This is a genomic window from Variovorax sp. AB1(2024) (assembly GCF_037482385.2).
Taxonomy (GTDB): domain Bacteria; phylum Pseudomonadota; class Gammaproteobacteria; order Burkholderiales; family Burkholderiaceae_C; genus Variovorax.
In genome coordinates this window covers 4,222,919-4,279,251 of record NZ_JBBHKP020000001.1, presented here as the reverse complement: position 1 = coordinate 4,279,251, position 56,333 = coordinate 4,222,919, and the positions used below count along the sequence as shown (strand labels likewise).

At 66.4% G+C, this 56,333-nt stretch carries 50 protein-coding genes and 1 tRNA gene (2 of these 51 running past the window's edge); 35 read left to right on the top strand and 16 right to left on the bottom strand.

What is annotated here, in order from left to right; all coding sequences use genetic code 11:
* Nucleotides 1–804 carry the 3' portion of a biotin synthase BioB gene (bioB, locus tag WIX39_RS20060; protein ID WP_106934206.1) on the top strand. It extends 234 nt beyond the left edge of the window, so only the last 804 of its 1,038 coding nucleotides appear in the window; its start codon lies off the left edge, out of view; the stop codon is at nt 802–804.
* Nucleotides 801–1,292, top strand: coding sequence for a VOC family protein (locus WIX39_RS20055; RefSeq protein WP_106934207.1), 492 nt, complete (start codon nt 801–803; stop codon nt 1,290–1,292). The genes bioB and WIX39_RS20055 overlap by 4 nt, the downstream gene beginning before the upstream one ends.
* Here WIX39_RS20055 and WIX39_RS20050 read toward each other — a convergent pair.
* Nucleotides 1,282–1,779 carry an Lrp/AsnC family transcriptional regulator gene (locus WIX39_RS20050; RefSeq protein ID WP_106934208.1) on the bottom strand — a complete coding sequence of 166 codons (498 nt, stop codon included), beginning with the start codon at nt 1,777–1,779 and terminating at the stop codon, nt 1,282–1,284. The genes WIX39_RS20055 and WIX39_RS20050 overlap by 11 nt on opposite strands.
* A gap of 118 nt (nt 1,780–1,897) precedes the next feature.
* On the opposite strand from WIX39_RS20050, the gene WIX39_RS20045 reads away from it, so the two are divergent.
* Nucleotides 1,898–2,824, top strand: a complete 927-nt coding sequence (locus WIX39_RS20045; protein WP_106934209.1) for an EamA family transporter — start codon at nt 1,898–1,900, stop codon at nt 2,822–2,824.
* On the opposite strand, the gene WIX39_RS20040 is transcribed toward WIX39_RS20045, so the two are convergent.
* The 4 genes from WIX39_RS20040 to WIX39_RS20025 all read right to left on the bottom strand — a co-directional run bounded on the left by WIX39_RS20040 (nt 2,790) and on the right by WIX39_RS20025 (nt 6,871).
* Nucleotides 2,790–3,428: a LysE family translocator gene (locus WIX39_RS20040; protein WP_081269000.1), complete on the bottom strand. Its 639-nt coding sequence runs from the start codon at nt 3,426–3,428 to the stop codon at nt 2,790–2,792. The genes WIX39_RS20045 and WIX39_RS20040 overlap by 35 nt on opposite strands.
* On the bottom strand, nt 3,425–4,057 hold the full coding sequence (locus tag WIX39_RS20035) for an RnfABCDGE type electron transport complex subunit B (RefSeq protein WP_106934210.1): 633 nt from the start codon (nt 4,055–4,057) through the stop codon (nt 3,425–3,427). Before WIX39_RS20035 ends, WIX39_RS20040 begins: the two co-directional genes overlap by 4 nt.
* Before the next feature lie 19 nt (nt 4,058–4,076).
* The gene (locus WIX39_RS20030; RefSeq protein WP_106934211.1) at nt 4,077–5,516 is read right to left on the bottom strand and encodes a polyhydroxyalkanoate depolymerase; all 1,440 of its coding nucleotides are present in this window, start codon (nt 5,514–5,516) and stop codon (nt 4,077–4,079) included.
* Nucleotides 5,517–5,674: 158 nt separating this feature from the next.
* Nucleotides 5,675–6,871 (bottom strand): amino acid aminotransferase, encoded by a 1,197-nt coding sequence (locus WIX39_RS20025; RefSeq protein ID WP_106934212.1) that lies wholly within the window; start codon nt 6,869–6,871, stop codon nt 5,675–5,677.
* Between the two features lie 105 nt (nt 6,872–6,976).
* On the opposite strand from WIX39_RS20025, the gene uvrB reads away from it, so the two are divergent.
* The 14 genes from uvrB to WIX39_RS19955 all read left to right on the top strand — a co-directional run bounded on the left by uvrB (nt 6,977) and on the right by WIX39_RS19955 (nt 18,486).
* Nucleotides 6,977–9,085 carry an excinuclease ABC subunit UvrB gene (gene uvrB / locus WIX39_RS20020; protein WP_106934213.1) on the top strand — a complete coding sequence of 703 codons (2,109 nt, stop codon included), beginning with the start codon at nt 6,977–6,979 and terminating at the stop codon, nt 9,083–9,085.
* A 242-nt stretch (nt 9,086–9,327) separates the two neighbouring features.
* A complete protein-coding gene (iscR, locus tag WIX39_RS20015) occupies nt 9,328–9,864 on the top strand; it encodes a Fe-S cluster assembly transcriptional regulator IscR (protein ID WP_007828186.1) in 537 nt (178 codons plus the stop codon).
* A gap of 100 nt (nt 9,865–9,964) precedes the next feature.
* The gene (locus tag WIX39_RS20010) at nt 9,965–11,185 is read left to right on the top strand and encodes an IscS subfamily cysteine desulfurase (protein WP_081268995.1); all 1,221 of its coding nucleotides are present in this window, start codon (nt 9,965–9,967) and stop codon (nt 11,183–11,185) included.
* Nucleotides 11,186–11,235: 50 nt separating this feature from the next.
* Nucleotides 11,236–11,655: a Fe-S cluster assembly scaffold IscU gene (iscU, locus tag WIX39_RS20005; RefSeq protein ID WP_081268994.1), complete on the top strand. Its 420-nt coding sequence runs from the start codon at nt 11,236–11,238 to the stop codon at nt 11,653–11,655.
* 1 nt (nt 11,656) lies between these two features.
* Nucleotides 11,657–11,980 (top strand): iron-sulfur cluster assembly protein IscA, encoded by a 324-nt coding sequence (gene iscA, locus WIX39_RS20000; RefSeq protein ID WP_081268993.1) that lies wholly within the window; start codon nt 11,657–11,659, stop codon nt 11,978–11,980.
* A 63-nt stretch (nt 11,981–12,043) separates the two neighbouring features.
* A complete protein-coding gene (gene hscB, locus WIX39_RS19995; RefSeq protein WP_106934214.1) occupies nt 12,044–12,562 on the top strand; it encodes a Fe-S protein assembly co-chaperone HscB in 519 nt (172 codons plus the stop codon).
* A 91-nt stretch (nt 12,563–12,653) separates the two neighbouring features.
* Nucleotides 12,654–14,519, top strand: coding sequence for a Fe-S protein assembly chaperone HscA (gene hscA, locus WIX39_RS19990; RefSeq protein WP_409195682.1), 1,866 nt, complete (start codon nt 12,654–12,656; stop codon nt 14,517–14,519).
* 9 nt (nt 14,520–14,528) lie between these two features.
* Nucleotides 14,529–14,867 (top strand): ISC system 2Fe-2S type ferredoxin, encoded by a 339-nt coding sequence (gene fdx / locus WIX39_RS19985; RefSeq protein WP_007828193.1) that lies wholly within the window; start codon nt 14,529–14,531, stop codon nt 14,865–14,867.
* The gene (dnaQ, locus tag WIX39_RS19980) at nt 14,867–15,589 is read left to right on the top strand and encodes a DNA polymerase III subunit epsilon (RefSeq protein ID WP_106934217.1); all 723 of its coding nucleotides are present in this window, start codon (nt 14,867–14,869) and stop codon (nt 15,587–15,589) included. Before fdx ends, dnaQ begins: the two co-directional genes overlap by 1 nt.
* Before the next feature lie 59 nt (nt 15,590–15,648).
* Nucleotides 15,649–15,723 (top strand) — tRNA-Val (locus WIX39_RS19975).
* Nucleotides 15,724–16,006: 283 nt separating this feature from the next.
* Nucleotides 16,007–16,123, top strand: coding sequence for a stereocilin (locus WIX39_RS19970; RefSeq protein WP_409195681.1), 117 nt, complete (start codon nt 16,007–16,009; stop codon nt 16,121–16,123).
* Nucleotides 16,124–16,168: 45 nt separating this feature from the next.
* Nucleotides 16,169–17,278 carry an NAD(P)/FAD-dependent oxidoreductase gene (locus WIX39_RS19965; RefSeq protein ID WP_409195680.1) on the top strand — a complete coding sequence of 370 codons (1,110 nt, stop codon included), beginning with the start codon at nt 16,169–16,171 and terminating at the stop codon, nt 17,276–17,278.
* A gap of 134 nt (nt 17,279–17,412) precedes the next feature.
* Nucleotides 17,413–17,709, top strand: a complete 297-nt coding sequence (locus tag WIX39_RS19960) for a glycine zipper domain-containing protein (RefSeq protein ID WP_081268986.1) — start codon at nt 17,413–17,415, stop codon at nt 17,707–17,709.
* A gap of 51 nt (nt 17,710–17,760) precedes the next feature.
* Entirely contained in the window at nt 17,761–18,486 is a 726-nt protein-coding gene (locus tag WIX39_RS19955; RefSeq protein WP_409195679.1) for a phage holin family protein, read from the top strand.
* Between the two features lie 16 nt (nt 18,487–18,502).
* Here the strand turns inward: WIX39_RS19955 and WIX39_RS19950 are convergent, their stop codons facing one another.
* Nucleotides 18,503–19,582, bottom strand: coding sequence for a quinone-dependent dihydroorotate dehydrogenase (locus WIX39_RS19950; RefSeq protein ID WP_409195678.1), 1,080 nt, complete (start codon nt 19,580–19,582; stop codon nt 18,503–18,505).
* A 40-nt stretch (nt 19,583–19,622) separates the two neighbouring features.
* Between WIX39_RS19950 and rpiA the strand changes: the two genes are divergently transcribed.
* Nucleotides 19,623–20,336 carry a ribose-5-phosphate isomerase RpiA gene (gene rpiA / locus WIX39_RS19945; RefSeq protein WP_409195677.1) on the top strand — a complete coding sequence of 238 codons (714 nt, stop codon included), beginning with the start codon at nt 19,623–19,625 and terminating at the stop codon, nt 20,334–20,336.
* 18 nt (nt 20,337–20,354) lie between these two features.
* Here the strand turns inward: rpiA and WIX39_RS19940 are convergent, their stop codons facing one another.
* The 5 genes from WIX39_RS19940 to WIX39_RS19920 all read right to left on the bottom strand — a co-directional run bounded on the left by WIX39_RS19940 (nt 20,355) and on the right by WIX39_RS19920 (nt 27,193).
* A complete protein-coding gene (locus WIX39_RS19940) occupies nt 20,355–21,002 on the bottom strand; it encodes a glutaredoxin family protein (protein ID WP_409195676.1) in 648 nt (215 codons plus the stop codon).
* A gap of 30 nt (nt 21,003–21,032) precedes the next feature.
* On the bottom strand, nt 21,033–23,090 hold the full coding sequence (locus tag WIX39_RS19935) for a M3 family metallopeptidase (RefSeq protein ID WP_409195675.1): 2,058 nt from the start codon (nt 23,088–23,090) through the stop codon (nt 21,033–21,035).
* 5 nt (nt 23,091–23,095) lie between these two features.
* Nucleotides 23,096–23,947, bottom strand: coding sequence for a bifunctional methylenetetrahydrofolate dehydrogenase/methenyltetrahydrofolate cyclohydrolase FolD (gene folD / locus WIX39_RS19930; RefSeq protein ID WP_081268980.1), 852 nt, complete (start codon nt 23,945–23,947; stop codon nt 23,096–23,098).
* Between the two features lie 76 nt (nt 23,948–24,023).
* Nucleotides 24,024–24,656, bottom strand: coding sequence for a response regulator transcription factor (locus tag WIX39_RS19925; protein ID WP_012747279.1), 633 nt, complete (start codon nt 24,654–24,656; stop codon nt 24,024–24,026).
* Nucleotides 24,653–27,193 carry a PAS domain-containing sensor histidine kinase gene (locus WIX39_RS19920; protein ID WP_081268979.1) on the bottom strand — a complete coding sequence of 847 codons (2,541 nt, stop codon included), beginning with the start codon at nt 27,191–27,193 and terminating at the stop codon, nt 24,653–24,655. Before WIX39_RS19920 ends, WIX39_RS19925 begins: the two co-directional genes overlap by 4 nt.
* A gap of 218 nt (nt 27,194–27,411) precedes the next feature.
* On the opposite strand from WIX39_RS19920, the gene aceE reads away from it, so the two are divergent.
* The 4 genes from aceE to lpdA (WIX39_RS19900) are packed head-to-tail and all read left to right on the top strand — an operon-like array spanning nt 27,412 to nt 34,285.
* The gene (aceE, locus tag WIX39_RS19915) at nt 27,412–30,138 is read left to right on the top strand and encodes a pyruvate dehydrogenase (acetyl-transferring), homodimeric type (RefSeq protein ID WP_081268978.1); all 2,727 of its coding nucleotides are present in this window, start codon (nt 27,412–27,414) and stop codon (nt 30,136–30,138) included.
* A 51-nt stretch (nt 30,139–30,189) separates the two neighbouring features.
* The gene (aceF, locus tag WIX39_RS19910) at nt 30,190–31,860 is read left to right on the top strand and encodes a dihydrolipoyllysine-residue acetyltransferase (RefSeq protein ID WP_409195674.1); all 1,671 of its coding nucleotides are present in this window, start codon (nt 30,190–30,192) and stop codon (nt 31,858–31,860) included.
* Nucleotides 31,857–32,450, top strand: coding sequence for an MFS transporter (locus WIX39_RS19905; protein ID WP_081271711.1), 594 nt, complete (start codon nt 31,857–31,859; stop codon nt 32,448–32,450). The genes aceF and WIX39_RS19905 overlap by 4 nt, the downstream gene beginning before the upstream one ends.
* Complete coding sequence (gene lpdA / locus WIX39_RS19900) at nt 32,447–34,285, top strand: dihydrolipoyl dehydrogenase (protein ID WP_409195673.1); 1,839 nt, start codon at nt 32,447–32,449, stop codon at nt 34,283–34,285. Before WIX39_RS19905 ends, lpdA (WIX39_RS19900) begins: the two co-directional genes overlap by 4 nt.
* 97 nt (nt 34,286–34,382) lie before the next feature.
* On the opposite strand, the gene WIX39_RS19895 is transcribed toward lpdA (WIX39_RS19900), so the two are convergent.
* From WIX39_RS19895 to WIX39_RS19885, 3 genes are all read right to left on the bottom strand, one after another.
* The gene (locus tag WIX39_RS19895; protein ID WP_081271713.1) at nt 34,383–34,958 is read right to left on the bottom strand and encodes a C40 family peptidase; all 576 of its coding nucleotides are present in this window, start codon (nt 34,956–34,958) and stop codon (nt 34,383–34,385) included.
* 282 nt (nt 34,959–35,240) lie between these two features.
* On the bottom strand, nt 35,241–36,035 hold the full coding sequence (locus WIX39_RS19890) for an alpha/beta fold hydrolase (RefSeq protein WP_409195672.1): 795 nt from the start codon (nt 36,033–36,035) through the stop codon (nt 35,241–35,243).
* Nucleotides 36,036–36,045: 10 nt separating this feature from the next.
* Entirely contained in the window at nt 36,046–37,668 is a 1,623-nt protein-coding gene (locus tag WIX39_RS19885) for a 4-hydroxyphenylacetate 3-hydroxylase family protein (protein WP_409195671.1), read from the bottom strand.
* Nucleotides 37,669–37,774: 106 nt separating this feature from the next.
* On the opposite strand from WIX39_RS19885, the gene WIX39_RS19880 reads away from it, so the two are divergent.
* The 8 genes from WIX39_RS19880 to WIX39_RS19845 all read left to right on the top strand — a co-directional run bounded on the left by WIX39_RS19880 (nt 37,775) and on the right by WIX39_RS19845 (nt 48,860).
* The gene (locus WIX39_RS19880) at nt 37,775–38,425 is read left to right on the top strand and encodes a TetR/AcrR family transcriptional regulator (RefSeq protein ID WP_409195670.1); all 651 of its coding nucleotides are present in this window, start codon (nt 37,775–37,777) and stop codon (nt 38,423–38,425) included.
* Nucleotides 38,426–38,459: 34 nt separating this feature from the next.
* On the top strand, nt 38,460–39,065 hold the full coding sequence (locus WIX39_RS19875; protein WP_081271716.1) for an isochorismatase family protein: 606 nt from the start codon (nt 38,460–38,462) through the stop codon (nt 39,063–39,065).
* 139 nt (nt 39,066–39,204) lie between these two features.
* Nucleotides 39,205–41,124 (top strand): propionate--CoA ligase, encoded by a 1,920-nt coding sequence (locus WIX39_RS19870; protein ID WP_409196356.1) that lies wholly within the window; start codon nt 39,205–39,207, stop codon nt 41,122–41,124.
* A 179-nt stretch (nt 41,125–41,303) separates the two neighbouring features.
* Nucleotides 41,304–44,180: a 2-oxoglutarate dehydrogenase E1 component gene (locus WIX39_RS19865; protein WP_081271718.1), complete on the top strand. Its 2,877-nt coding sequence runs from the start codon at nt 41,304–41,306 to the stop codon at nt 44,178–44,180.
* Between the two features lie 56 nt (nt 44,181–44,236).
* A complete protein-coding gene (odhB, locus tag WIX39_RS19860; protein ID WP_285410977.1) occupies nt 44,237–45,508 on the top strand; it encodes a 2-oxoglutarate dehydrogenase complex dihydrolipoyllysine-residue succinyltransferase in 1,272 nt (423 codons plus the stop codon).
* A gap of 145 nt (nt 45,509–45,653) precedes the next feature.
* Complete coding sequence (lpdA, locus tag WIX39_RS19855) at nt 45,654–47,081, top strand: dihydrolipoyl dehydrogenase (protein ID WP_409195669.1); 1,428 nt, start codon at nt 45,654–45,656, stop codon at nt 47,079–47,081.
* A gap of 4 nt (nt 47,082–47,085) precedes the next feature.
* The gene (zapE, locus tag WIX39_RS19850) at nt 47,086–48,186 is read left to right on the top strand and encodes a cell division protein ZapE (protein WP_081269089.1); all 1,101 of its coding nucleotides are present in this window, start codon (nt 47,086–47,088) and stop codon (nt 48,184–48,186) included.
* A complete protein-coding gene (locus tag WIX39_RS19845; protein ID WP_409195668.1) occupies nt 48,183–48,860 on the top strand; it encodes a hypothetical protein in 678 nt (225 codons plus the stop codon). The genes zapE and WIX39_RS19845 overlap by 4 nt, the downstream gene beginning before the upstream one ends.
* 30 nt (nt 48,861–48,890) lie before the next feature.
* Here WIX39_RS19845 and WIX39_RS19840 read toward each other — a convergent pair whose 3' ends face one another.
* Nucleotides 48,891–49,661 carry a PP2C family protein-serine/threonine phosphatase gene (locus WIX39_RS19840; RefSeq protein ID WP_081269091.1) on the bottom strand — a complete coding sequence of 257 codons (771 nt, stop codon included), beginning with the start codon at nt 49,659–49,661 and terminating at the stop codon, nt 48,891–48,893.
* A gap of 106 nt (nt 49,662–49,767) precedes the next feature.
* Here WIX39_RS19840 and WIX39_RS19835 point away from each other — a divergent pair, with 106 nt between their 5' ends.
* Both WIX39_RS19835 and WIX39_RS19830 read left to right on the top strand, forming a co-directional pair.
* Complete coding sequence (locus WIX39_RS19835; protein WP_081269092.1) at nt 49,768–49,971, top strand: YdcH family protein; 204 nt, start codon at nt 49,768–49,770, stop codon at nt 49,969–49,971.
* A complete protein-coding gene (locus WIX39_RS19830) occupies nt 49,968–52,055 on the top strand; it encodes an ATP-dependent DNA helicase (RefSeq protein ID WP_409195667.1) in 2,088 nt (695 codons plus the stop codon). Before WIX39_RS19835 ends, WIX39_RS19830 begins: the two co-directional genes overlap by 4 nt.
* 30 nt (nt 52,056–52,085) lie before the next feature.
* On the opposite strand, the gene WIX39_RS19825 is transcribed toward WIX39_RS19830, so the two are convergent.
* On the bottom strand, nt 52,086–52,892 hold the full coding sequence (locus WIX39_RS19825) for an outer membrane protein assembly factor BamD (RefSeq protein ID WP_081269094.1): 807 nt from the start codon (nt 52,890–52,892) through the stop codon (nt 52,086–52,088).
* Nucleotides 52,893–52,906: 14 nt separating this feature from the next.
* Between WIX39_RS19825 and WIX39_RS19820 the strand changes: the two genes are divergently transcribed.
* The 3 genes from WIX39_RS19820 to WIX39_RS19810 form a co-directional block, all read left to right on the top strand.
* Nucleotides 52,907–53,941, top strand: a complete 1,035-nt coding sequence (locus tag WIX39_RS19820; RefSeq protein WP_409195666.1) for an RluA family pseudouridine synthase — start codon at nt 52,907–52,909, stop codon at nt 53,939–53,941.
* 130 nt (nt 53,942–54,071) lie between these two features.
* On the top strand, nt 54,072–54,911 hold the full coding sequence (gene scpB, locus WIX39_RS19815) for an SMC-Scp complex subunit ScpB (protein ID WP_409195665.1): 840 nt from the start codon (nt 54,072–54,074) through the stop codon (nt 54,909–54,911).
* Nucleotides 54,908–56,333, top strand: the 5' portion of a protein-coding gene (locus WIX39_RS19810) for a pseudouridine synthase (RefSeq protein ID WP_409195664.1). It continues 392 nt past the right edge of the window; the window shows 1,426 of its 1,818 coding nt (coding positions 1–1,426); the start codon lies at nt 54,908–54,910; its stop codon lies beyond the right edge, outside the window. Before scpB ends, WIX39_RS19810 begins: the two co-directional genes overlap by 4 nt.

Here is a 56,333-nt window from a genome sequence, read left to right as displayed (position 1 = left end):
TACTGCCCGCAGTCGGCCGAGTTCGATACCGGCGTGAAGGCGCAAAAGCTCATGGAGGTCGACGAGGTGGTGCGCGCCGCGCAGGCCGCCAAGGACGCCGGCGCCACGCGCTTCTGCATGGGCGCCGCATGGCGAGCGCCCAAGGACCGCGACGTGGAGAAGGTGGCCGTGCTGGTAGAGGCGGTGAAGGGCCTGGGCATGCAGACCTGCGCCACGCTCGGCATGCTGGAGCCGCACCATGCGCACCAGCTCAAGGCCGCCGGCCTCGACTACTACAACCACAACCTCGACACCGCGCCCGAGTACTACACCGACGTGGTCGACACGCGAACCTACCAGGACCGGCTCGACACGCTGGCCAACGTGCGCAGCGCGGGCATCAGCGTGTGCTGCGGCGGCATCGTGGGCATGGGCGAGCAGCCGGTGCACCGCGCGGGGCTGATCGCTCAGCTGGCCAACCTGAACCCGTACCCGGAATCGGTGCCGATCAACAGCTTGGTGCGCGTGCCTGGCACGCCGCTGGCGGACTCGGACCCGGTCGACCCATTCGACTTCGTGCGCATGATCGCGGTCGCGCGCATCACCATGCCCACCGCGCGCGTGCGTCTGTCGGCCGGGCGCCAGCAGATGGGCGACGCGGTGCAGGCGCTGTGCTTCATGGCGGGCGCGAACTCGATCTTCTATGGCGACAAGCTGCTGGTCACCGGCAACCCCGACGTGGAAGCCGACACGGTGCTGCTGCGCAAGCTCGGGCTCAACGCGCGGCAGGTCCAGGAACAGGCTTCCGAAAGCTGCGCCGCATGACCGCCGCCACCACCCGCCCCTTCAAGGTGCTGGGCATCCAGCAGATCGCCATCGGCGGCCCCGACAAGCTGCGGCTGCAGAAGCTGTGGGTCGACATGCTGGGGCTCGAAGTCACGGGCACGTTCAAGAGCGAACGCGAGAACGTGGATGAAGACATCTGCGCGATGGGCGTGGGCCCGTTCAAGGTCGAGGTCGACCTGATGCAGCCGCTCGATCCGGAGAAGAAGCCTGCCGTGCACACCACGCCGCTGAACCATGTGGGCCTGTGGATCGACGACCTGCCCAAGGCCGTCGAGTGGCTGACGGCGCAGGGCGTGCGCTTTGCGCCCGGCGGCATCCGCAAGGGCGCGGCCGGCTTCGACATCTGCTTTCTTCACCCGAAGGCGAACGACGAGTTCCCGATCGCGGGCGAAGGCGTGCTGATCGAGATGGTGCAGGCGCCGCCTGAAGTGGTGGCGGCTTTCAGCGCGCTCGCAGCTACGCGTTGAGCACTTTCTTGATCGGCGGCTTCACGTCCGAGCTCCTGGGCGGCAGCATCGCCTGGTGCTCTCGCGCCGGGTTCAGGATGATCGAGGTGGCGGTCTCGGTGAGGATGCAGAACTTGGTGACCACCGCATCGAGGTGGCTCACGTCGATCACCGCGATCTCCAGGATCCAGCTGTCTTCCCCGGTCACGTTGTAGGCATTGACGCATTCGGGCGTCTGCTGCACCAGCTCGACCACGCGTGCGTAGTCGGCGCGGCCCACGCGGATGATGGCGCGGATGCCGTAGCCCAGCTTGCCCAGGTTCACGGTGGCACGGTAGCCGCTGATGACGCCCGCGGCCTCCAGCTTCTTCACGCGCTCGGTCACCGCGGGCTGGCTCAGGTGCACGCGGCGGCCGAGTTCGGCCATGGTCAGCCGCGCATCGTTCTGCAGTTCGGCCAGGATGCGGGTGTCGTGCGCATCCAGTGAGGGGTTCAAGGCGAAGTTCATGCAACTCCTTCAAATCAACGGTTGGAAGAGGGCAGAACCATGAATGTCGCATGGATGCCGGAGGTTGGCTTTCATACCATGGCTGCCATCGCACACCAACAAGAGACTTCCCTCGGCCATGTCCACCCTCGCTTCTCCAGCCAAGCCCGCGTCTGCAGGGCGCCCTGGCTTGCCGCCGCTGCTGTGGCTGTGCCTCGCCGCCACCTGGGTGGTCTGGGGCTCGACCTACCTCGCGATCAAGTACGCGCTCGTGAGCTTTCCGCCGTTCCTGCAGATGGGCTCGCGCTTCCTGTGCGCGGGCGTGCTGCTCATCGTGTGGATGCGCTGGCGCGGGGCGCCATGGCCGTCGCCGGTGCAATTGCGCAATGCGTTTGTCGTGGGGGCGCTGATGCTGGGCGGCGGCATGGGCGGTACGGCCAGCGCCGAGGTGTCGATCGGCTCTGGGCTGGTCGTCGCGTTCATCGCGGTGATTCCGCTGCTCATCGCGCTGCTCAACCTGATCTGGGGCGTGAGGCCGTCGCGGCTGGAGGCCGCGGGCATTGCGCTCGGGCTCGTCGGCGTGCTGATGCTGACGCAGGGCAGCGGCTTCCGGTCTTCGCCCGAAGGCTTGCTGGCGATCTGCATCGCATGCTGCTGCTGGTCGCTCGGCAGTGTGCTGAGCCAGCGCGGCCTGCCGCTGGCGCCCGGTGCGATGGGCTTCGCAAGCGAGATGCTGTGCGGCGGCGTGGTGCTGATGGGCCTGGCCGCTGTGTCGGGTGAAACGGTGGTCTGGCCGTTGCAGGCCGAGGCGGTGGCGGCGTGGATCTACCTCGTGGTGTTCGGCTCGCTGATCGCCTTCAACGCCTACATGGTGCTGCTCGCGAAGGCCCCGGCCGCGCTGGCGTCCAGCTATACCTTCGTGAACCCGGTGATCGCGATGCTGCTGGGCGTGTGGATCGGCGGCGAGACTGTGACGCGCTTCGAGTGGTACGCGGTGGGCGTAGTGCTGGCGGGCGTGCTGTTGCTGCTCTTCAAGCGCCGGGGCGGCGCCACACGGCAAGGGTAGCGGCCAACAGCCACATGCCGGCCGCACAACCGCGGTTCATTGCCTTGAGGCCGCGCTGCGAGAGAAAGCGTACGGCCTGCGTGCCGGCGCCGGCATAGGCCAGCATCACGCAGGTGTCGAGAGCGACGAAAACGGCGCCCAGCAGCAGGTACTGCGGGCCCTGCGGCTTCGCGATGTCGACGAACTGCGGCAGGAAGGCTGCAAAGAACAGCACTGTCTTCGGATTCGACAGCGCCACCATGAGGCTGCGCAGCAGCGCGACACGGCCCTGCGGACGGACTTCGAGCGGCGACTTGGCCAGCGCGGTGCGCAGGTCGGTGGTTTCGCTGCGCCACAGCTTGACGCCCAGCCACACGAGGTAGGCCACGCCTGCGACACGGATCGCATTGAAGAGCCATTCCGAAGTCGCCAGCAGCGAGCCCAGTCCCAGGGCGACGACCGCGATCAGCGTGATGCTGCCCAGCGACGCACCCGCAATGCCCCAGCTCGCGCGGCGCATGCCGCCCTCGATGCCGTTGGACAGCGCCAGCAGCATCGTCGGCCCCGGGATGAGGGCCAGCGCGAGCGAAGCGACGATGTAGATGAGCAGGGTGTCGAGCGTCATGGTTTGGCGGCTGGTGGGCGTTGTTGCGAGGCGGCGCGGGCACGCGCCAGTGCGGCTTCGACGATGGCGCGCTTGCGTGCACCAGCGTCTTGCGGAGTTTCGGCCTTGGGCGCCGTCTCGGCAAGGCGCGCATCGGTGTTGCGGTGCTTGCCGTGCACTTCGTAGCGGCGCCGTGCGCTCGCGGCCTGCTCGGCAGACCATGCTTGCCAGCCGGTGCGGCCGGGTGTTTCGACCTCGAGCGAGATGCAGTCGACGGGGCAGACCGGAATGCACAGCTCGCAGCCCGTGCAGTGGGCCTCGATCACCGTGTGCATGCGCTTGTTGACGCCGACGATCGCGTCGGTGGGGCAGGCATCGAGGCAGAGCGTGCAGCCGATGCACCAGGCCTCGTCGATGACGGCCATGGCGCGCGGGCCTTCAACCCCGCATTCGGGGTCGAGCGGCAGCGGCGCTCGGCCGGTGAGTCGTGCGAGCCGGTCGATGCCTTCGGCACCGCCGGGCGGGCACTGGTTGATGCCGGCTTCGCCGTCGGCCACGGCCTGGGCATAGCTTGCGCAATCCGGGTAGCCGCAACGTGTGCACTGCGTTTGGGGCAGTGCGTCGTTGATGCGTGCGGCGAGCCCGTTCACTGTGGGAATGGCGCGCGCTTCAGCGCGCCGCGCTGGTGCCGGGCTTCTTGCGCGGCGCTGTCTTCTTGGCGGCGACGGCCGTGGCCGTCTTCGCTGGGGCCTTCTTGGCCGCGACTGCTGCGGGAGCCGGGCTTTTGCGCACAGGCTTCACGGTGTCTTCGGCGGCCAGTGCGTCGCGGGCGCTCGCGCGGCGCTGCGGCTGGTCGTTGGCCTCGATGAATTTCTGCATCTTCGGGTAGACCAGTTCGCGCCAGCGGCGGCCGCTGAAGATGCCGTAGTGGCCGGCGCCTTTGACTTCGTAGTGCTCGCGCTTCGCGTCGTCGATGCCGGTGCACAGGCTGTGCGCGGCTTCGGTCTGGCCCGAGCCGGAGATGTCGTCGAGTTCGCCTTCGACGGTGAGCAGGGCCGTGCCGTGGATGTCCTGCGGGCGCACGCGCTCCACCTTGCCGTCGGGGGACTTGACGTCCCAGGTGCCGTTGACCAGGTCGAACTCCTGGAACACGGTGCGGATGGTCTCGAGGTAGTAATCGGCGTCCATGTCGAGCACGGCGTTGTACTCGTCGTAGAACTTGCGGTGGGCCTCGGCGCTGGCGTCGTCGCCCTTGATGAGGTCCTTGAAGTAGTCGTAGTGGCTGCTGGCGTGGCGGTCGGGGTTCATGGCCACGAAGCCGGTGTGCTGCAGGAAGCCGGGGTACACGCGGCGGCCTTCACCGGGGAAGCCCTGCGGCACGCGGTAGATCACGTTGTTCTCGAACCACTCGAAGCTCTTGTTCATCGCGAGGTTGTTGACCGCCGTGGGCGACTTGCGCGCGTCGATGGGGCCGCCCATCATCGTCATGGTGAGCGGCAGCGGCTCGCCGCGGCTGGCCATGAGCGACACGGCAGCGAGCACGGGCACGGTGGGCTGGCACACGCTCACCACGTGGCAGTTGCCGTACTCGGCCTGCAGCAGGCGGATGAACTCCTGCACGTAGTTGATGTAGTCGTCGAGGTGGAACTCGCCTTCCGACATCGGCACGAGGCGCGCATTCTTCCAGTCGGTGATGTAGACCTTGTGGTCCTGCAGCATGGTGCGCACGGTGTCGCGCAGCAGGGTCGCATAGTGGCCCGACAGCGGTGCGACGACCAGCACCACGGGCTGGCTCTTGAGCGTCTTGAGGATGTGTGGCTCGTCGGTGAAGCGCTTGAAGCGGCGCAGCTCGCAGAAGGGCTTGTCGAGCGCAATGGCTTCCTGGATGACGACATCCGCGCCATCGACCTTCACCGACTTGATGTTGAACTCGGGCTTCTCGTAGTCCTTGCCCAGGCGGTAGAGCAGGTCGTAGCCCGCGGCCATGCGCTGGGCCATGGGCAGCTGGCCCCATACGGCGCCGGGGCCGTAGAGCTTGGAGGCTGCCTGGGCGAAGTCCGAGAAAGGCTCCATCAAGGAACGCTGGGCTTCGTAGAGTTGATAGAGCATCGCTGATCTTTGAGTGGAATGTTGCGGTGCAATATATCAGCGCATTCGCTGCGTTGCAGGGGGCCTAACCCCTACAACGACCCCGCCGCGAGGGTCCTTTGGCCAAGAAGTGTGAAGGAATCGTCGCTGCAGCGCATTCCCTCACACTTTGCTGTCACTTAGATGACTTTGGCGATCGACGCGCAGACGTAATCGATGTTCTTGCTGTTGAGCGCGGCCACGCACATGCGGCCGGTGTCGGTGCCGTACACGCCGAACTCATTGCGCAGGCGCACCATCTGGTCCTTGGTCAGGCCCGAGTAGCTGAACATGCCGATCTGCGTGGTGATGAAGCTCATGTCTTCCTTCACGCCCGCGGCCTTGAGGCCGTCGACCAGCTTCTGGCGCATGGCCTTGATGCGCACGCGCATCTCGCCCAGTTCCTTTTCCCACAGGGCGCGCAGCTCGGAGTTGCCGAGCACCGCTGCCACCACGGCGCCGCCGTGCGTGGGCGGGTTGCTGTAGTTGGTGCGGATGGCGATCTTGAGCTGCGACAGCACGCGGCCGGCTTCTTCCTTGTTTTCGCACAGCACCGACAGTGCGCCGACGCGCTCGCCGTACAGGCTGAAGCTCTTGGAGAAAGAGGTCGAGACGAAGAAGGTCAGGCCGGCTTCGACGAACTTGGCGACGGCCGCGCCGTCTTCCTTCAGGCCGTAGCCGAAGCCCTGGTACGCCATGTCGAGGAAGGGCACCAGGCCCTTGGCCTTGACGGCGGCGACGACCTGGTCCCACTGGGCGGCGGTGATGTCGTAGCCGGTGGGGTTGTGGCAGCAGGCGTGCAGCACGACGATGGTGCCGGCCGGGGCCGCGTTCAGGGCGGCCAGCATGCCTTCGAAGTTGACGCCGCGCTTGGCCGCGTCGTAGTAGGGGTAGCTTTCGACTTCGAAGCCGGCGTTGGTGAACAGCGCGCGGTGGTTTTCCCAGCTCGGGTCGCTGATCAGCACCTTGGCGGAGGGGCTGAGCTTCTTGAGGAAGTCGGCGCCGACCTTCAGGCCGCCGGTGCCGCCGATGGCCTGGATGGTGGCCACGCGGCCCGAGGTGACGGGCTCGCTGTCGGCGCCGAAGACCAGCGCCTTGACGGCGTTGTCGTACGCCGCGATGCCGTCGATGGGCAGGTAGCCGCGCGCGGTGGGCGCTTTCATCATGTTCTGTTCTGCGGCCTGCACGCACTGGAGCAGGGGCAGCTTGCCGTTGTCGTCGTAATAGACGCCGACGCCGAGGTTGACCTTGTTGGGGTTGGTGTCGGCTGCAAATTGCTCGTTGAGGCCGAGGATCGGGTCGCGCGGTGCCATTTCGACCGCGGTGAACATAGACATGGAAAGGTCCTTTGGGATGAAAGCTTCGCTGCAACCGGACTAGGCTTTATGCTTTCCGGTTGCCTTGAATTTTACCGGCGCGAGCGCCACCTGTCGGGAACAGCCATGCCAGACAACAACGAAGCCATAGCAGACCTGAAGAAAGTGGACCCGATCGGGCCCGCGAAACAGGGTGAATTCATCAGGTACCCGGACTCCCCGTTCGAGCTCTTCCAGCCCTATCCGCCCGCGGGCGACCAGCCCAAGGCCATCGAAGGGCTGGTCGAAGGCGTGATCGACGGCGAAGTGTTCCAGACCCTGCTGGGCGTGACCGGCTCGGGCAAGACCTTCACCATGGCCAACGTGATCGCGCGGCTGGGCCGCCCGGCCATCGTATTCGCGCCCAACAAGACGCTGGCGGCGCAGCTCTACAGCGAGTTCCGCGAGTTCTTCCCGAAGAACGCCGTCGAGTACTTCGTGAGCTACTACGACTACTACCAGCCCGAGGCCTATGTGCCCCAGCGCGACCTGTTCATCGAGAAGGATTCCTCGATCAACGAGCACATCGAGCAGATGCGGCTGTCGGCCACCAAGAGCGTGCTGGAGCGGCGCGACACGGTCATCGTGGCCACGGTGAGCGCCATCTACGGCATCGGCACGCCCGAGGACTACATGGAAATGCGGCTGATTGCCCGCGTCGGCGACAAGGTCGGGCAGCGTGACCTGATTTCCCGGCTGATCCGCATGCAGTACCTGCGCAACGAGCAGGACTTTGCCCGCGGCACCTTCCGCGTGCGCGGCGACACCATCGACGTGTTTCCGGCGGAGCACAGCGAACTGGCGATCCGTTTCGAACTGTTCGACGACGAAATCGAGTCGCTGCAGCTGTTCGATCCGCTGACCGGGCGCGTCCGGCAGAAGGTGCCGCGCTTCACGGTGTACCCGTCGAGCCACTATGTGACGCCCCGCGACAAGGTCATGGCGGCGGTCGAGACCATCAAGATCGAGCTGAGCGAGCGGCTCAAGGAGCTGGTGAGCGCGGGCAAGCTGGTCGAGGCGCAGCGGCTGGAGCAGCGCACCCGCTTCGACCTCGAGATGCTGGCCGAAATCGGCCACTGCAAGGGCATCGAGAACTACACGCGCCACCTGTCGGGCGCCGCGCCCGGCGATCCGCCGGCCACGCTGACCGACTACCTGCCTAAGGACGCGCTCATGTTCCTCGACGAGAGCCACCAGATGATCGGCCAGCTCGGCGGCATGTACAACGGTGACCGGGCGCGCAAGACCACGCTGGTCGAATACGGCTTCCGCCTGCCGAGTGCGTTGGACAACCGGCCGCTCAAGCTCGAGGAGTTCGAGACGCGCATGCGCCAGTGCATCTTCGTGTCGGCCACGCCGGCGCAGTACGAGAAGGACCATGCCGGCAATGTGGTCGAACAGCTGGTGCGGCCCACCGGCCTGATCGACCCCGAAGTCGAGGTTCGGCCCGCCACCCACCAGGTGGACGACGTTCTGGGCGAAATCCGCGTGCGCGTGGACAAGAACGAACGCGTGCTCATCACCACGCTGACCAAGCGCATGGCCGAGCAGCTGACCGACTACCTGGGCGACAACGGCGTGAAGGTGCGCTACCTGCACAGCGACGTCGACACGGTTGAGCGGGTGGAGATATTGCGCGACCTGCGCCTGGGCACCTTCGACGTGCTGGTGGGCATCAACCTGCTGCGCGAGGGGCTGGATATTCCGGAGGTTTCGCTGGTGGCGATCCTCGATGCCGACAAGGAAGGCTTCCTGCGCGCCGAGCGCTCGCTGATCCAGACCATCGGCCGGGCGGCGCGCAACCTGAACGGCAAGGCCATTCTTTACGCCGACCGCATGACCGATTCGATGAAGAAGGCCATCGACGAGACCGAGCGCCGCCGCGCCCGGCAGATTGCGCACAACGAGGCGAACGGCATCACGCCGCGCAGCATCGTCAAGCAGGTGCGTGACCTGATCGACGGGGTCTACAGCGAGAAAACGGGCAAGGAAATGGCCAAGCTCGACCTGGAACGCGCCAAGGTCGAGGACATGAGCGAAAAGGACATCGCACGGGAAATCAAGCGGCTGGAAAAGCAGATGCTGGAGCACGCCCGGAACCTCGAATTCGAGAAGGCGGCCCGCGTACGCGACCAGCTGGCGCTGCTGCGCGAACAGGCTTTCGGGGCTGCCGGCGGGGACAACATCGCGCTCTAGCCGCGCTAGTTCAAACGTTCGCGTTCTTCAAGCGGACGGCGCTGGGGTTTACCCGAGCAGAGTTCGGGGGCTTCTGTTATACTTGAGCGAAATACTCAACAACAAGAAAAGAACTTCGCGATGAAGGACCGACTCCTACCGGCTGGTTCACCAGCGCCAGGGGTCGGGCAGGGCGGAGACGAGGTCACCGCAGCCCAGGGCCACGGTGTCATTTCAACGGTAAGCACTTGAAGGAGCTTGCGATGCGTCTCACTACCAAAGGCCGTTTTGCGGTCACGGCAATGATCGATCTGGCGTTGCGTCAGAACACCGGTCCGGTCACGCTGGCCGCAATCAGCCAACGGCAGCAGATTTCGCTGTCCTACCTCGAACAGCTGTTCGGCAAGCTGCGCCGTCATGAACTGGTCGAATCGACCCGCGGCCCCGGTGGCGGTTACAGCCTCGGCCGCAAGGCTGCCGATATCACGGTCGCCGACATCATTGTTTCCGTCGATGAGCCCATCGACGCCACCCAGTGCGGCGGCAAGGAAAACTGCCTGGGCGAAGCCGGCCGCTGCATGACGCACGAGCTCTGGGCCTCGCTGAACCAGCGCATGGTCGAGTTCCTCGACTCCGTCACCTTGCAGAAGCTGGTCGACGACCAGATCGCCAAGGGCGTGCAGATCGAGAACAAGCCCGTCGTCAAGCGCGCCATCTCGGCCCAGCCGGTGGTCAAGCCGATTCGCGTGAATGCGCCGAACTCGGTGTTCGCTCTCGGCAACGCCTTCGCGAAGTCCTGATACCGCTTTCGAGACTTCTGATTTCCGGCGGCGCCTTCGGGCGCCGGCACGAGCAGCAGCCCAGATCTAAAAACAACCCCCACGCCAGCACGAGCCAGCCATGGACGTAACTCCTCATTTCCCGATCTATCTCGATTACGGCGCCACCACGCCGGTCGACCCGCGCGTGGTCGACGCCATGATTCCCTGGTTGCGCGAGCACTTCGGCAACCCGGCATCGCGCAGCCACGCCTGGGGCTGGGAAGCGGAAGAGGCTGTCGAGAAGGCGCGCGGCCAGGTGGCCGAACTGATCAATGCCGATCCGCGCGAAATTGTCTGGACATCGGGTGCCACCGAATCGATCAACCTCGCGCTCAAGGGCGCTGCCCAGTTCTACAAGGGCAAGGGCAAGCACCTGATCACGCTGAAGACCGAGCACAAGGCCGTGCTCGACACCATGCGCGAGCTGGAACGCCAAGGCTTCGAGGTGACCTACCTCGACGTCGAGGAAAACGGCCTCGTCGACCTCGAGAAGTTCAAGGCGGCCATTCGCCCCGACACCATCCTGGCCAGCGTGCTCTTCGTGAACAACGAAATCGGTGTGATCCAGGACGTGGTCGCGCTGGGCAACGCGTGCCGCGAAAAGGGCGTGATCTTCCACGTCGACTCGGCCCAGGCCACCGGCAAGATCGACATCGACATCACGAAGCTGCCCATCGACCTGATGAGCCTGGCTTCGCACAAGACCTACGGCCCGAAGGGCATCGGCGCGCTGTACGTGCGCCGCAAGCCGCGCATCCGCCTCGAAGCGCAGATGCATGGTGGTGGCCATGAGCGCGGCATGCGTTCGGGCACGCTGCCCACGCACCAGATCGTCGGCATGGGCGAGGCCTATCGCATCGCCAAGCTCGAGATGCACAAGGACATCGAACACGCACGCCGCCTGCAGAAGCGTCTGCTCGACGGGCTGAAAGACGTGGAACAGGTGTTCATCAACGGCGACCTCGAACACCGCGTGCCGCACAACCTGAACATGAGCTTCAACTACGTCGAAGGCGAGTCGCTGATCATGGGCATCAAGGGCCTGGCGGTGTCGTCGGGCTCGGCCTGCACCTCGGCCAGCCTCGAGCCCAGCTACGTGCTGCGCGCCCTGGGCCGCAGCGACGAACTGGCGCACAGCAGCCTTCGCATGACCATCGGCCGTTTCACGACCGAAGAAGAAATCGACTACGCCATCTCGACCATCAAGCACAACGTTGCCAAGCTGCGCGAGCTGAGCCCCCTGTGGGAGATGTTCCAGGACGGCGTCGACATCAGCACGATCCAGTGGTCGGCCCACTGACGCAGGCCCGCACCAGGCTCCACGATTGAACAAAGTTTGAGAGGTACACCATGGCATATTCTTCCAAGGTCATCGACCACTACGAAAATCCCCGCAACGTCGGCTCCTTCGAAAAGGGCGACGACTCGGTAGGCACCGGCATGGTCGGCGCACCGGCCTGCGGCGACGTGATGAAGCTGCAGATCAAGGTCAACCCGGAAACCGGCGTGATCGAAGACGCCCGCTTCAAGACCTATGGCTGCGGCTCGGCCATCGCGTCGTCGTCGCTCGTGACCGAATGGGTCAAGGGCAAGACGCTCGACGAAGCGGCTGCGCTCAAGAACGCGCAGATCGCCGAAGAACTGGCCCTGCCGCCCGTGAAGATCCACTGCTCCATCCTGGCCGAAGACGCGATCAAGGCCGCCGTGAGCGATTACAAGGCCAAGCACGGCGTCAAGACCGAATCCGCTGCTGCCGAAGCTGTCCACTGACATGGCCGTCACGCTGACCGAAGCCGCTGCGCGACACGTCACCCGCTACCTCGGCAAACGGGGCAAGGGCGTGGGTGTGCGGCTGGGCGTGAAGACCACGGGTTGCTCAGGCCTGGCCTACAAGCTCGAGTACGTGGACGAACTGGCGCCCGAAGACGTGGTGTTCGAAGACCACGGCGTGAAGGTGCTGGTCGACCCGAAGAGCCTGGCCTACATCGACGGCACGCAACTCGACTTCGTGCGCGAAGGCCTGAATGAGGGCTTCAAGTTCATCAACCCCAACGAACGCGACCGCTGCGGTTGTGGGGAAAGTTTTCGCATCTGATGCGCCGTCGCTGACTGCGACCATAGCCGCCACCATGTCACGTGCTGGCGGTTTTTTCTTGCCATGAACCTGAACGACACCGACTTTCAACTGTTCGCCGTCCCGGCGACTTTCGCGCAGGACCGCGCCGTGCTCGACGCGCGCTGGAAAGAGCTGCAGCGCGAAGCCCACCCGGACCGCTTTGCCGCACAGGGCGCCGCGGCGCAGCGCGTGGCCATGCAGTGGTCGGTGCGCATCAACGAGGCCTACCAGCGCCTGAAGGACCCGATCCGCCGCGCCAGCTACATCTGCGAGATGCAGGGCGCACCGCTGAATGCCGAGAACAACACGGCGATGCCGGCGGAGTTCCTCATGCAGCAGATGGAGTGGCGCGAGGCGCTCGACGATGTCGAAAGCATCGCTTCGCTCGAGAAGCTCCAGGCGGAGGTCGAGGCCGGCCGCGCGCGCGCGCTGTCGTCGCTCGACTGGCTGATCGACGAGAAGGGCGACTACCCCGCCGCCGCGCAGCAGGTGAGAGCCCTCATGTTCATTGAGCGCTTCGGACAGGACGTCGAAGCCAAGTTCGATCAGTTGGGACAATAGAAGACATGAACCCCCACGCTCATCACTTCGTGTATTCGCTGCCCCCCATGGGGGCGCAGGCCTCCCTTGGGGCAGTCCGGCGGGAGGCCTGATGGCTCTTCTTCAGATTTCCGAACCCGGCCAGGCGCCCGATCCGCATCAGCGCCGCATCGCCGTGGGCATCGACCTGGGTACGACGCATTCGCTGGTGGCCTCGGTGCGCAACGGCGTGGCCGAATGCCTGCCCGACGACCAGGGACGCGTGCTGCTGCCCTCGGCCGTGCGCTACCTCGAAGGCGACCGCCGCCAGATCGGCTTCGATGCCGTGGCCGCGCGCGCGCAGGACCCCGCCAACACCATCACTTCCGTGAAGCGGCTCATGGGCCGCGGCCTGGCCGACATCGCGAACCGCGATGCCATGTCGTACCGCATCGGCAGCGGCGACGGCGGCATGGTGAAGGTGCAGACGCTGGCTGGCGAGAAGTCGCCGGTCGAGATCAGCGCCGAGATCCTGGCCACGCTGCGCTACCGTGCACAGGACACCTTCGACGACGACGAACTGTATGGCGCCGTCATCACCGTGCCCGCGTACTTCGACGAAGGCCAGCGCCAGGCGACCAAGGATGCCGCGCAACTCGCCGGCCTGAACGTGCTGCGCCTGATCAGCGAACCCACGGCCGCGGCCATCGCCTACGGGCTCGACAACGCGAGCGAAGGCGTCTACGCGGTCTACGACCTGGGCGGCGGCACTTTCGACATCTCGATCCTGCGGCTCACGCAGGGCGTGTTCGAAGTGATTGCCACGGGTGGCGACTCGGCCCTCGGCGGCGACGACTACGACCATGCGCTCGCCGACTTCGTGCTCGCGCAGACCGGCCTGCAAGCCGTCAGCGACGCCGACAAGGCCGCATTGCTCGTGGCCGCGCGGGCAGCGAAAGAGGCGCTGACCGATTCGCCGTCGACCATCTTCAAGGCCGATGTCGCAGGCAAGACCCTCTCCTTCGAGCTGGCCCGCGAGCAGTTCTACGCCGCCACGCAGCCACTCACCGACCGCACCATCGCCGCCGTCCGCAAGGCTCTGCGCGACGCGAAGCTCAAGCCTGAAGAACTGCAAGGCATCGTGCTCGTTGGCGGCTCGACCCGCATGCCGCAGGTGCGCCGCGCCGTCGCCGATTTCTTCGGCCGCGAACCGCTGGTCAACCTGAACCCCGACGAAGTCGTGGCCCTCGGTGCCGCCATCCAGGCGAACCAGCTGGCCGGCAACAACGGCGCGGGCGAACTGCTGCTGCTCGACGTGATCCCGCTTTCGCTCGGCATCGAGACCATGGGTGGCCTGGTCGAGCGCATCGTGCCGCGCAACCAGACCATTCCCACCGCGATGGCGCAGGACTTCACCACCTACCAGGACGGCCAGACCGCACTGGCGCTGCACGTGGTGCAGGGCGAGCGCGATCTCGTCTCCGACTGCCGCAGCCTCGCGCGCTTCACGCTGCGCGGCATTCCGCCGATGGCCGCGGGCGCCGCGCGCATCCGCGTGACCTTCACCGTCGATGCCGACGGCCTGCTGAGCGTGAGCGCAAAAGAGCAGGGCAGCGGCGTCGAGGCCAGCGTGGCGGTCAAGCCGTCTTACGGCCTGTCGGACGACCAGATCGCGACGATGCTGCAGGAAAGCTTCTCCACCGCGCAGCAGGACATGCAGGCCCGTGCGCTGGTCGAGGCACGCGTCGATGCCGACCGCATGCTGCTTGCCACGCAGAGCGCGCTCGATGCCGATGGCGACCTGCTGAACGGCGAGGAGCGCGCGGTCATCGATGCTTCGATGCTGCAATTGCGCGAAGCCGCCAGGAGAAGCAACGACGCCGCCGCCATCGAGGCCGCCACAAAGAAGCTGGCCGACGACACCGAAGCCTTTGCCGCACAGCGCATGAACGCGGGCATTGCGCGCGCACTTGCCGGCCGCAAGGTCGAATCTCTCTAGAACAAAAACATGCCCACGATCAAGATCTATCCGCATCCCGAGTACTGCCCGCAAGGCGCCGAAATCACCGCGCCAGCCGGCACCTCGATCTGCGAAGCGCTGCTCGACAACGACATCAACATCGAGCACGCCTGCGAGATGAGCTGCGCCTGCACCACCTGCCACGTCATCGTGCGCGAGGGCTTCAACTCGCTGAACGAAGCGGAAGAGGGCGAGGAAGACCTGCTCGACCGCGCCTGGGGCCTGGAGCCGCAATCGCGGCTGAGTTGCCAATCGATCCTGGCGCAGGAAAATGTGACCATCGAGATTCCGAAGTACTCGATCAACCACGCCAAGGAAAACCACTGATGAGTCGCTTGATCGTCCTCGATACCGAAACCACCGGGCTCTCCGCAGAGAACGGCGACCGCATCATCGAGCTCGGCTGCGTGGAGCTGTTCAACCGCAAGCTCACCGGCAACGACCTGCACATCTATTTCAACCCGGAGCGCGAGAGCCACGAAGACGCGTTGAAGGTCCACGGCCTGACGACCGATTTCCTTCGCGACAAGCCGAAGTTCGCCACGCTGGCCAACGACATCGTCGAGTACCTGCGCGATGCCGAACTTATCATTCACAACGCGGCGTTCGACGTTGGCTTCCTCAACAAGGAGTTCGAGCGCGCCGGCTTTCCTCCGCTGCGCACCTTCGTCGCGGAAGTGACCGACACGCTGGCCATGGCCAAGCAGGTGTATCCGGGCAAGCGCAACTCGCTCGATGCGCTGTGCGACCGCTTCGGTGTCGACCGTTCGAACCGCACCTTCCACGGCGCCAAGCTCGACGCCCAGCTGCTGGCCGACGTCTACATCAACCTCACGCGCGGACAGGATGCGCTGCTCATCGACGTGGCCTCCAACGAGCCCGAGGTCGGCACCAAGGTCGTGGCCATGGACCTGAGCCAGTTCGAGTTGCCGGTGATCCTGGCAGCGGAGCATGAACTCGCCGCGCACGAGGGCGTGTTGGCCCAACTCGACAAATCTTCTGGTGGTCGCACGCTGTTTCGTCAAAACGAAGAAAAAGCTGTGGCATAATCTGAGGCTTCGCTGAACGCGAAGCGTAATTCAAAGCAACGCAAACAACGCGTTGCTTTGGGCGGTTAGCTCAGGGGTAGAGCACAGCATTCACACTGCTGGGGTCGGAGGTTCGAAGCCTCCACCGCCCACCATCATCAAAAAGCGACCTGGATTTCCAGGTCGCTTTTTTGTTTTGCGCGCCAGTTTGTTTTTTACGGCTTCGCGCCGAACAGATCGGCGCAGTTGTCGCATGCGAAATAGAGCCTCTGCTCGCCGCACTGCACCGACCCCGTGGCTCCCGCGCGGATCTGCCATTCGCACGACCTGCCTGAAGCGCCGAGCGCTGCTGTCGGTTGGCGCCGACGGCAAGTGCAGCCGCATGATGGCGCGCCTTTGCCGGCGCCGGCATGGAAATGTCGGGAAAGGAGCAAGACCATGGCCACTCATCCAGATCTTCCGACCCCCATCACGCCGGACCTGCCCGTGGAGCCCGACGAGGGCCCGAGCACGCCGCCGGACGAACCCACGGACCCGGTACCCCCACCTCAGTGAATTGAGTCTGCGCGTCTGCCGTGCTGGCCGCGATAAGCTCGCACGATGGAAGAAATCGATTGCGCCGTCATTGGCGGTGGAGTGGTGGGCCTGGCAGTGGCGCGCGCTTTGGCGCTCGAAGGCCGGGAGGTTTTGGTGCTCGAATCCGAAGGCGCCATTGGCACCGGCACCAGTTCGCGCAACAGCGAGGTGATCCATGCGGGCGTCTATTACCCGCAGGGTTCACTGAAGGCGCGGCTTTGCGTGGAAGGCAAGCAACTGCTCTACGCCTACGCCGAGGCGCGCGGCGTGCCGCATCGGCGCTGCGGCAAGCTGATCGTTGCCACGTCGCCCGAGCAGGCGGGGCAGCTCGATGCGATCCGGGCCAAGGCGGCGGCCAACGGCGTCGACGACCTGGAACTGCTCTCCGAACAGCAGGCCAAGGCCATGGAACCGCAGTTGCGATGCGTCGCGGCGCTGCATTCGCCCAGCACCGGCATCGTCGACAGCCATGCGCTGATGCTGAGCCTGCTCGGCGACCTCGAGAACGCAGGCGGCATGCTCGCGCTGAAATCGCCTGTATCGCGCGCCGAATGCGGTGCCGACGGCATCGTGCTGATCGCGCAGGACGGTACGGCGTTGCGTTGCCGAACGGTGGTCAACGCCGCGGGGCTCGGCGCGCCGGCGCTGGCCCGCCGCTTCGAGGGCTTGCCTGCTGCGGCCGTGCCTAGAGAGCATTTCGCCAAGGGCAACTACTTCACCCTGTCGGGTCGGGCGCCTTTCGGACGGCTCGTCTATCCGGTTCCCGAGCCGGGCGGCCTGGGCGTGCACCTGACGATCGACCTCGGCGGCCAGGCCAAGTTCGGCCCCGACGTGCAGTGGGTTTCCTCGGCCGACGACCTCGTGGTGGACCCCGCGCGCGGCGACGGCTTCTATGCCGAGGTGCGCAAGTACTGGCCCGCGTTGCCCGACGGCGCGCTGATTCCCGGCTACGCCGGCATGCGGCCCAAGATCTCGGGGCCCGGCGAGCCCGCCGCGGACTTCATGATCGACGGGCCGGCGTCGCACGGCGTGGCGGGGCTGGTCAATCTGTTCGGCATCGAATCGCCGGGGCTCACGAGCAGCCTGGCGATCGGGGCGCACGTCGCCCGCCTGCTGGCGGGTACGGAAGGCTGAGCGAGGAGCGAAGGGCACATGTACGCACATCTGTCGCGCATGAGGGTCTTTTGTGCCTGTAACATGACAGTACGCCATTTGCTGGCGTGAAGCCGCCGGCGCGGTGCCGGTGTCATCACGGAGGAAAGATTCCAATGAGTGCATCCCAAAATCTTGAAGCAGCAGCCGAAGACATCGCGAGCGACGTGCGCGGCGTGCTGGCGAGCAAGGACCTGGATTCGGTTCCCCACATCAAGGCGCTGCGCCAGCGCATCGACACCAAGCTCGCCATTGCGCGCGAGCTCGCATCCGAGAAAAGCAAGCTCGCCGCCAAGAAGGCCCGCGAGGCAGCCACTTCCGCCAACGCCTACGCTCACGACGAACCATGGCAGATCGCCGGTGCCGCACTGGCCGTCGGCGTGCTGGTGGGCCTGCTGCTTGGCCGCCGCTGACCGGCAGTCGCACCGCAGTACCGTTCACCCGGGCATGACAGGAGGTAGCCCATGAGGCTGCTTTCCCTGTTCGGCCTGGACGCCCGCGTCCGCCGGCTGCGCATCGCCGCCGCCGAAGGCGCCCTGGCGGCCGAGGACCGGGTGCAACTGCTGCGCATGGCCTGGGATGACGAGAAGCAGCGCCTGAAGCTGATGCTCGTCTTCGGGCTGGCCGTGCTGGGGCTGACCACCGTCACCGTGGCGCTGGTGTCCGTGGCGGTGGTGGTTCATTTCTGGGACACGCCGTACCGCATCACGGCCGCGTGGTCGGTGGCGGGCGTGTGGATCGTGCTGTGGCTGGTGGCCGCCATCGGCCTGCTGCAGACCCTGCGCAATGCGTCCAACGGCTTCGCGCCGGCGCGCCAGGAGTTCGAGCGCGACTGGGCATGGGTGCAGGACCGTTTCGGCCTCGGCAAGGACCCGGACCAGCCCGACGACGAACCCCGTCCCTCGAGGCCCGCTACGCGCGAGGAACTGCTGGCGCGCATGGACCGCCAGCGCCAGCGCATCGCAACGCTGCAGGGCGGACGCGAGCCGCAGTTCGCGCACGACGATGCGGCCAAGGCGGAGCAGGCGCCTCCGCCCGACGAGTCCGCTGCCGCTGCTGCATTGCGCATCGCGCGGGCGCACCCTGTGGCCGCCGGCGTCGCCGCTGCCGCGGCCGTGGTGGTGATCCGGCCGCGGCGTCTGCTGCGCTGGGCCGCGTTCATCGCGCCTGTGCTCTGGCGCATGCGCTGAAGAGAGCCGAAAAGGCTCAGGCCTTGCTGCGATCCCGCAGCAGCGCCTGGGCCGCTTCGCGGACCAGTCCGGGGCCGCGATAGATCAACCCGGTGTAGATCTGCACCACGTCGGCGCCGGCGGCGATCTTGGCCTTGGCATCGGCCCCGCTCAGGATACCGCCCACCCCGATGATCGGAAAACCGGAGCCCAGCGCCGCGCGCAGTTGCGCGATCACGCGGTTGCTGGCTTCCCGCACCGGTGCGCCCGAAAGTCCACCCGCCTCCTCCGCATGCGGCAGGCCCTTCACCGCGTCGCGCGCCAGCGTGGTGTTGGTGGCGATCACGCCGTCCATGCCGTGGCGCTTCAGGGTGGCGGCAATGACCGCGACCTGGGTTTCGTCGAGGTCCGGAGCGATCTTCACGAACAGCGGCGCGCGCTTGGCATGGCGCGTGGCCAGCGTCTCGCGCCGCTCGGCCACGGCGCCGAGCAGGGCGTCGAGCGCCTCGTCGCTCTGCAGCGAGCGCAGGTTCGCGGTATTGGGGCTGGAGATGTTGATCGTCACGTAGTCGGCATGCGGGTACACGCCGTCGAGGCAGGCGAGGTAGTCGTCCACCGCGCGCTCGATCGGCGTGGCGGCGTTCTTGCCGATGTTCAGGCCCAGCAGCATCGGCGGCCTGGCCGCGCCGCCCGCCTTGCGGAAACGCGCCTTCTGCACGTTCGCAAGGAATGCCTCGAGACCTTCGTTGTTGAAACCCAACCGGTTGATCAGCGCGTCGCGCTGCGGCAGGCGGAACATGCGGGGCTTGGGGTTGCCCGGCTGGCCCTTCGGCGTGACCGTGCCCACTTCGACGAATCCGAAGCCCATGGCCGCGAAGGCATCGATGCAGCGCGCGTTCTTGTCGAGCCCGGCGGCCAGGCCCACGCGGTTCGGAAAGCTCAACCCCGCAAGCTGGATGGGATCGCTGACACGCGGTGCCGAATAGGCGCAGGCCAGGGGCGTGTTCTGGGTGCGCGCGAGTCCGTCGAGGGTCAGTTCATGGGCGTGCTCTGGGTCGAAGCCGAACAGGAAAGGGCGGGCCAGGCCGTAGAGCGAAGAGGGCAGCAGCAGGGGCATCGGATAATTCTCGACTTCAATGAGCCAAGGATTCTCCGCGATGACCGCACCCGCCTCCCCAACCCCCGTTTCCGGCACCCTGTCCCAGGACGAACTCAAGGCCCTGGTCGGCCACGCCGCTCTGGCCTACGTGGTCAAGGGCGAGATCGTCGGCGTCGGCACCGGCTCCACGGTGAACAAGTTCATCGATGCGCTGGCCACCATCAAGGACCAGATCAAGGGCGCCGTCTCCAGCTCGGTTGCTTCCACCGAGCGCCTGCGGGCACTGGGTATTCCGGTGTTCGACAGCAACGAGGTGGAGGAGCTGGCCGTCTACATCGACGGTGCCGACGAAATCGACCACCGCGGTTTCATGGTGAAGGGTGGCGGCGCGGCGCTCACGCGCGAAAAGATCGTCGCGGCCCAGTCGCGCAAGTTCATCTGCATCGCCGATGCATCCAAGCTGGTGGAAACGCTGGGCGCCTTCCCGCTGCCGGTGGAAGTGATTCCGATGGCCGCTCGCCGCGTGATGCGCCAGTTCGCGGCCATGGGCGGCATCGGGCAGGTGCGCGAGAAGGACGGCCTGCCGCTGGTCACGGACAACGGGCAGCACATCGTCGACGTGACGGGCCTGCGCATCGCCGATCCGCTGGCTTTCGAGACCGAGGTGAGCCAGTGGCCGGGCGTGGTGACGGTGGGCGTCTTCGCCCATCAGAAGGCCGACGTGTGCCTGCTTGGCACCGCCACGGGCGTGAAGACGATGACCTTCGCCTGAGGCGACAACGCCCGAGGTTCAGAACTTGATGCCTGCCGGGTTGCTCGGCCCCGGCTCGCTCGATGCGGGCGGTGGCGAAGCCGGTTGCGCGGCGGGTGCCGGAGCCTGGGGGCGAGCGGCGGGCGCCGCCTGCTGTGCGACCAGCGGCCGTGCCGGGCCGTTACGGTAGCCGGCGGGAAGGCTGTTGCTCTTGGGGTAGCCAGCCGCGTCGAGGTACTGCGACCATTCGACGTCGGAGAAACCCTTCAGCTGCTGCGATCCGATGGTCAGCAGCGGCAGCGAACTCTGGCCGCTCAGGCGCTGCAGCGCCTCGATTTCCGCGTTGCTCTTGACGGTGCGCTCGTCGAACGGGATGCCGCGCGTCGTGAGCAGGGAGCGAGCGGCGCCGCATGGCGCGCACTCTTCGCCGCTGTACAACGTGACCGGGTAGCGCTGTGCCACTTGCCGCAGCTCGTAAGGCAGCCCCGCGTTGGGCGGCGTGGTGACGCCGCCTTGCGGCCCCGATGCCGCCCCTGTGTCGGCAGTCGGTGCGCGGTCCGAAAAAGTGACCTTGCCGTTCTTGTCCACCTGGCGGTAGACGTTCTGCGCCGTGGCACTGGCGGCCGCGAACACGAGGGTCAGGCCGATCAGGCGATACAGTGAGAATTTGTAAGGGGTCGGATGCATCGCCCGAGTATCGCAAGCTTCAGCGCCGCATCAAGCGGGCTGGGCCTCGGCCATGCCCTGATGTCGCAGCAGCGCATCAAGCTGGGGTTCGCGGCCGCGGAAGGCCTTGAACGAATCCATCGCGCTGCGGCTGCCACCCGCCTCGAGGATGGCCTGGCGGTACTTGCGGCCGGTCTCGATGTTCGGCTCGCCGTCGGCGCCCACGGTCTCCTCGAAGGCCGCGTAGGCGTCGGCGCTCAGCACCTCGGCCCACTTGTAGCTGTAGTAGCCGGCCGCGTAGCCGCCCGAGAAGATGTGGCTGAAAGTATTCGGCGTGCGGCTGAACGGCGGCGACGGCATCACCGCGACTTCGGTGCGCACCTTGCCCAGCAGCGCCATCACGTCGCCGGGCTTGGCGTCGGCGGCGCGGTACTCGGTGTGCAGCAGCATGTCGAACAGCGAGAACTCGATCTGGCGCAGCGTCTGCAGGCCGCTCTGGAAGTTCTTGGCCGCCGTCATCTTGTCGAACAGCGCGCGCGGCAACGGCTCGCCGGTGTCGACGTGGGCCGTCATGTGCTTGAGCACGTCCCACTCCCAGCAGAAGTTTTCCATGAACTGGCTCGGTAGCTCGACCGCGTCCCACTCGACGCCGCTGATGCCCGAGACGTCGCGCTCGTTCACCTGCGTGAGCATGTGGTGCAGGCCGTGGCCGAACTCGTGGAAGAGGGTGGTTACGTCGTCGTGCGTGAGCAGCGGCGGCTTGCCGTCGACGCCGCTGGCGAAGTTGCAGACCAGCTGCGCGACCGGCGTCTGCAGCACGCCGTTGTCAGGGCGCAGCCAGCGGGCGCGCACGTCGTCCATCCAGGCGCCGCCGCGCTTGGCGGCGCGGGCGGACGGGTCAAGGTAGAACTGGCCGACCTTCTGACCGGCACGCTCGATGCGGTAGAACTCGACGCTCGGGTGCCACACAGGCGCGCTGTCGCGGCGGATCGACACTTCGAACAGCGTCTCGACGATCTTGAACAGGCCGGCCATGACCTTCGGCGCCGGGAAGTACTGCTTCACCTCTTGCTCGCTGAAGGCATAGCGCGCTTCCTTCAGCTTCTCGCCGATGTAGGTCCAGTCCCAGGGCTGCGGCTCGGTGATGCTCAACTGCTCGGCCGCGAAGACGCGCAGGTCGGCCAGGTCGCGCTCGCCGTAGGGCTTGGCCTTGGTCGCGAGGTCGCGCAGGAACTTGACGACCTGCTCGGGCGATTCGGCCATCTTCGGCACGACCGACAGTTCGCCGAAATTCCTGTAGCCCAGCAGCTTGGCTTCTTCCTCGCGCAACGCGAGGATCTCGGTGATCAGCGGGGTGTTGTCGAACGAGGCGTCGCCGAACTCGCTGGCGCGGGTGACATAGGCGCGGTAGAGCTTTTCGCGCAGCGCGCTGCTCTTGGCGAACTGCATCACCGGCAGGTAGCACGGCATCTTGAGCGTGAGCTTGTAGCCTTCCTTGCCGTCGGCTTCGGCGGCGGCGCGGGCGGCGCTCACCACGTCTTCGGGCACGCCTTCGAGCTCGCCGAGAGAGGCGTAGTAGGCAAAGGCGTCGGTCGCGTCGAGGGCGTTCTCGCTGAACTTCTGGCTCAGCTCGGCCTGGCGTTCCTGGATGTCGGCGAAGCGCTTCTTGGCCTCGCCCTGCAGCTCGGCGCCGCCCAGCACGAAGTTGCGCACGGCATTGCGATGGGCCTGGCGCTGCTCGGCATTGAGCGTGGCGACGTCGATGGCCTTGTACTTGGCGTAGAGCCGCTCGTCGGAGCCCAGGCGGGTCCAGAAGGCGGTGACGCGCGGCATGGCTTCGTTGTAGGCGGCGCGCAGCTCGGGGGTGTCAGCCACGGCGTTCAAGTGGCCGATGGCGCCCCAGGCGCGGCTGAAGCGTTCGGAGGCCACGTCGAGCACCTTCGAGATCGCGTTCCAGTCGGCGGGGAATTCGGGCGCCGTCACGGTCTGCAGCGCGGTCTCGGCGTCGGCCAGGAGGGTGTCTACCGCGGGCGACACATGCTCCGGCTTGATACGGTCGAACAGCGGGAGGTCGGTGAAATCGAGGAGGGGGTTGTTCGTCATGGCCATGTGAGTTACTTGGCGGCGCGTTCGGCCGCTTCAAGGGTGTTGGCGAGCAGCATGGCGCGCGTCATGGGACCGACGCCGCCGGGCACGGGCGTGATCCAGCTTGCGACTTCCTTGACGCCGTCGAAATCGACGTCGCCGGCGAGCTTGCCGTCTTCCTTGCGGTTCATGCCCACGTCGATGACCACCGCGCCGGGCTTCACCATGTCCGCGGTCAGGAGATTGAGCTTGCCCACCGCCGCGACGATCACGTCGGCCTGCCGCGTGATGGCGCCCAGGTCTTGCGTGGCGCTGTGGCAGATGGTCACGGTGGCGCTCTTGGCCAGCAGCATCATGGCCATCGGCTTGCCGACGATGTTGCTGCGGCCGATGACCACCGCATGCTTGCCGCGCAGGTCGTAGCCGATGGATTCGAGCATCTTCATGCAGCCGTGCGGCGTGCAGGGCCAGAAGCCGGGGGCGCCGGTCATCAGCGCGCCCGCGCTGGCGACGTGGAAGCCGTCGACGTCCTTGGCGGGCGAGATCGTCTCGATGACCTTCTGGCTGTCCATGTGCCTGGGCAGGGGCAGCTGGACCAGGATGCCGTGCACCTTCGGGTCGTCGTTGAGGGTGCGGATGCGGGCCAGCAGGTCGGCCTCGCTCATGTCGGCGGGGTAGGTCTCGAGCGTGGCCTCCAGGCCGGTCTGGGCGCTGTCGTTGACCTTGTGCCTGGTGTAGACCTGGCTGGCCGGGTCTTCGCCCACGAGGATGATGGAAAGGGCCGGGTTCACGCCTTTGGCCTTGAGTGCGGCGGTGCGGCCGGCAACTTCGGCGCGAATGGTTTTGGCGAGGGCGTTGCCGTCGATCAGTTGGGCGGTCATCGGTTTCGATCTTCCAAGTAAAAACGCCCGCTTGCGCAGGCGTGGGGGCCATTCTTCGCTATCGCAGGGATAGCTTCTAGGCCTTGGCCGCGGGGGCCGCCTGTCCGAGCGCGATCTTCAGCAGGTCGGCCACGGTGTTGGCGTTGAGCTTTTCCATGATGTTGGCGCGGTGCGCCTCGACCGTCTTGATGCTGATACCCAGGTCGTCGGCGATCTGCTTGTTCAGGCGGCCTGCGACGATGCGTTCGAGCACCTGTGCCTCGCGGCCGGTGAGCTTGGACAGCAGCGCGTCGCGGCTGGCCGATTGCTGGTGCTGGGTGAAGGCGCCGCGCGCATGTTCGAGCATGCGCTCGACCAGCGTGACGAGTTCCTCGTCGTTGAAGGGCTTCTGGATGAAATCCATGGCGCCCTTCTTCATGCTGTCGACGGCCATGGGCACGTCGCCGTGGCCGGTGATGACCACGATCGGCAGCGGGGAGCGCCTTTCGATCAGCCGATCCTGCAGTTCGAGGCCGGTCATGCCGGCCATGCGGATGTCGACGATCAAACAGGCGACTTCGCGCGGGTCGTATCGGGAGAGAAAGGATTCGGCGGAATCGAAACAGCGGACTCTGTAGTCCTTGCCTTCGAGCAGCCATTGCAGCGAATCGCGTACGGCTTCGTCGTCGTCGACGACATAGACCGTGCCCTTCTTCGGAATCAAACTCATGCAGGTACCTTTGCCTCGTCGCTAGCTACGGAACTGATAGCGTCCAACACCGGAATCCAGAAGGAAAAACGGCATCCGATCACATCCGGACCATTGTAGATGTTCTCCGCCTGCATCCGGCCGCGGTGCGACTCGACGATGGTGCGGCACAAATTGAGCCCGATGCCCATGCCTTCGGGCTTGGTCGAGAAGAAAGCCTCGTAGAGCCGGTCCATCACTTCCGGGGCCAGGCCCTTGCCGGTGTCCTGCACCGAGAATTCGATGGCGTTGTGGCCCTCGATTACCTTGGGCAGCACCCGCAGCTCGACGCTGCGGCGCGCCAGCGGGCGGTCGGCGATGTCGATGGATTCGGCCGCGTTCTTCAGCAGGTTGACCATCACCTGCTCGATGAGGATCGGGTCGACGCGCACCACCGGCAGCCGTGCCGCCACGTAGTGGTTCAGGCGCACGTTGCGCCGGCGCAGCTCGATGCCGGCGAGCTCGACCGCTTCGCTCACCATGGTGGCCACGTCGGCCGGCGTGCGGTTGGGTTCGCTGCGCTTCACGAAGGAACGGATGCGCTGGATGATCTGGCCCGCGCGCTGGGCCTGCTTCGAGGTTTTCTCGAGCGCGGCGAGCAGCGCCTCGGTGTCGATCGTCTGCCCCTTGATGCGCGACATCATCCCGTTGCAGTAGTTGGTGATGGCGGTCAGCGGCTGGTTGAGCTCGTGCGCCACGCTCGACGCCATTTCGCCCATCGTGATGAGGCGGCTGGCGGCCTGGGCCTTGTCGGCCTGCGCGGCGGCCTGCTCCTCGGCGTCGCGGCGGGGCGTGATGTCGGTGGCGATCACGAGCTGGGCGAGGCGCCCGTCCACCCAGGTCAGGTAGCGCGAGCGCACTTCGAGCCACTTGCCCAGGTGCGGCACGAAGATCTCGTTGTTGGCGGTCTGGGCTGCGGTGAGCGTGTCGATCGGCAGGCCGGCGTAGGGGTCGACGTCGTCCAGGCCCTCGTCGTGCGCGTTCGACGCCGGCACGCCGGCCTGCGCGACCATGCCGAGGTGCCCCACGGTGTCCGAGCCGAACCAGAGGCGGTACAGCTTGTTGGCGAACAGCAGTTCCTCGGAGCCGATGGGCGCCACCGACACGGCCGCGTCCAGTGCCTCCAGCACCGTGGTGAAGCGCTCGTAGGAGGCGGAGAGCTGTTCGCGGATGCGCGTGGGCTCGGTGATGTCGGTCATCGACGTCATCCAGCCGGTCTGGTGGCCGCGGGCGTCGATCAGCGGCGACACGTAGAGGCGGGCGTTGAACACGCTGCCGTTCTTGCGCTTCACCCGCACCTGGAAGCCGCCGGGCAGGGCGCGGCCATGCAGTTCTTCTTCGAGCCGCTCGTTCATCACCTCGCGGTCGGACTCGAGCCAGTAGGGGAAGGGCGGCGACTGGCCGACCAGTTCTTCCTCGCTCCAGCCGGTCATCGCGCAGAACGCGGCGTTCACGTAGGTGATGCGGCCCTGCAGGTCGAGCACCCGCATGCCGGTGAGCATGGAGTTCTCCATGGCCCGGCGGAAGTTGGTTTCAGCCACCAGCCGCTGCTGTGCCTGCAGCCGTCGGCGCGTGTGGCGCCAGGTGCCGATCAGCATCCAGCTCGTGAGCACGCTGAGTGCGCAGACCAGCCAGAACAGCCCGTTGCCGACCACGCCCTGCGACGTGCGGTAGGCCTGCGCCCGCAGCACCAGGGCATTGCCGACCGGCGACACCGGCACTTCATATTCGTTGGTGCGCTCGGTCCAGGGCAGCAGGCGGGTGCCGCTTTCCTTCAGGTTGGTGGTGTTGCCTGCGATCACGCGGCCCTTGGCGTCGAGCAGCGACACCGCGTAGCGCGCCTGCACCTCGGACGGCATGCCGTAGCGCAGCAGGCCGTCGACCGAGAACTCGCCAAGCACCACGCCCGCGAACAGGCCCTGGTCGAACAGGGGAATGTGCAGTTGCAGCATCGCCGGGGGATCGCCGCCGGCCACGGGCTGCGAATACACCGGCTGGCGCAGCTCGCGTGCCAGCGCGTAGTTGCTTTCGATGTCGCCGGGGCGCAGCACGTCGCCGATCAGGTGCTGCTGCGCGGGGTGGACGCTGGGCGCGGCGTAGCCGGCCTTGAAGCGGCGGCGGTCGTCGATCCAGGTGATGGTCTGCAGCTCGGGGAACTGGCTCACCAGCGACTCGGCGCGGCTGGTGAATTCGATCGGGTCGATCTCTCGGTTGGAGGCATCGCGCGCGATGCGCATCAGTTGCTCCTGCCGCTCGAGCAGCCTCAGGCGCATGCGCTGCTGGGCGTATTCGACGTCGCGGCGGACCGACTCCTGCTCGCGCTCGACCTCCTCGGTGCGCAGATACCAGAAGGCCGACACGATGGCCGCGAGAAAGAGCAGCACGGCGGCCATCGGCGCGAGCATCGCGACCGCGTCCTGCAGCACCGGCGTCTGCTTGCGCCACCACCTGCGCCACCAGGACAGGGGCGAGGCGTTCACGGCACTGCGGGCAACCGCCAGCGGGGAAGAAAGAGGCATGCCCTGAGTTTAGGTGATGGCCCCCTCGGCAGCGACTGGAATGCCGCGGTGCCATGGGCTCCTGCATGGTCGGCGTCAAAAGGCTCAATGTCATCCAAATATCACATTAAGAAATCATCAAGCACTATTTGAAATTCAGATATTTCTATGAGAAACTCCGCCGCGCTGAGCGCATAGCGCACTAAATTACCGCCACAGCCCTAAAAGGAGAGACAAGCATGTCGGCAAATCCCGAGAACCTGTTCGGCTCGGCCGCGAATGACGCGGACGCCCAGGAGACCCGCGAATGGATGGATGCACTGTCCTCCGTCATCCAGAGCGAGGGTCCCGAGCGGGCCCACTTCCTTCTCGAGCAACTGCTCGAACATGCCCGCCAGAACACGGTCGACATGCCGTTCTCGGCCAACACGGGCTACGTCAACACCATCGAGCCTTCGCAGGAGGCTCGCAGCCCCGGCAACCTCGAAATCGAACAGCGCCTGCGCGCCTACATGCGCTGGAACGCGATGGCCATGGTGGTCAAGGCCAACCGCCACCATCCGGCCGAAGGCGGTGACCTGGGCGGCCACATCGGCTCCTTCGCCTCGCTGGCAAGCATGTTCGGCGCCGGCTTCAACCACTTCTGGCACGCCGAGAGCGAAAACCACGGCGGCGACCTGCTCTACATCCAGGGCCACGTTTCGCCTGGCATCTATGCCCGCGCCTACCTCGAAGGCCGCCTCTCCGAAGAGCAACTGCTCAACTTCCGCCAGGAAGTCGACGGCAAGGGCCTGTCGAGCTACCCGCACCCCAAGCTGATGCCGGAGTTCTGGCAGTTCCCCACCGTCTCGATGGGCCTGGGCCCGCTGATGGCGATCTACCAGGCACGCTTCCTCAAGTACCTGCATGCACGCGGCATCGCCAACACCGAAAACCGCAAGGTCTGGGTGTTCTGCGGCGACGGAGAAATGGACGAGGTCGAATCGCTGGGCGCCATCGGCCTGGCGGCGCGTGAGAACCTCGACAACCTGATCTTCGTCATCAACTGCAACCTGCAGCGCCTGGACGGCCCGGTGCGCGGCAACGGCAAGATCATCCAGGAGCTCGAGGGCGAGTTCCGCGGCGCCAACTGGAACGTCGTGAAGCTCATCTGGGGCAAGGGCTGGGACGCCCTGCTCGAGAAGGACCATGACGGCGCGCTGCGCAAGATCATGATGGAGTGCAACGACGGCGACTACCAGTCGTTCAAGGCCAACGACGGCGCCTACGTGCGCAAGAACTTCTTCGGCCGCGATCCGCGCACGCTGAAGATGGTCGAGCACATGACCGACGACGAGGTCTGGAACCTGCAGCGCGGCGGCCACGACTCGCAAAAGGTGTACGCCGCGTTCCATGCCGCCCAGAACCACAAGGGCCAGCCCACCGTGCTGCTCGTCAAGACCGTCAAGGGCTTCGGCATGGGCAAGATCGGCGAAGGCAAGAACACGGTCCACCAGACCAAGAAGCTCGGCGACGAAGACATCAAGGCCTTCCGCGACCGCTTCAACATCCCGATTCCCGACAGCCAGATCGCCGAGCTGCCGTTCTACAAGCCGGCCGACGACACGCCGGAAATGCGCTACCTGCACGAGCGCCGCAAGGCCCTCGGCGGCTACCTGCCGCACCGCCGCGTCAAGGCCGACGAGAGCTTCACGGTCCCGTCGCTCGACACCTTCAAGGCGGTGATGGAGCCCACGGCCGAGGGCCGCGAGATCTCGACCACGCAAGCCTACGTGCGCTTCCTCACGCAGCTGCTGCGCGACAAGGCGCTGGGCCCGCGCGTCGTGCCCATCCTGGTGGACGAGGCTCGCACCTTCGGCATGGAAGGCCTGTTCCGCCAGATCGGCATCTACAACCCGCACGGTCAGCAGTACACCCCGGTCGACAAGGACCAGGTCATGTACTACAAGGAAGACAAGGCCGGCCAGATCCTGCAGGAAGGCATCAACGAAGCCGGCGGCATGTCGAGCTGGATCGCGGCGGCCACGTCGTACAGCACGAACAACCGCATCATGGTGCCGTTCTACGTGTACTACTCGATGTTCGGCTTCCAGCGCATCGGCGACCTGGCCTGGGCGGCCGGCGACATGCAGGCCCGCGGCTTCCTGCTGGGCGGCACCTCGGGGCGCACCACGCTGAACGGCGAAGGCCTGCAGCACGAAGACGGGCACAGCCACATCCTGGCCAACACCATCCCGAACTGCGTGAGCTACGACCCGACCTTCGCGCATGAAGTCGGCGTGATCCTGCACCACGGCCTCAAGCGCATGGTCGAGAAGCAGGACAACGTCTACTACTACCTGACGCTGCTCAACGAGAACTACGCGATGCCCGGCCTGCAGCCAGGCACCGAAGAGCAGATCATCAAGGGCATGTACCTGTCGAAGCAGGGCCCCGCGATCAAGGCGTCCAAGGGCAAGGAAGCACCCACGGTGCAACTGCTGGGCAGCGGCACCATCCTGCGCGAGAGCTTCGCCGCGCAAGAGCTGCTCGAGAAGGACTGGGGTGTGTCGGCTTCCGTTTGGAGCTGCCCGAGCTTCAACGAGCTGACCCGCGACGGCCAGGACGCCGACCGCTGGAACCTGCTGCACCCCGACCAGACGCCGCGCGTGCCCTTCGTGGCCGAGCAGCTCGCGCCCACCGCAGGCCCGGTGGTCGCATCGACCGACTACATGAAGGCCTATGCCGAGCAGATCCGTCCCTTCATCCCGAAGGGCCGCACCTACAAGGTGCTAGGCACCGACGGCTTCGGCCGCAGCGACTTCCGCAACAAGCTGCGCGAGCACTTCGAGATCAACCGCCACTACATCGTGGTGGCTGCGCTCAAGGCGCTGAGCGAAGACGGCACCGTGCCGGTGGCCAAGGTGGTGGAAGCGATCAAGAAGTACGGCATCAATGTCGACAAGGTCAACCCGCTTTACGCCTGACCCTCAACAATCAACGAACGAAACGGCGCCTCACGGCGGGAGACAAACGATATGGCAGCAGTGGAAGTCAAGGTGCCGGACATCGGCGATTTCGATGAAGTCGCGGTGATCGAGGTGCTTGTGAAGGTGGGCGACACGGTCAAGGCCGAGCAGTCGCTCATCACGGTGGAATCGGACAAGGCGTCGATGGAAATCCCGTCGTCCACGGCCGGTGTGGTCAAGGAGCTGAAGGTCGAGGTCGGCAGCAAGGTGAAGGAGGGCTCGGTGGTGCTCGTGCTGGAGGCCGAGGGAGCGGGTGCCGCTGCACCGGCTCCGGCTGCGGCTCCTGCCGCCGCTGCGCCCGCGCCCGCGCCGGCGCCCGCTGCGGCTGCGCCGGCACCTGCCGCCGCGCCTGCAGCGGCGTCGGGTCCGGTCGAGGTCAAGGTGCCCGACATCGGCGATTTCAAGGACGTGGCCGTCATCGAGCTGCTCGTGAAGGTCGGCGACACGGTCAAGGCCGAGCAGTCGCTCATCACGGTGGAGTCGGACAAGGCTTCGATGGAGATTCCGTCGTCGGCGGCCGGCGTGCTCAAGGAACTCAAGGTCAAGGTCGGCGACACCGTCAACATCGGCGACCTGATCGCCGTGCTCGAAGGCACGGCTGCCGCGGCCCCGGCGCCCGCGCAGGCCGCTGCTGCGGCGACCGCCAGCGCACCCGCGCCCGCGCCAGCCGCCGCAGCCCCGGCGCCCGCCGCGAGCCCGGCCGCTGCCGCCGCACCGCACGACCCGACCGTCGCGCCCACCGGCAAGCTGCCGCATGCGTCCCCGTCGGTGCGCAAGTTCGCCCGCGAACTCGGCGTGCCGCTCGAAGAGGTCAAGGGTTCCGGCCTCAAGGGCCGCATCACGCAGGAAGATATTCAGAGCTTCACCAAGGCCGTGATGAGCGGCCAGGTCAGCACCAAGGCTTCCGCGGCCAAGGCGCCGGCTGGTGGCGGCGGCGACGGCGCGGCCCTGGGCCTCATTCCATGGCCGAAGGTCGACTTCACCAAGTTCGGCACGGTCGAGCGCAAGGACCTCTCGCGCATCAAGAAGCTCAGCGGCGCCAACCTGCACCGCAACTGGGTGATGATCCCGCACGTCACCAACAACGACGAAGCAGACATCACCGAGCTCGAGGCCTTCCGCGTCTCCACCAACAAGGAGAACGAGAAGTCCGGCGTCAAGGTCACGATGCTGGCCTTCGTCATCAAGGCGGTGGTCGCGGCGCTGAAGAAATTCCCCGAGTTCAATACCAGCCTGGATGGCGACCAGCTCGTCTACAAGCAGTACTACAACATCGGCTTCGCGGCGGACACGCCCAACGGCCTGGTGGTGCCGGTGCTGAAGGATGCCGACAAGAAGGGCATCCTGCAGATCAGCGCCGAGATGGGCGAACTGGCCAAGAAGGCGCGCGACGGCAAGCTCGGCTCGGCCGACATGCAGGGCGGCTGCTTCTCGATCAGCTCGCTCGGCGGCATCGGCGGCACGCACTTCACGCCCATCATCAACGCTCCGGAAGTGGCCATCCTCGGCCTGTCGAAGAGCGCGATGAAGCCGGTGTGGGACGGCAAGCAGTTCGTGCCGCGCCTGACGCTGCCGATGTCGCTGTCCTATGACCACCGCGTGATCGACGGCGCCCTGGCTGCGCGTTTCAACGCCTACCTGGGCCAGGTGCTCGCGGACTATCGCCGTATCCTGCTATGACCACGGTTGTGGCCGTCCGCAAGGGTGGCCAGGTCACGATGGCAGCCGATTCTCTGGTGACCTTCGGCGACACGCGGCTGTCGCACCGCGCCGAGGCCAACCAGAAGATCTTCACCGTCGAGGACGCGGCGGGCACCAGCCTGTTCGCGATGGCCGGCGCGGCCGCGCACTTCCTGGTGCTGCAGCATGCGCTGGCCGTGCAACCGCGCGAGAAGCTGCTGTTCGGCAGCAAGCACGAGATCTTCCGCACCTTCACGATGCTGCATCCGGTGCTGAAGGACTCGTTCTTCATGCAGACCAAGGAAGACGACCACGAGCCCTACGAGTCGAGCCAGTTCACGATGCTGATGGCCAACCCGAGCGGCATCTACGGCATCTACAGCTACCGCGAGGTGTTCGAGTTCAAGGAGTTCTGGGCCATCGGCTCGGGACGCAGCTTTGCGCTCGGCGCCATGCACGCGGCCTATGACATCAAGTCGCGCACCTCGCGCGACGTGGCGGAGGCGGGCATTGCCGCCGCCTGCGAATTCGATCGCAATTCGGCCCCACCGGTCGACGTTCTCACACTCAAACTGAAAGTGTCCAAATGAGCGAACAACAAATCAAGGTGCCCGACATCGGCGACTTCGACGAAGTCGCGGTGATCGAGGTGCTGGTCAATGTCGGAGACACGGTCAAGGCCGAGCAGTCGCTGATCACGGTCGAATCGGACAAGGCCTCGATGGAGATCCCGTCGTCCGCCGCCGGCGTGGTGAAGGCGCTGGCCGTGAAGGTGGGCGACAAGGTCAAGGAAGGCTCTGTCGTGCTGACGCTGGAAGTCGACGGCGCCGCCGCGGCCGCCCCCGCTGCTGCAGCACCGGCTCCCGCTGCCGCCGCCGCACCCAGTGCAGCCCCCGCGCCCAAAGCCACACCGGCGCCGGCCCCCGCCTCGGCGGCCGTGGCCGTGTCGAGCTACGGCGGCAAGGTCGACGTCGAATGCGACGTGGTCGTGCTCGGCGCCGGCCCCGGCGGCTATTCGGCAGCCTTCCGCGCGGCCGACCTCGGCCTGAAGGTCGTGCTGATCGAGCGGTACGCCACCCTCGGCGGCGTGTGCCTGAACGTCGGCTGCATCCCGTCGAAGGCGCTGCTGCACGTGGCGTCGGTCATGGACGAGGTCAAGCACTTCGCGGACCTGGGCGTGAGCTTTGCCGCTCCCACGGTCGACCGCGCCAAGCTGCTGGGCCACAAGAACAAGGTGGTGGGCAAGCTCACCAGCGGCCTCACGGCCATGGCCAAGATGCGCAAGGTGACGGTGCTGCGCGGCGTCGGCAGTTTCATCGACCCGTACCACCTGGAGGTCGACGAAACTTCGGGCACCAGCTGGGACACCACGGGCAGCAAGCAGACGGTCAAGTTCCGCAACGCCATCATCGCGGCCGGCTCGCAGGCCGTGAGCCTGCCCTTCATGCCGAAGGACCCGCGCGTGGTCGACTCGACCGGCGCGCTCGAGATGGGCACCGACCCCAAGCGCATGCTGATCCTGGGCGGCGGCATCATCGGCCTGGAGATGGGCACGGTGTATTCGACGCTGGGCGCACGCCTGGACGTGGTCGAAATGCTCGACGGCCTGATGCAGGGCGCCGACCGCGACCTGGTCAAGGTCTGGCAGAAGATGAACGCGCCGCGCTTCGACAACATCATGCTGAAGACGAAGACGGTCGGCGCCGAGGCCACGAAGGAAGGCATCAAGGTCAGCTTCGAGGGCGAGAACGCGCCGAAGGAGCCGCAGGTGTACGACCTGGTGCTGCAGGCCGTGGGCCGCAGCCCCAACGGCAAGAAGATCGGCGCCGAGAAGGCCGGCGTCACGGTGAGCGACCGCGGCTTCATACCGGTCGACATCCAGATGCGTACCAACGTGCCGCACATCTTCGCCATCGGCGACATCGTGGGCCAGCCCATGCTGGCGCACAAGGCGGTGCACGAGGCACACGTGGCGGCCGAAGTGATCGCAGGCGAGCAGAAGGGCGACAAGGAGCTGTCCAGCGCCGCCTTCAACGCCCGGGTGATCCCGAGCGTGGCCTACACCGACCCCGAGGTGGCGTGGGTCGGCCTGACCGAGGACCAGGCCAAGGCCGAGGGCATCAAGGTCAAGAAGGGGCACTTCCCATGGTCGGCATCGGGCCGCGCCATCGCCAACGGCCGCGACGAGGGCTTCACCAAGCTGCTGTTCGACGCCGAGACGCACCGCATCCTGGGCGGCGGCATCGTCGGCACGCACGCCGGCGACATGCTCGGCGAGATTGCACTCGCCATCGAGATGGGCGCCGACGAAATCGACATCGGCAAGACCATCCACCCGCACCCGACGCTGGGCGAAAGCATCGGCATGGCGGCTGAAGTGGCGCACGGCACCTGCACCGACCTGCCGCCGGCCCGCAAGAGCTGATTTCCGGCTGAAAGGGGGCGCCTGTCGAGCGCCCATAAAAAAATCCCGCTGCGGCGGGATTTTTTTCGTCCTGGATTTCCAGGGAGGGAGGAGGGGCTCAGTTGCCGGTGTGTGCGACGGCTGCCGCCTTCACTTCGTCCGTGGGGCCGGCCAGCACGCGGCGGGCACCGTCGAAGCGGCGCTGCCAGTAGCTGCCGTTCATGTCTTCCACGCGAACCTGGGCGCCGGAACGCGGCGAGTGGATGAACTTGCCTTCGCCGACATAGATGCCGACATGGCTGAAGGCGCGGCGCATGGTGTTGAAGAACACGAGGTCGCCGGGCTTGAGCTGCTCGCGGTCGATCTTCTCGGTGGCGGCTGCCTGCTCTTCGGCGCGACGGGGGAGCATGTGGCCCACCGTCTGGTTGTACATGGCACGAACGAAGCCGCTGCAATCGAAGCCTGCTTCCGCCGTGTTGCCGCCGCGGCGATAAGGCACGCCGAGGAAGCCGATGGCAGTGACCACGAGGTCGGAGGTTCGTTCGGAGACTGTTTGACGCACCTGCTGCAGCTGGCCGATCAGGCCTTTGTCTGCAAGCATGCGGGCCATCTCGTCGTCAGATCGGTCCTGTTGAGGGGCTGCGTGGGCAGCGACGGCAAGCAGGAGGGACACGGGTAGGACGAAAAAACGCATGGCGCGTAGGATATTGATGACGCGCGGTTATGTCAATTTAAACAGAATTAGCGATTGCCACCGTAAACCATTGATTTACATGGATTTTTTCAATTCGCCCAAAGAAAAAATGTAACGGTGAACGTTTATGGTTCATAAGTGGTTGTCACAAAATGGACCTACGCAGACGGGTTGGACAACACCGGATGCTGGATTCACTCGCCATTTGCTGCCAAGCTGATGTCATCCGTTGGCAAAGTCTGCGAAGTTGCAGGCTAGTGCTCGGAGCCGGCGCTGCCGCCGTCAACCGGGGCAGCCCGGCAGCGGCAGCGTCGGCAGCATGCGTTGCCACAGGCGCTTCCACTCCGGCCAGTCGTGGCCGCCTTCGGTGGTGAAGACGCGTTCCGCGGGCAGCGCCGCCGCCAGCAGCCGGTGGCTGAAAGCGAAGCGGTCGTCCACGCCGTAGCCCAGGTAGAGCGGCGGGCGCGGTGCCGCTGTCTGCGTGAAACCGACGTAGCCGCGCAACCATTGCCATAGCTGGGTTTCGTTCGGCGCGCGGGGAATGCCTTCGCCCGGATCCGCCAGCGGGCCGTGCCATTGCGCAAGCCCGCCGGCGTTGGCGATGTCGGTGCTCTGCGCGCGCTCGCCGAGGTAGGGCGCGAGCGTCACCACGCCGGAGAGTTCGCCGGGATGCGTCTGCGCATAGAGCAGCCCGCCGAATCCGCCGACCGAGATGCCGACGATCCAGATATGGCGGTAGCCATGCTGGCGTGCCGGCGCCATCACGTCGGCGCTCAGGCGATCGAGGATGCTCCTGTTGTTGTAGTAGCCCAGGTGCGCGTCGACCAGCATCACGTCCGCGGCGAGCCGGGCGTCTCGCACGGCACTGACGAAGCCTTCGCGCGTGAATTCGTCGGGGGTGGAATAGGCGCCGGGCAGCATGACCAGCAGCGTGTCGACGTTGCGCGCGCAATTGCTCTTCTCGAGCGTGGTCGCCATCGGCACGGTGGCCTTGCGTATTCCGCCGCAGGCCGCGACCAGCAGGGCCGCTCCGATTCCCAGGGCTACGAGGCAAAGGCGTGTTGACGGCAGCTTCATGCGCCGCAGTTTAGGCGCGGCGGGACGCCGGCAGGTCGACCATCACCGGTTGCCCTGGCGTGGTGCAGCCGGTGTCGCAGCATTTGCCGGGCTGGCGGTTGCGGGTGATGGCGCGTGCCGGGTCGTGCGGGGCGGCGGCGGGCGATCCATCGGCCGCGATGCCGCGCTCGAGGATGCGCTCCACCAGTTCGACCTTGGAGCCGAGCGGGTAGTTGCGCCAGATTTCCTGCTTCATCGCGGCCGGCGAACCGCCGCCGTGCAGGCTGATCACGCTGTACCAGCCGCCCTGGTAGCCCGCCGTCAGATCCTCGATGAAGCGGGCGGTCTCGATGCGCTGCTCGTAGGGAATGGCCGGGTTGGCGCGCAGCACGTCCGACAGGCGGGCGGCGGTCTCGGGGTTGTGGTCTTCGTCGGGGCCGGGCAGGGTGACGATGAGCCCGCCGCTCACGTAGTGCGCGATGCGGTGCATGTCGTAGATCTTCGTGGCCAGCAGCAGCTTGCCGATGTTGCTGAACACCGGGTCTGGCATGAAGACCTCGCAGTGCTCGTCGGCCTTGCCGTAGACGCTGGCCGCCACGCCGCAGGCAAAGAAGCTTTCGGTGATGGTGATGAGCTCGACCATCTGCTCGCGCAGGTGGCTTTCCTTGCCCGGGTCGAAGCCGTTGGCCTCGCACATCAGCGCGCCGGCGCCGATCAGCAGGTCGCCGAAGCCCGCGCGCGCGCCGATGCAGCTGTGGCGGTGGTGCGTGGCGTAGCTGTAGGTCAGGTGGCCGGAATGCTCCCATTCCCCGGCGTAGAACACGCGCTCCCATGGCACGAAGACCTTGTCGAACATGCATACGCCGGTGCTCTGCCCGTACTTGCGGCTGAAAAGGGCGTCGCCATGCTCGAGCTTTTCCCCGGGGCGCCCGGCGGGGCGGGCGACGATGGTGAGCCCCGGCGCGTCCAGCGGCACGGCGCAGCAGACGGCGAAGTCGGCGTCTTCCTTGCCCATGTTGCGGCAGGGCATGACCAGCAGTTCATGCACATAGGGCGCTCCCGTCACGATGGCCTTGGTGCCCGAGATGACGATGCCGCGCGCATTGCGCTCCACCACGTGCAGGTAGCTGTCGACGTTGGCCTGCTCGTGTGGCCGCCGGCTGCGGTCGCCCTTGGCGTCGGTCATGGCGACTCCCAGCGTCAGGTCCTGGTCCTGCACGCGGTGCAGGTACTCGTGGAAGCGGGCGGTGTGCTCGGTACTGCCGCGGGCGTCGTCGATGCGGGCCGAGACCTGGGCGATGGCGTTGAGCGCGTCGTGCGTCAGGTAGCGCTGGGCGCATCCGGTTTCCTGGCAGACAAGGCGCACCGCCTCCAGCTTGTTGAGCAGGTCGCCGGAGCTGGTGTTGATGTGCGACAGCCGGTTCACGCGCTTGCCGCTGGTGTGCTGCACCGCCGTCATCAGCGGCTCGTATTCCTTGCGCAGCGCGTAGTCGTAGGTGAGGGCGATGGCATTGATGCCGGGCTGGAAGGCGGGCTCATCGGCCACGCTTTCGACGCGGCGGCCGTCCACGAAGACAGTGGGGCGGTAGCGGCGCAGCGATTCGCGGTAGTCGGCGCCGGACATGAGCGTGGTGGCGGGGAGCGGGGCGTTCATCGTTTCTTGTCTCCGTGGTTTTCTGGGCTTCCGAGGGGCTTCCGGGCAAAATTTGAACACTGTTTAATTTTTTGATCAACGCTCGAATTTTTGTATAGTCCCGCCCATGCATGCCAAGCTCCAACGCCGCCAGGCGCTCACCGATGCGCGCCGCGCGCTGGTGCTCGACGCCGCACGCGCCGTGTTCCTGGAAGCTGGCATCGAGGGCGCGAGCATTCGCGAAATCGCGCGCAGGGCCGGCTACACGCCGGGCGCCATCTACTCCTATTTCGACAGCAAGGAAGCGATCTACGGCGCGCTGCTCGATGAATCGATCCAGCGGCTCCAGACGGCCGTCGCTGATGCCCCCGAGTCCGAAGGCCGTCCTGACCAGACGCTCGCCGCCAAGGCGCAGGCGTGGTTCGACTTCTACGCAGCGAACCCGCGCGAGCTCGACCTCGGCTTCTATCTTGTGCAGGGCATGCGCCCGCGCGGGCTGACCAGCGAGCTCGACCATGAGCTGAACGACCATCTGCATCAGGCCCTTCGCCCCTGCGAAGACGCGTTGCAGGCCATGGGCCTCGACGCGGATGGCGCTTTGCGGGAAAACACCTCGCTGTTCGCACACGGCGTGGGCCTGCTGCTGATGCAGCACACCGGGCGCATCCGCATGTTCAGGCAGTCGGCCGACGCACTCTTCAAGGCCTACGTGGCGCAGCTGGTGGAGCGCGTTGCCGCCCAGGCGGCCAAACCCGGTCTTTTCGGTGGTACGGTTTAGCCCAACCTAAACCTCTACAAGAAAGAATCCGTTCATGCTGCTCGACGCTTCGCAATCCCAACTCGTGCTGGTCGACTACCAGGCACGGCTGATGCCGGCGGTGTTCGAAAACGAGGCCGTTGCGAAGAATGCCGTGCGCCTCGGCCAGATGGCGAAATGGGTCGACGTGCCGGTCTGGGGCACCGAGCAGAACCCGTCCAAGCTCGGCGAAAACCTGCCGGACATCCGCGCGCTGTGCAGGAAGACGCTGGCGAAGATGCACTTCAGCGGCGTGGAAGAGGGCCTCGGCGAATGGCTGCGCGCGCCGGCCAAGGCCGCGCCGCAGGGCAATGCCCGGAGCCTGCCGAAGCATCTGCAGAAGCCGCAGGCCGCGCCCGAAGAGCGCAACACCATCGTGATCGCCGGCTGCGAAGCCCATGTCTGCCTGCTGCAGACCGCGCTCGACCTGCTGGAAGACGAGTTCGAAGTCTGGGTCGTCACCGACGCCTGCAGCTCGCGCACCGAGCGCAACCGCGACGCCGCGTTCGACCGGCTGGCCGGTGCCGGCGCCGAGCTGGTGACGACCGAGATGGTCGGCTTCGAGTGGCTGCGCACTGCCGAGCACCCGGCGTTCCGCGAACTGCAGGCCCTGATCCGTTAAACCCGCTGCCCCCGGCGCCGTTGCCGGGGTGGGACTCGGCCGGGTTGTCCCGGTCGTCAGCTTGCTGCAAGATCGGTCTCCATAATTATGAATTCAGTTTTGGCGAGGCCGCTTGAACGAAAACATAGAACGGAGACAAATCCAGATGAGCCGCTTTGAAGAGTTCCATCGCCAGTCCGTGGATGCGCCCGAGGCCTTCTGGGCCGAGCAGGCCCGGCTGATCGACTGGCACACCCCCGCGCAGCAGATCCTCGACGCCAGCCAGCCGCCGTTCGCGCGCTGGTTCGTGGGCGGCACCACCAACCTGTGCCACAACGCCGTCGACCGACATCTGGCCGAGCGCGGCAGCCAGCCCGCGCTGATCTTCGTCTCCACAGAAACCGGCGTCGAAAAGAGCTACAGCTTCGACGAACTGCACGCCGCAGTGCAGCGCACCGCCGCCAGCCTTGTCGAACTCGGTGTCGGCAAGGGCGACCGGGTGCTCATCTACATGCCGATGATTCCCGAGGCCGCGTTCGCCATGCTGGCCTGCGCGCGCATCGGCGCCATCCACTGCGTGGTGTTCGGCGGCTTCGCGAGCGTTTCGCTGGCCACGCGCATCGAAGATGCCGAGCCCAAGGTGGTCGTGAGTGCCGATGCCGGCTCGCGCGGCGGCAAGGTCATCGCGTACAAGCCGCTGCTCGACGAGGCGATCCGCCTGTCGAAGCACAAGCCCTCGGCCGTGCTGCTCACCGACCGCGGCCTCGCCCCCATGGACCTGACGGCAGGGCGCGACCACCTCGCCGCCGAACTGCGCCAGAAGCACATCGACGCCAAGGTGCCCTGCATCTGGCTCGCCTCCACCGACATCAGCTACACCATCTACACGAGCGGGACCACCGGCAAGCCCAAGGGCGTGCAACGCGACGTGGGCGGCTACGCGGTGGCGCTGGCCGCGAGCATGAAGCACATCTTCGACGGGCGGCCCGGCGAAACCTACTTCTCGACCAGCGACATCGGCTGGGTGGTGGGCCACAGCTACATCGTGTACGGCCCGCTGATCGCGGGCATGGCGACCATCATGTACGAAGGCCTGCCCACGCAGGGCATCGACCGGCAGCCCGACGGCGGCATCTGGTGGCGCCTCGTCGAGAAGTACAGGGTGACGGTGATGTTCAGCGCGCCCACCGCGGTGCGCGTGCTCAAGAAGCAGGACCCGGCCCTGCTCAAGAAGTACGACCTGTCGAGCCTGCGCGCGCTGTTCCTGGCCGGCGAGCCGCTCGACGAGCCCACCGCGCGCTGGATCAGCGAGGGCCTGGGTGTGCCGATCATCGACAACTACTGGCAGACCGAATCGGGCTGGCCGATGATCACCATCGCCAACGGCGTGGAGGCCAAGGCCAGCAAGTTCGGCAGCCCGGGCGTGCCGATGTACGGCTACCGCATCAAGATCCTGCACGAGTCGACCGGCGAGGAGCTGACCGGCGCGAACGAGAAAGGCGTGGTCGTGGTGGAGGGGCCGACCCCGCCCGGTTTCATGCAGACCGTGTGGAAGGACGACGCGCGCTTCGTCGATACCTACTGGAAAAGCGTACCCGGCAAGATGGTCTATTCGACCTTCGACTGGGGCATTCGCGATGAAGACGGCTATTTCTACATCCTCGGGCGCACCGACGACGTGATCAACGTGGCGGGCCACCGACTGGGCACGCGCGAGATCGAGGAGAGCATTTCGGGCCATGCCAACGTCGCGGAAGTGGCCGTGGTGGGCGTTGCCGACGCGCTCAAGGGGCAGGTGGCGATGGCCTTCGTCGTTCCGAAGGACGGCAAGGCCGCGGCCGACGCCGACGTGGCGCTCAAGCTCGAGGGCGAGATCATGAAGCTCGTGGCCGACCAGCTCGGCGCGCTGGCCCGCCCCGCGCGCGTGCGCTTCGTGAGCGGCCTGCCCAAGACGCGCAGCGGCAAATTGCTGCGCCGCGCCATCCAGGCCGTCTGCGAGCAGCGCGACCCGGGCGACCTGACCACCATCGACGACCCCGCCACGCTGCAGCACATCAAACAGTTACTTTCTTCGCCCTGAGTTATCCCCGAAGGGGGTTGCAGGCTCCCTTTGAACCGTCATATGGTTGACGTGGCACAATGCCAAGGTACTCAGGCCCTTCCCCAGCCACAGTCGCATCCGCCAACCGGTTCAGCCGTGTCGCGGAAGGTTTCTTAACCAGCTAGTGCTTCCTTCAGGGAAGCGAAGGTCAGCGGATCATGAGCGATTCATCGACGCCATCGGCGTACACCGCCTATCAAGGCAACACATACCTCTTCGGCGGCAATGCCCCCTATGTCGAAGAGATGTATGAAAACTACCTCTCCAACCCCGGCAGCGTGCCCGACAACTGGCGTTCGTATTTCGACGCGCTGCAGAACGTTCCCGCCGCCGACGGCAGCAACACCCGCGACGTCCCGCACCTGCCGGTCATCAACGCCTTCGCCGAACGCGCGAAGCAGGGCACGACCAAGGTCGTGCAGGCCAGCGGCGCCGATTCCGAACTCGGCCGCAAGCGCACCTCCGTCCAGCAGCTGATCGCCGCCTACCGCAACGTCGGCGCACGCTGGGCCGACCTCGATCCGCTCAAGCGCGCCGAGCGTCCCGCCATCCCGGAACTCGAGCCCTCGTTCTACGGCTTCACCGACGCCGACCTCGAGACGGTGTTCAACACCAGCAACACCTTCTTCGGCAAGGAAGCCATGTCGCTGCGCGACCTGCTCAATGCCTTGCGCGAAACGTACTGCGGCACGATGGGTGCCGAGTACATGTACACCACCGACCAGAACCACAAGCGCTGGTGGCAGCAGCGGCTCGAAAGCGCCCGCACCAATCCCAAGCTGAGCGCCGAGCAGAAGAAGCACGTGCTCAGCCGCCTGACGGCCGCCGAAGGCCTCGAGCGCTTCCTGCACACCAAGTACGTCGGCCAGAAGCGCTTCTCGCTCGAAGGCGGCGAAAGCTTCATCGTCGCGATGGACGAGCTGATCAACCAGGCCGGCGTCAAGGGCGTGCAGGAAATCGTGATCGGCATGGCCCACCGCGGCCGCCTGAACGTGCTGGTCAACTCGCTCGGCAAGATGCCGGCCGACCTGTTCGCCGAGTTCGACCACACCGCCCCCGAAGACCTGCCCAGCGGCGACGTCAAGTACCACCAGGGCTTCAGCTCGGACGTGACCACCCCCGGCGGCCCGGTGCACCTGAGCCTCGCGTTCAATCCCTCGCACCTTGAAATCGTGAACCCCGTGGTCGAAGGCTCGGTGCGTGCCCGCATGGACCGCCGCGGCGACCCGCTGGGCAAGCAGGTGCTGCCCGTGATCGTGCACGGCGACGCCGCCTTCGCAGGCCAGGGCGTCGTGATGGAAACGCTGGCGCTGGCCGAGACCCGCGGCTACTCCACCGGCGGCACGGTGCACTTCGTCATCAACAACCAGATCGGCTTCACCACCAGCGACCCGCGCGACAGCCGCTCGACGCTGTACTGCTCGGACATCGTCAAGATGATCGAGGCGCCGGTGCTGCACGTGAACGGCGACGATCCCGAAGCCGTGGTGCTCGCCACCCAGATCGCCCTGGACTTCCGCATGGAATTCCAGAAGGACGTGGTCGTCGACATCATCTGCTTCCGCAAGCTGGGCCACAACGAGCAGGACACCCCCTCGCTCACCCAGCCGCTGATGTACAAGAAGATCGCCCAGCACCCCGGCACGCGCAAGCTGTACGCCGACAAGCTGGCCGCTCAAGGCCTGGGCGACACGCTCGGCGACGACATGGTCAAGGCGCAGCGCGCCGCCTTCGACGAAGGCAAGAACACCGTCGACCCCGTGCTCACCAACTTCAAGAGCAAGTACGCCGTCGACTGGAGCCCGTACCTCAACAAGAAGTGGACCGACGCCGGCGACACCGCCATTCCCTCCAGCGAGTGGAAGCGCCTGGCCGAGAAGATCACCACCGTGCCGCAAGGCTTCACGGTGCATCCCCTCGTGAAGAAGGTGCTGGACGACCGCGCGGCCATGGGCCGCGGCGACGTCAACATCGACTGGGGCATGGGCGAGCACATGGCCTTCGCCTCGCTGGTGGCCAGCGGCTACCCGGTGCGCCTGTCGGGTGAAGACTCGGGCCGCGGCACGTTCACGCACCGCCACGCCGTGCTGCACGACCAGAACCGCGAGAAGTTCGACGAAGGCACCTACACGCCGCTGCAGAACGTGGCCGACAACCAGGCTCCGTTCGTCGTCATCGACTCGATCCTGTCGGAAGAAGCCGTGCTTGCGTTCGAATACGGCTATGCATCGAACGACCCGAACACGCTCGTCATCTGGGAAGCCCAGTTCGGCGACTTCGTGAACGGCGCGCAAGTGGTGATCGACCAGTTCATCGCCTCGGGCGAAGTGAAGTGGGGCCGCGTCAACGGCCTGACCATGATGCTGCCGCACGGCTACGAAGGCCAGGGCCCCGAGCACAGCTCGGCACGCCTGGAGCGCTTCATGCAGCTGAGCGCGGACACCAACATGCAGGTGGTGCAACCCACGACGGCCAGCCAGATCTTCCACGTGCTGCGCCGCCAGATGGTGCGCAACCTGCGCAAGCCGCTGATCATCCTCACGCCCAAGTCGCTGCTGCGCAACAAGGACGCCACCTCGCCGCTGGCCGAATTCACCAAGGGCAGCTTCCAGACCGTCATTCCCGACAGCAAGGGCCTGAAGGCCGAGAAGGTCAAGCGCCTGATCGCCTGCTCGGGCAAGGTCTACTACGACCTGGCCAAGAAGCGCGAGGAACTGGGCAGCGAAGACGTGGCGATCATCCGCGTCGAGCAGCTCTATCCGTTCCCGCACAAGGCGTTTGCCGCCGAGATCAAGAAGTACCCGAACCTCGTCGACGTGGTCTGGTGCCAGGACGAGCCGCAGAACCAGGGCGCCTGGTTCTTCGTGCAGCACTACATCCACGAAAACATGCAGGACGGCCAGAAGCTCGGCTACTCCGGCCGTGCCGCATCGGCATCGCCGGCGGTGGGCTACTCGCACCTGCACCAGGAACAGCAGAAGGCGCTGGTCGACGGCGCGTTCGCCAAGCTCAAGGGCTTCGTGCTGACCAAGTAATCGCCTGTCCCTTTTTCACACGAACACCCTGAAGAACAAAACGGAGCTCACTCCACATGTCTATCGTAGAAGTCAAAGTCCCCCAGCTTTCCGAATCCGTGGCCGAGGCCACCATGCTCACCTGGAAGAAGAAGGCCGGCGAAGCCGTCGCCGTCGATGAAATCCTGATCGAGATCGAGACCGACAAGGTCGTGCTGGAAGTGCCCGCGCCATCGGCCGGCGTGCTGGCTGAAATCGTTCAGCCCGACGGCGCCACCGTGGTGGCCGAGCAGCTGATCGCCAAGATCGACACCGAAGGCAAGGCTTCGGCCGGCGCCCCGGCTGCCGCTGCACCCGCTGCCGCTCCTGCGGCTGCGGCACCCGCCCCGGCGGCAGCCGCTGCTGCCACGGGTGGCTCGAAGGCCGACGTGGCCATGCCCGCCGCCGCCAAGCTGCTGGCAGACAACAACCTGAAGACCAGCGACGTCGCCGGCACCGGCAAGGACGGCCGCGTCACCAAGGGCGACGTGCTCGGCGCCGTGGCTTCGGGCGCCAAGCCCGCGGCACCTGCCGCCACCGTCGCCGCGCCGGCCGCCAAGCCCGCGCTGCCGCAAGTCGCGGCGCCCGCCGGTGCGCCCGACCTGGGCGAGCGTCCGGAACAGCGCGTGCCGATGAGCCGCCTGCGCGCCCGCATCGCCGAGCGCCTGCTGCAGTCGCAATCCACCAACGCCATCCTGACGACCTTCAACGAAGTCAACATGGCGCCGGTCATGGAACTGCGCAAGCGCTTCCAGGACAGCTTCACCAAGGAGCACGGCGTGAAGCTCGGCTTCATGTCCTTCTTCGTGAAGGCCGCCGTGCACGCGCTGAAGAAGTACCCGGTGATCAACGCCTCGGTCGACGGCAACGACATCCTGTACCACGGCTACTTCGACATCGGCATCGCCGTCGGTTCGCCGCGCGGCCTGGTGGTGCCGATCCTGCGCAACGCCGACCAGATGAGCTTCGCCGACATCGAGAAGAAGATCGCCGAGTTCGGCAAGAAGGCGCAAGACGGCAAGCTGGGCATCGAAGACATGACCGGCGGCACGTTCTCCATCTCGAACGGCGGAACTTTCGGCTCGATGCTCTCGACCCCGATCATCAACCCGCCCCAGTCGGCCATCCTGGGCGTGCACGCCACCAAGGACCGCGCCGTGGTGGAAAACGGCCAGATCGTGATCCGCCCGATGAACTACCTCGCCATGAGCTACGACCACCGCATCATCGACGGCCGCGAAGCCGTGCTGGGCCTGGTCGCCATGAAGGAAGCGCTGGAAGACCCGTCGCGCCTGCTGTTCGACATCTGATCCACCCCCAGTCTTCGCGCACTTCGTGTCGCTTCGCCAACCCCCTCGCGGGGGCAACACCTGCGGTCCGGCAAAGCCGGTTCCGCGGTGTTCGCGAAGGAACCCTGATTCACGCGGCGCGATGGACAACTGAAACGGAAACCCAATGAGCAAACAATTCGACGTCGTCGTCATCGGCGGCGGCCCCGGCGGCTACATCGCCGCCATCCGTGCGGCGCAACTCGGCTTCAACGTCGCCTGCGTCGACGAGTGGAAGAACGGCAAGGGCGGCCCGGCACCGGGCGGCACCTGCACCAACGTCGGCTGCATTCCCTCGAAGGCACTGCTGCAATCGTCGGAGCACTTCGAGCAGGCCGGCCACCACTTCGCCGACCACGGCATCAAGGTCGAAGGCCTGGGCCTGGACATCGACAAGATGCTGGCCCGCAAGGACCAGGTCGTGAAGCAGAACAACGACGGCATCCTGTACCTGTTCAAGAAGAACAAGATCACGTTCTTCCACGGCCGCGCATCGTTCGTGAAGACGGACGAAACCGGCTACGAGCTCAAGGTGGCCGGCGCCGCCGAAGAGTCGATCAGCGGCAAGCACATCGTCATCGCCACGGGCTCCAACGCCCGTGCGCTGCCGGGCGCGCCGTTTGACGAGGAGAACATCCTCTCGAACGACGGCGCGCTGCGCATCGGCGCGGTGCCCAAGAAGCTGGGCCTGATCGGCTCGGGCGTCATCGGCCTCGAAATGGGCTCGGTGTGGCGTCGCCTCGGCGCGGAAGTCACGGTGCTCGAAGCGCTGCCGACCTTCCTCGGCGCGGTGGACGAGCAGATCGCCAAGGAAGCCAAGAAGGCGTTCGACAAGCAGAAGCTCAAGATCGAACTCGGCGTGAAGGTCGGCGAGATCAAGTCGTCCAAGAAGGGCGTGAGCGTTGCCTGGACCAACGCCAAGGGCGAAGCCCAGACGCTGGAAGTCGACAAGCTGATCGTGTCGATCGGCCGCGTGCCCAACACCATCGGCCTGAACGCCGAAGCCGTGGGCCTGAAGCTCGACGAGCGCGGCGCCATCGCCGTGGACGACGCGTGCAAGACCAACCTGCCCAACGTCTGGGCGATCGGCGACGTGGTGCGCGGCCCGATGCTGGCGCACAAGGCCGAGGAAGAGGGCGTTGCCGTGGCGGAGCGCATTGCGGGCCAGCACGGCCACGTCAACTTCAACACGATTCCCTGGGTGATCTACACGAGCCCCGAGATCGCGTGGGTCGGCCAGACCGAGCAGCAGCTCAAGACCGAAGGCCGCGCCTACAAGGCCGGCACCTTCCCGTTCCTCGCGAACGGCCGCGCACGCGCACTGGGCGACACGACCGGCATGGTCAAGTTCCTGGCCGATGCCGCGACCGACGAGATCCTGGGCGTGCACATCGTGGGCCCGCAGGCCAGCGAACTGATCTCCGAAGCCGTCGTGGCCATGGAGTTCAAGGCGAGCGCGGAAGACATCGCCCGCATCTGCCATGCGCACCCGTCGCTGTCGGAAGCCACGAAGGAAGCCGCGCTGGCTGTCGACAAGCGCACGCTGAACTTCTGATCTCTTGACCAGCGTCAAACAGGCCTACGAGGCGGAACTCGCTGCGCGCGGGTTCCACAGCGATCCCGCGCAACTGCGCGCCGTGGAGGCGCTGGATCGCTGCGCCAACGAATGGGCCGAGTACAAGGCCCAGCGTTCGAATGCGCTGAAGAAGTTCATCAACCGGCCGGAGCTCCCGCGCGGCGTCTACATGTACGGTGGCGTCGGGCGGGGCAAGAGCTTCCTGATGGACTTGTTCTTCAACGCCGTGCCGCTGCGGCGCAAGACGCGCCTGCACTTCCATGAGTTCATGCGTGAAGTGCACCGCGAACTGCGGGAGCTGCAAGGCACGGTCAATCCGCTCGACGAACTGGGCCTGCGCATTTCCAAGCGCTACAAGCTCATCTGCTTCGACGAGTTCCATGTGGCGGACATCACCGACGCGATGATTCTTCATCGGCTGCTGGTGTCGCTGTTCGAGAACGGCGTGGGCTTCGTCACCACCTCGAACTTCAAGCCCGACGATCTCTACCCCGGCGGGTTGCATCGCGACCGCATCCTGCCTGCCATCGCGCTCCTCAATGAGAAGCTCGAGGTGCTCAGCGTCGACAACGGCACCGACTACCGGCGCCGCACGCTGGAGCAACTGCGCATGTACCTCACGCCCAACGACGCGGCGGCCGAGAAGGAAATGCGCAAGGCCTTCGACAAGCTGGCCGAGGTGGCCGACGAAAACCCGGTGCTGCACATCGAATCGCGCGAGATCCGCGCGCGGCGCAAGGCCGGCGGCGTGGTCTGGTTCGACTTCAAGACGCTGTGCGGCGGCCCGCGTTCGCAGAACGACTACCTGGAGATAGCGAGCCAGTTCCACACGGTGCTGCTGTCCGACGTGCCGCACATGCCCGTGCGCATGGCTTCGGAAGCACGCCGTTTCACATGGCTGATCGACGTCTTGTACGACCGGCGCTGCAAGCTCATCATGTCGGCTGAGGTTCCGCCCGAGGCGTTGTACACCGAGGGTCCGCTGTCGCACGAATTCCCGCGCACGGTCTCCCGGCTCACCGAAATGCAGTCGAGCGAGTTTCTTTCCCTGGAACGCCGCATCGTCGACACCCGACTCACATGAAAAAATTCGCTCTTGTCCTGTTGATGTCGTTGGCCAGCCTGCCGCTGTGGGCGCAGTCCAACGCCGCCTCGGGCACTGTCGATCTCGAGGCCGAGAAGCGCAGGCTCTCGTCCGAGCGCGAGGCCATGGAAAAGCGCTTCCTGGAAGAGCGGACCGCCTGCTACAAGAAATTCGCGGTCGAGGACTGCCTGAGCGAAAGCCGCAACCGGCGCCGGATCCAGTCCGACAGCATCAAGCGCCAGGAAACCGCGATCAACGACATCCAGCGCCAGCGCAGCGGTGCTGCGGAACTGCAGAAGCTCGACCAGAAGGCTGCCACGCAGCGCGAGCAGGACACCAAGGAAAAGCAGGAACAGTCGATCCAGAGCCAGAAGGACCGCGAGCAGCGCGCTGCCGACCACGCGGCCAGCCGTGCCTCGACGGCTTCCGGCGCAGCGGAGCGCGAGCGCGAATTCCAGTCGAAGCAGCAGGCACATGCCGACGAGCGGGCCAAGGCGGCCCAGTTGCGAGCCGACGCACCTGCGAACGTCCAGCGCTTCGAAGACAAGCAGAAGAGGGCGGCCGAGCACAGGGCCAGCGTCGAGCGCAGGAATGCCTCGAGCGACAAGCCGCGCGGCGCGCCGCTGCCGCCGCCTCCCGCGGCGGGCGCTACTCCGGCTCCGGCCGCACCCTGATTCGGGCACTGCCGCCTGGAAGAACCGCGCTCAGGCCGCTGCCGGCAGCGCGTCGAGCTTCAGGACTGCGATGGAGATGTTGTCGCCTGTGCCGCGCGCCCGGCGTCGCGCTTCGCCCACCAGGATTTCCACCGCGTCGCGCGGGGGCTGGGCGTACAGCACGCTCGCCATTTCCTCGGGCGTGAAGTAATGCCAGAGCCCGTCGCTGCATGCCATCAGCAGGTCGCCGGACTGCATCTTCGGGATGTAGTGCGGATCGATGGGCGGCGGCGTCGTGGTCATGCCAAGGCAGCCCAGAAGGATGTTGCCCTGCGGATGGGTATTGGCTTCGGCCTCGCTGATCTGGCCGCGGTCGATCAGCGCCTGCACGTACGAATGGTCGCGCGTGCGCTTGACGAGCTGTCCGTCGTGGAAGTGATAGATGCGCGAGTCGCCGGCATGGATCCAGGCGCATTCGCCCTTGGGGTTCAGCAGGAACGCCGCCAGCGTGCTGTGGGGCTCCTGCTCGCTGGAAACTGCGGTGAGCTTGATGACGGTGTGCGAGTCTTCCAGCATTTGCCTCAGCAGGACTTCGGGGTCGTCGCGGCCCGGGGCGTAGCGCGCGAAGAGCTGGCGCGCGGTCATCATCACCTGGTCGGACGCCTTGCGCCCGCCGCTGCGACCGCCCATGCCGTCCGCAACGACGCCCAGCACGCAGCCGGGCACCCTCGGGTGACTCATCATCAAGACCTGGTCCTGTTGGTACGGGCGGTCTCCCTTGTGGAGTCCGGTGGCCGCTGCTAGTCGAAAGCCTTGAGTCATGAGGCATGTGCGCCAAAGCGCGTGGTTCTGTCTTCTCGGGGATTCGTGTCAGGACGTATTATCGAATGAACATGCGACGCGCCAACTCTGCGTTCGCTCCCCAACGTTGGACTCCAATCTTCATTCCCTTTCCCGGCAGCTCATCGAGCTGCGTATCGAGCATGCCGATCTCGATGCCACCATCGACCGGCTGTCCGAAGGCTCGCCGCAAGACGAGTTGCTGCTGCGGCGCCTGAAAAAGCGCCGCCTCGCATTGCGCGACCAGATCACGCGCCTCGAAAACGTGCTCGACCCGAAAGAGCCGGCGTGACAGGCGCGCTCGAAGACAAGGTGCGCGACGCCTTCGCGCAAGACGGTGCGCTGTCGCGTGCCGCCGAGCAGTTCCGCGAACGCTCGGGCCAGACCGAGATGGCCATGGCCGTGGCCCGCACCATCGATCAGGGCGGCGTGCTGGTGGTCGAGGCCGGCACCGGGGTCGGCAAGACTTTCTCGTACCTCGTGCCGGCGCTGCTGAGCGGCGAGCGCGTGCTGCTGTCCACCGCCACCAAGACCCTGCAGGACCAGCTGTTCGGCCGCGACCTGCCCCGGCTGGTCGAGGCTTTCGGGCTGCCGGTGCGCACGGCGTTGTTGAAGGGGCGCGCCAGCTACCTCTGCCTGCATCGCCTGGACACCGCGCGCCATGACGCCTCGCTGCCCGAACGCGGCAGCCTGCGCACGCTCGCCAAGATCGAGCAATGGTCCAAGGCCACGCGCACCGGCGACTTGGCCGAGCTGCCGGGGCTGGACGAGCGTTCGCCGCTGATCCCCCTCATCACGTCCACCCGCGAGAACTGCCTGGGCGCGCAGTGCCCGCAGTTCAAGGCCTGCCACGTCAACCTGGCGCGGCGCGAGGCGCTGGCCGCCGACATCGTCGTCATCAACCATCACCTGTTCTTCGCCGACCTCGCGGTGCGCGAGACCGGCATGGCGGAGTTGCTGCCCAGCGTGAGCGTCGTCGTGTTCGACGAGGCGCACCAGCTCAATGAAACCGGCGTGCAGTTCCTGGGTGCGCAGCTCGGCAGCGGCCAAGCACTCGATTTCGCGCGCGACATGCTGGGCTCGGGCCTGCAGCATGCGCGCGGGCTGGTCGACTGGCAGCAACTGGTGTCCGGCGTCGAGCGTGCCGCGCGCGAGCTGCGGCTGGTGGTCGGCAAGCAGTGGCCGGGCGCCAAGCTGCGCTGGCTGGGCCCTTCGCCGGAAGGCATCGACCCCGACGCCTGGCAGCATGCGCTCGATGACCTGCAGCACTCGTTCGAACTGGCCGCCGAAGGGCTGGCCACCGTCAGCGAAATCTCGCCCGACTTCGTGCGGCTGCACGAGCGGGCACGCCAGCTCGCCAAGCGCACGGCGCGCTTCGCGCAGCCTTGCGAGGTCGACTCGGTGCGCTGGGTGGATGTCGGCTCGCAACTGCGGCTGATCGAGTCGCCGCTCGACATCGCGGATGCGATGCGCAAGCGGGTGCTCAAGATCGCCGATGCGTCGGATGCCGAAGAAGGCGGCGACGCGGACGACGGCGACGAACTCGATGCCTACGGCGAGCGGCCCGCCCGCGAGACGCCGGTGCATGAAGACAGCGGCCGAGCCTGGGTCTTCACCTCGGCCACGCTCGGCGACGAGCCCACGCTGCGTTGGTTCACCGAGCCCTGCGGCCTGCACGATGCCGAAGTGCTGCGCGTGCAGAGTCCGTTCGACTATGCCTCGCAGGCGGCGCTGTACGTGCCTCGCGCGTTCCCCAAGCCCAACGCCCCCTCGCACAGCCAGCGGGTCGCCGAACTGGCTGCGCGCGGCGCCACCGAACTCGGCGGCCGTACGCTGGTGCTGACGACCACGCTGCGCGCCTTGCGCACCATCGGCGACGCCATCAAGCAGCAGTTCGAGCTGCTGGAGACCGAAGCTCGCCCCGAGGTGCTGGTGCAGGGCGAGCTGCCCAAGCGGGTGCTGATGGATCGTTTTCGCGAGGGCGCGAGCGGCGGGCGCGCGGGCTGCGTGCTGGTGGCGTCGGCTTCGTTCTGGGAGGGCTTCGACGCGCCGGGCGACGCGCTGCAACTGGTGGTGATCGACAAGCTGCCGTTCCCGCCGCCCAACGACCCCCTGGTCGAGGCACGCTCGCAGCGCCTGGAGGCGCAGGGGCGCAGTTCGTTCGCGGATTACTCGTTGCCCGAAGCGGCTGTTGCGCTCAAGCAGGGGGCGGGGCGGTTGATTCGGCGGGAGACCGACAGCGGCGTGCTGGCGATATGCGACACCCGCCTGGTCGCCATGGGCTACGGCCGCCGCCTGCTGGCGGCGCTTCCGCCGATGCGGCGGCTCGAAAACGAAGCGGACTTCGACGCCGCGCTGGACGCGCTCAGGAGCTAGCCGGAGCGCGCCGGTTCAGGGCTGCTGGCCTTACCAGACCTTCCACCAGGGGTCGTCCTTGCCCTTGAAGCCGTTGGCAAGGTAGGTGCTCTGGGGGTAGTTGGTGGTCAGCACGCGCTGGGCGTCGTCGCGCAGGTCCTTCATGCCGAGCGCGTCGTACGACTTCACCATGATGTACAGGGCTTCCTCGAGCGCCGGCACTTCGCGGTAGTCGGACAGGGCGATCTGGGCGCGGTTGATGGCCGCCAGGTAGGCGCCGCGCGAGTAGTAATAGCGGGCCACGTGAACCTCGTACTGGGCGAGCGAGTTCACGATGTAGTTCATGCGCTGGCGCGCGTCGGGGGCGTAGCGCGACTCGGGGAAGCGGGTCACGAGGTCCTTGAACGACTCGAACGATTCCTTGGCGGCCTTCTGGTCGCGCTCGGACAGGTCCTGGCGCGTGAGGAACGCGAACATGCCGAGGTCGTCGTTGAAGTTGATCACGCCCTTGAGGTACAGCGCATAGTCGAGCGCGGGGCTCGCCGGATGCAGCTTCATGAAGCGGTCGATGGTGGCGATGGCGCTGGCCTTTTCACCCGACTTGTACTGGGCGTAGGCCTTTTCCAGCTGGGCCTGCTGCGCGAGCGGCGTGCCGGCGGCGCGGCCTTCGAGCTTCTCGTAGAGCGGCACGGCCTTGTCGTAGGCTCCAGATCCGGCCTCGTCCTTTGCTTCCGCGTAGATCTTGTTGGGACTCCAGTTCGCGGTCTTGTCGACGGTGGTCGACGAGCAGCCGGCTGCGAGCAGGGCCGCCGCGCTGAGCGCGATCCAGGTGGGGACCGATAATTTGGCGCGAAACATCACATACGGCTTTCGTGAAACAGTTACCCTCAATTATATCGACCGGCCCTTCGGGCAATACCCCCGAGAACCTGGAGGCGGCCGAACACGAGGAAGGCGCCGACCCGGCCGAGGCCAGCGAACTCCGGCCCTTCGCCATCGATTCCGCCCAGCACGGCCAGCGGCTGGACCGCGCGCTGGCGGCCCTGGTGCCCGAGTTTTCCCGCAGCTACCTCCAGCAGCTCATCGAGGCGGGGGCCGTCGAGCTCCAGGGGCGCGCCGTCACCAAGGTCTCGGCGGGCGTCAAGGCGGGGCAGGCGGGGCGCATCGAACTGCGGCCCACGCCCCAGAGCCAGGCCTTCCGGCCAGAGCCGATGGACCTCGTGACCGTCTACGAGGACGAGCACCTGCGCATCGTCGACAAGCCCGCAGGGCTGGTCGTGCACCCGGCGCCCGGGCATTGGAGCGGCACGCTGCTCAACGGGCTGCTGGCGCTCGACCCCAAGGCCGTGCTGCTCCCGCGCGCCGGCATCGTCCACCGGCTCGACCGCGACACCAGCGGGCTGATGGTGGTTGCGCGCACGCGGGCGACCATGGACGCGATGGTCGCGCTGATCGCCGCGCGAGAGGTCAAGCGGCAGTACCTGGCGATCGGGCACAAGCCATGGGCCGGCGCGGCCGCCAGGCAGGTCGACGCGCCCATCGGGCGGGACCCGCGCAACCGGCTGCGCATGGCGGTGGTCGACCTCGAGCGCCATGCGGGCAAGACCGCGCGCACGCTCATCGAGCGGCTCGACAGCCACTCCGAAGGCTGCGTGGTGCGCTGCACGCTTGAAACCGGCCGCACCCACCAGATCCGCGTGCACATGGCGTCGATCGGGCATCCGCTGGTGGGAGACGCGCTTTACGGCGGCGCGCCGGCCGTCGGCCTGTCGCGCCAGGCGCTGCATGCGTTCCGTCTGGCATTCGTGCATCCGGTCACCCACGAAGCCATGGAGTTCCGCTCGCCGCCACCGCCCGACATCGTTCAGGCTTTGCAGTCCTGGGGGCTGGATTACAATCGCGCCTGACGGCCCGAGGGCCGCGCCGGCCATCCGATGCCGGCCTTGCGTTGCATTCGCCGCGTGCCGGCAACGCCTACTCCTTTCATCCTTGTGAGCCAGCGTCTACCCAGGCGCCTTTTCCCGGATAACGCGAACCATGAATACGGCGGATGCCAAGCGCATTCTCGAAACCGCCTTGATCTGTTCGAGCCAGCCGCTGCCGGTGCGCGACATGCGCGTGCTGTTCGACGACGAGCTGGGCGTGGACACCATCAAGGTGCTGTTGCTTGAATTGCAGGAAGACTGGGCGCAGCGCGGCCTGGAGCTTGTGAGCGTCGGCAGCGGCTGGCGTTTCCAGAGCCGGCCCGAGATGCGCGATCATCTCGACCGCCTGCACCCCGAGAAGCCGCCGCGCTACACGCGCGCCGCCCTCGAGACGCTGGCCATCATCGCGTACCGCCAGCCCGCGACGCGCGGCGACATGGAAGACATCCGCGGCGTGACGATCAACTCGTTGATCCTCAAGCAGCTCGAGGACCGCGGTTGGGTCGAGGTGATCGGCCACCGCGAAACCGTCGGCAGGCCGGCGCTGTACGCGACCACGCGGCAGTTCCTGGACGACCTCGGCCTGGCTTCGCTCGACCAGCTGCCGCTGATCGAGACGCCGGCGCAGCAGGCCGCCCTGGTCGACGCGCTCGAGCAGGCGTCGGGCGAGCAGCAGGGGCTGCCGATGGACCCCGTCGACGAGCCCGCCGTGGCGGCCGTCGACGAGCCCGTCGAAGTGCCCGTGACGGCGGAAGTGCTGTCCGAGGCTGCCGAAGCCGTGGAGGCCGCGCAGGCGCAAGTCGCCGAAAACGCCGCCGCCGCCGATGAATCCGAGGCGCCTTTGGCCGCCGAGACCGTTCTGGCCCAAGAGCCCGAACAACCACAAGAACCCGACGGTCCGTCCGATGACGAGGCCGATCCCGAAGCAGTTTCTCCCGGAAAAACCTCATGAGCCCATCCGACACCGACGACGCGGCAATGCTGCCGGCCGAGCCCGAAGTCAAGAAGAAGAAAAGGGCGGCCACGCCCAGGAAGGCTGCGGTTGCCGCTACCGAGTCGGTGGCGCCGGAGGCTGTGCCCGAAGTGTCGGTTGCACCGGCCGAGCCGGCGGCCGAGGCCGAAGCGCCCAAGAAGCCTCGCGCGCCCCGCAAGAAAAAGGTCGCGGAGCCGGTCGAGCAGTCGGTGCCCGAAGAAGCGCCGCCGTCGGCTTTGGCTGAGGCCGCGCCCGTAGCGGAGGCCGTTGCCGAGGTGGCGCAAGAGCCTGTGCGGGAGCCGGAGCCTGTCGCGCCTGTCGCTGTCGCCGCCGAACCGGTCCGCGAATACAGCGAGGAAGACGACGAGGAAGAGGAAGAGCCCGACGAGGAAGAAGACGACCTCGATCGCGCCCGCCGCGCCGCCGAGCGCGAGCAGCGCAACGCGCTGCCGCCCGAGCCGATCCGCTTCGCCGACGTCATTTCCGGCCAGTTCGACGCCGACGAGGAAAGCCCCGAAGTACCGCCGCTCAAGCGCGTGCTGCTGCCCGAGGCCGATTCGCCCAAGCTGCACAAGGTGCTGGCGCAGGCGGGCCTGGGTTCGCGGCTCGAAATGGAGCAGCTGATTCTCCAGGGCCGCATTTCCGTCAACAACGAGCCGGCCCACATCGGCCAGCGCATCCAGTACGGCGACCAGGTCAAGATCAACGGCAAGCCGATCCGCTACCGTATCGCGCCTCCGCCGCCGCGCGTCATTGCGTACCACAAGCCCACCGGCGAAGTGGTCACGCATGACGATCCGCAGAACCGGCCCACCGTGTTCCGCAAGCTGCCGCGCCTGCAGCAGGGCAAGTGGCAATCGGTCGGCCGGCTCGACCTGAACACCGAGGGCCTGCTGCTGTTCAGCAGCTCCGGCGACCTGGCCAACCAGCTCATGCACCCGCGCTTCGGCCTGGAGCGCGAGTACGCGGTCCGCGTGCTGGGTGCGCTCACCAGCGAAGAGAAGCAGAAGCTGCTCGACGGCGTGCGCCTGGACGACGGCATGGCCCAGTTCGGCACCATCGAGGAAGGCGGCGGCGAGGGCTCCAACTGCTGGTATCGCGTGACGATCTCGGAAGGCCGCAACCGCGAGGTGCGCCGCCTGTTCGAATCGGTCGGCCATGCGGTCAGCCGGCTGATCCGCATCCGCTACGGCGCCATGGTGCTGCCTCGCGGCCTGAAGCGCGGTGCGTGGATGGAGCTCGACGAGCGCGACATCCGCGCGCTGTTCCAGGCTTCAGGCGGCGCTGCGGCCCGACCCGGCCCGCAGCAACGCGGCCCCGGCCAGGAAGGCGGCGTAAACAATGGCCGCAACGGGCGCAACAAGAAGCGTCGCGGCAACCGCAACGGTGGCCAAGGCGGTG

What these genes read in the sequence shown, in the direction of transcription:
- WIX39_RS20055 (WP_106934207.1), top strand. Translation starts at nt 801, where the DNA reads ATGACCGCCGCCACCACCCGCCCCTTCAAGGTGCTGGGCATCCAGCAG.
- WIX39_RS20050 (WP_106934208.1), bottom strand. Translation starts at nt 1,779, where the DNA reads ATGAACTTCGCCTTGAACCCCTCACTGGATGCGCACGACACCCGCATC.
- WIX39_RS20045 (WP_106934209.1), top strand. Translation starts at nt 1,898, where the DNA reads ATGTCCACCCTCGCTTCTCCAGCCAAGCCCGCGTCTGCAGGGCGCCCT.
- WIX39_RS20040 (WP_081269000.1), bottom strand. Translation starts at nt 3,428, where the DNA reads ATGACGCTCGACACCCTGCTCATCTACATCGTCGCTTCGCTCGCGCTG.
- WIX39_RS20030 (WP_106934211.1), bottom strand. Translation starts at nt 5,516, where the DNA reads ATGCTCTATCAACTCTACGAAGCCCAGCGTTCCTTGATGGAGCCTTTC.
- WIX39_RS20025 (WP_106934212.1), bottom strand. Translation starts at nt 6,871, where the DNA reads ATGTCTATGTTCACCGCGGTCGAAATGGCACCGCGCGACCCGATCCTC.
- uvrB (WP_106934213.1), top strand. Translation starts at nt 6,977, where the DNA reads ATGCCAGACAACAACGAAGCCATAGCAGACCTGAAGAAAGTGGACCCG.
- iscR (WP_007828186.1), top strand. Translation starts at nt 9,328, where the DNA reads ATGCGTCTCACTACCAAAGGCCGTTTTGCGGTCACGGCAATGATCGAT.
- WIX39_RS20010 (WP_081268995.1), top strand. Translation starts at nt 9,965, where the DNA reads ATGGACGTAACTCCTCATTTCCCGATCTATCTCGATTACGGCGCCACC.
- iscU (WP_081268994.1), top strand. Translation starts at nt 11,236, where the DNA reads ATGGCATATTCTTCCAAGGTCATCGACCACTACGAAAATCCCCGCAAC.
- iscA (WP_081268993.1), top strand. Translation starts at nt 11,657, where the DNA reads ATGGCCGTCACGCTGACCGAAGCCGCTGCGCGACACGTCACCCGCTAC.
- hscB (WP_106934214.1), top strand. Translation starts at nt 12,044, where the DNA reads ATGAACCTGAACGACACCGACTTTCAACTGTTCGCCGTCCCGGCGACT.
- hscA (WP_409195682.1), top strand. Translation starts at nt 12,654, where the DNA reads ATGGCTCTTCTTCAGATTTCCGAACCCGGCCAGGCGCCCGATCCGCAT.
- fdx (WP_007828193.1), top strand. Translation starts at nt 14,529, where the DNA reads ATGCCCACGATCAAGATCTATCCGCATCCCGAGTACTGCCCGCAAGGC.
- dnaQ (WP_106934217.1), top strand. Translation starts at nt 14,867, where the DNA reads ATGAGTCGCTTGATCGTCCTCGATACCGAAACCACCGGGCTCTCCGCA.
- WIX39_RS19970 (WP_409195681.1), top strand. Translation starts at nt 16,007, where the DNA reads ATGGCCACTCATCCAGATCTTCCGACCCCCATCACGCCGGACCTGCCC.
- WIX39_RS19965 (WP_409195680.1), top strand. Translation starts at nt 16,169, where the DNA reads ATGGAAGAAATCGATTGCGCCGTCATTGGCGGTGGAGTGGTGGGCCTG.
- WIX39_RS19960 (WP_081268986.1), top strand. Translation starts at nt 17,413, where the DNA reads ATGAGTGCATCCCAAAATCTTGAAGCAGCAGCCGAAGACATCGCGAGC.
- WIX39_RS19955 (WP_409195679.1), top strand. Translation starts at nt 17,761, where the DNA reads ATGAGGCTGCTTTCCCTGTTCGGCCTGGACGCCCGCGTCCGCCGGCTG.
- WIX39_RS19950 (WP_409195678.1), bottom strand. Translation starts at nt 19,582, where the DNA reads ATGCCCCTGCTGCTGCCCTCTTCGCTCTACGGCCTGGCCCGCCCTTTC.
- rpiA (WP_409195677.1), top strand. Translation starts at nt 19,623, where the DNA reads ATGACCGCACCCGCCTCCCCAACCCCCGTTTCCGGCACCCTGTCCCAG.
- WIX39_RS19940 (WP_409195676.1), bottom strand. Translation starts at nt 21,002, where the DNA reads ATGCATCCGACCCCTTACAAATTCTCACTGTATCGCCTGATCGGCCTG.
- WIX39_RS19935 (WP_409195675.1), bottom strand. Translation starts at nt 23,090, where the DNA reads ATGGCCATGACGAACAACCCCCTCCTCGATTTCACCGACCTCCCGCTG.
- folD (WP_081268980.1), bottom strand. Translation starts at nt 23,947, where the DNA reads ATGACCGCCCAACTGATCGACGGCAACGCCCTCGCCAAAACCATTCGC.
- WIX39_RS19925 (WP_012747279.1), bottom strand. Translation starts at nt 24,656, where the DNA reads ATGAGTTTGATTCCGAAGAAGGGCACGGTCTATGTCGTCGACGACGAC.
- WIX39_RS19920 (WP_081268979.1), bottom strand. Translation starts at nt 27,193, where the DNA reads ATGCCTCTTTCTTCCCCGCTGGCGGTTGCCCGCAGTGCCGTGAACGCC.
- aceE (WP_081268978.1), top strand. Translation starts at nt 27,412, where the DNA reads ATGTCGGCAAATCCCGAGAACCTGTTCGGCTCGGCCGCGAATGACGCG.
- aceF (WP_409195674.1), top strand. Translation starts at nt 30,190, where the DNA reads ATGGCAGCAGTGGAAGTCAAGGTGCCGGACATCGGCGATTTCGATGAA.
- WIX39_RS19905 (WP_081271711.1), top strand. Translation starts at nt 31,857, where the DNA reads ATGACCACGGTTGTGGCCGTCCGCAAGGGTGGCCAGGTCACGATGGCA.
- lpdA (WP_409195673.1), top strand. Translation starts at nt 32,447, where the DNA reads ATGAGCGAACAACAAATCAAGGTGCCCGACATCGGCGACTTCGACGAA.
- WIX39_RS19895 (WP_081271713.1), bottom strand. Translation starts at nt 34,958, where the DNA reads ATGCGTTTTTTCGTCCTACCCGTGTCCCTCCTGCTTGCCGTCGCTGCC.
- WIX39_RS19890 (WP_409195672.1), bottom strand. Translation starts at nt 36,035, where the DNA reads ATGAAGCTGCCGTCAACACGCCTTTGCCTCGTAGCCCTGGGAATCGGA.
- WIX39_RS19885 (WP_409195671.1), bottom strand. Translation starts at nt 37,668, where the DNA reads ATGAACGCCCCGCTCCCCGCCACCACGCTCATGTCCGGCGCCGACTAC.
- WIX39_RS19880 (WP_409195670.1), top strand. Translation starts at nt 37,775, where the DNA reads ATGCATGCCAAGCTCCAACGCCGCCAGGCGCTCACCGATGCGCGCCGC.
- WIX39_RS19875 (WP_081271716.1), top strand. Translation starts at nt 38,460, where the DNA reads ATGCTGCTCGACGCTTCGCAATCCCAACTCGTGCTGGTCGACTACCAG.
- WIX39_RS19865 (WP_081271718.1), top strand. Translation starts at nt 41,304, where the DNA reads ATGAGCGATTCATCGACGCCATCGGCGTACACCGCCTATCAAGGCAAC.
- odhB (WP_285410977.1), top strand. Translation starts at nt 44,237, where the DNA reads ATGTCTATCGTAGAAGTCAAAGTCCCCCAGCTTTCCGAATCCGTGGCC.
- lpdA (WP_409195669.1), top strand. Translation starts at nt 45,654, where the DNA reads ATGAGCAAACAATTCGACGTCGTCGTCATCGGCGGCGGCCCCGGCGGC.
- WIX39_RS19845 (WP_409195668.1), top strand. Translation starts at nt 48,183, where the DNA reads ATGAAAAAATTCGCTCTTGTCCTGTTGATGTCGTTGGCCAGCCTGCCG.
- WIX39_RS19840 (WP_081269091.1), bottom strand. Translation starts at nt 49,661, where the DNA reads ATGACTCAAGGCTTTCGACTAGCAGCGGCCACCGGACTCCACAAGGGA.
- WIX39_RS19825 (WP_081269094.1), bottom strand. Translation starts at nt 52,892, where the DNA reads ATGTTTCGCGCCAAATTATCGGTCCCCACCTGGATCGCGCTCAGCGCG.
- scpB (WP_409195665.1), top strand. Translation starts at nt 54,072, where the DNA reads ATGAATACGGCGGATGCCAAGCGCATTCTCGAAACCGCCTTGATCTGT.